Consider the following 56,596-nt stretch of genomic DNA (forward strand, 5'->3'; position numbering starts at 1 on the left):
GGGTGGGGTGGGGTGGGGGTGGGGGGAGGCGTGCGGGCTGTGGGAGGGGGGTCTAGGGGCGGTGCGAGAGGCCTCGGGGGAGCGCCTTGGCTATCTTCCGCGCGTCCAGAGCCAGTTCACGCAGCATTCCGCTGATCGGGTTCGTGAAACCGGTGAAATACAGCCCCGGGGCCGAGGCGGCGGTACGGCCGCCCCGCGCGAGGGGGCGGCCGCGCTCGTCGAGTACGCCGAGGTGTCCGACCAGGCCCTCCAGGGCGCGGCGGTAGCCGGTGGCCGCGATCACCACGTCCGGGGTGATCCGGGAGCCGTCCGCGAGGACCACCTCGGCTCCGGCGAAGGACTCGACCGCCGCGACCGGCAGCACCGCACCCGCCCGGACCGCGTCGATCAGCCCGACGTCCTGCACCGGGATCGCGCCCTCGCGGACCCGGCTGTAGAGGCCGGTGGCGGGGCGGGGGAGACCGTACGCCGACAGGTCCGGGACGGAGGCCTTGGCGACGAGGGCGCCGAGCCGGTCCACCAGGCGCACGGGCAGGCGGCGGACCAGGATGCCGGTGCGCTGGGCGGGCCAGCCCGCCGTGGAGCGGCGTACCAGGTGGGGCGCGGTGCGGACGGCCAGGCGGACGCTCGCCGCGCCGCCCTCGGTGAGGTCCACGGCGATCTCGGCGCCGGTGTTGCCGACGCCGACGACGAGGACGTCGAGGCCGGCGAAGGGAGCGGGGGAGCGGTAGTCGCCCGCGTGCAGCAGCCGCCCGGTGTACGTGTCCCGGCCCGGCCAGTCGGGGAGCGCGGGGGAGTGGTTGAAGCCGGTGGCGACGACCACGGCGGCGGCGGCGAGTTCCCGGCCGCCGCTGGCGTGCAGGGTCCAGCCGGGGAGTTGGCCGGATACGGACTCCGCGACGGCTCCTCCAGGGGCCCCGGCGTCGGCCGCGCCGGTGCCCGCGGTGGCGGCTCCCGGGCCGGCGCCGCGGTCGACGCGGGTGACCTCGACGCCGGTGATCAGTTCCAGCTCGTGGTGCTCGGCGTACCGCTCCAGGTAGCGCACGAGGTCGTCGCGGGACACCCAGCGCCCGTACCGGCGCGGGATGCGCAGCCCCGGGAGGGCGGAGAGGCGCCGGGTGGTGTGCAGGTGGAGGCGGTCGTAGTGGCCCCGCCAGGAGGAGCCGACCCCGTCGGACTTCTCGATCACCACGGCGCGGACGCCCCGGGCGCGCAGGGCGGCGGCCACGGCGAGGCCACCCGGGCCGCCGCCGATCACGTACACGGGGCGGGGCTGGGTGGTCATGTCGGGCTGTGCGGGCGCTCCAGGCATGAGGTGTGAGCGTATCGGCGTGCGGCGGCGGTGGGTCTCGGACGAGGAGGGAATCGGTTGCGGATCGATCACGGGCGGGGGCCGCGCGCCGCGGGGCGCGTCCGGGGCCTTGCGGGAAGCGGCCGGATCCGGTGAACTGACGTACCGTCAGATTGTTTGTGGAGGGTGGAGGGCTGCCGTATGCAGAGCGTCTGGCTCGGTGGGGCCGAATGGCTGGCCGTGCTCCGGATCGGCCTCGGCCTGTGGTGGCTGGAGAGCTGGCGGCACAAGGACAAGAAGGGCTGGTTCGAGCGCGGCACGGGCATCGCGTGGGCGGCGGACGTCGCGGGCAAGCACCGGTGGGCGTTCGTCAAGGGCGGCTTCGACACGGTGGTCCGGCCCCGGCCGAAGCTGATGGCGTACATCGTCGTCTACGCCGAACTCGCCCTGGGCCTGGGCCTGGTGGCCGGGTTCCTCACGCCGGTCGCGCTGATCGGCGGGCTGCTGCTGAACCTGCTGTATCTGGTGCTGATGATCCACGACTGGGCCGAGCAGGGGCAGAACGCCATGATGGCGCTCGTCTCGTTCATCGCGCTGGTCACGATGAGCTGGCAGGTCTGGTCTCTCGACGCGGCGATGGGACTGTTCCTGTGAGCGGCGCGGCGCGAGTGAACTCAGGGGCGAAGGCGGGAGCGGGGGCGACTCCGGCGGGCGCCGGTACCGGTACCGGCGCGGGTGCGCCCCGGTTCGACCTGCCCGAGGTCGACGACTTCACCCGGCCCTACTGGGACGCGGCGGCCGACGGGCGGCTGCTGCTGCGCCACTGCGCCGACTGCGGGCGGGCGCACCACTACCCGCGCGAGTTCTGCCCGCACTGCTGGGCGGGCGAGGACCGGGTCGTGTGGCAGGACGCGAGCGGGCGGGCGACGCTCTACACCTGGTCCGTGGTGTACCGCAACGACCTGCCGCCCTTCGGCGGCCGGGTCCCGTACGTCGCCGCCGTGGTCGACCTCGCCGAAGGGCCCCGGATGATGACCGAGGTCGTCGACTGCGCGGCCGGGGAGCTGCGCGTCGGGATGCCGCTGGAGCTGGCCTTCCGGGTGGAGGGCGGCGGCCCGGAGGGAGCGGGAGCCGGTGCGGTCGCGGTGGCGGTGTTCCGCCCGGCGCCCGCTGGCTGAGTACGTGCCGGGCCCGCCGGGAGTGCGTGTGGGGTGAATGAACTGTCCTGCGGGTGGCGGGTCTTGGGGTGTTGGCCGGTCGGACCCCTCAGGTAGGTTTCAGAAAACTGATTTCCACATCTTGACGGGGCTGACGTGTTAGAGCTGAGCGGGAGCGGGGCCGGGCCGCTGGAAGCGGAGGACCCGCGGTGGATCGGTGCGATTCCGCTGGTGGGCAGGCTCGGGGCGGGCGGAATGGGCCGGGTCTACCTCGGGGTGCACGAGGGCCGGTACGTCGCCGTCAAGCAGCTGCTGGCCTCCGTCGTCGGGGAGGACGAGGACTTCGTACGCCGCTTCGGGCACGAACTGGACAACCTCGCCCGGCTGCCCGAAGAGGCCACCGCCCCGCTGCTGGCCAGCGACCGCACCGCCCGGCCCCCGTGGTTCGCCACCGCCTACATCCCCGGGCTGACCCTGGCCAAGGCCGTCGAACTGTACGGCGGCCCGCTGCCCGGGGACGCGCTGTGGGCGCTGCTGCGGGAGGCGGCGAAGGGGCTGGCGTCGGTGCACGGGCTCGGGATGGTGCACCGGGACCTGAAGCCCTCCAACGTCATGCTGACCCTGGACGGGCTGACCCTCATCGACTTCGGCATCGCCCGGGCCGCCGAGCAGAGCCAGCTGACCAGGACGGGCATGGTGGTGGGCACCCCCGCCTACATGGCGCCCGAGCAGGCCTCCGGGAAGCGACAGGTCAGCGGCGCCACGGACGTGTTCGCGCTGGGTTCGGTCCTCGCGTACGCCGCGTCCGGCCAGCCGCCCTTCGGCGACGAGTCCGGGCACGGGGTGCTGTACCGGATCGTCCACGAGGAACCGGAACTGGAGCCGCTGCGGGAGCTGGACCCCGAACTCGCCGAGCTGGTCGAGGCCTGCCTCGACAAGGATCCCGAGGGCCGTCCCACCGCCGCCGAACTCCAGGAGCACGCCGAACGCCGGGGGCCGGCCGCCGACCCGCTGTGGCCGGGCGTGATCACCGAGCGGCTGCGGGAGCGGGCCGCCTTCGGCGCGGACGTGCGGCCGGTCGACGTGGCGACCCTCCCGCTCCTCGCCCGTGAACCGTCCGGAGCGGCCGGGGGCGGTGGCGCCGCGGCGCCGGACGCGGAGGCGGGGCCCGGCGCGGAGCGGGAGCCCGGGGCGAAGGCCGGTACGCTGCCCGACGCCGAAGCCGTGCCCGTGCCCGTCCCGGTGCCCGTGTCCGTGTCCGTCAAGGGGGTCGAGGCGCCCCGTCGGCGGCGGGCGCGGGCGCTGCTCGCCGTGATCCCCGTCGTCGTGGTCGCGGGCGGTACGACCCTGGCCATCCAGCACCTGCCGTACACGTCCTCACCGCAGGCCGGGGCCCAGAGCGGCCCGTCGGCCGGGGCTTCGGCGCCGGGGACCGGCGGGAGCGCGCCGTCGGCTCCGACGACCGTGACCGGCGCGGCCGGCGCCGCCACCGCCGGCCAGGGTTCGCCGGGGCCCGGCCAGCCTCCGGCCCAGGGCGGCCAGGTGGCCGCGGGCGCGCCCGTCGGCGGCCCGGGAGGCGGGTCCAACCCCGCGGGCGGTACCCCGAACGGCGCGGTCGGCGGCTCCGCGAACGGCGGGAACGCGGGCGGTGCCACCAGCCCCCAACCGCCCGGCGGCGGGGCGTCCACCGCTCCCGTCCCGGCGCCCAAGCCCGCCGATTCCGGCACGTACCGCTTCCGCAACGGCAACAACAGCCGGTGCGTCACCCAGGTCTTCGGCGCCGCCGACTTCGGCGACTGCGCCGACTCCACGGCGCGGTGGACCGTACGGAGCCGCACCGACGGCAGCTACAAGCTCGTCAACCAGGAGACCGGCCAGTGCCTGTACTCCAACGGCCTCGGCCAGGCCGTCTTCGTGGGCGACTGCTCCCAGGACGGCGGCAGGCTGTGGCGTACGGGTTCCGGCGGCAGCCTGCGCAGCGACTACGGCGGCGGCTGCCTCGACCTGGGCATGAGCAGCGGCCTGAACACCAGCTCGTGCGACGGGGACGCGTCGCAGCGCTGGACCCGGCAGTGACGCGGTAGCCGCGGGCGGCGGTCCGGGGCTCAGGGGCTGGGCTCGGGGGCTGGGATCAGGGGCTGGGCTCAAGTGCCGTGGCCAGGGGCCGGGTTCCGGGGCCTGTTCAGGAACCGGGCGGCCGGGGCGCGCCGTGGCGGTGGAGGACGATCAGCAGGCGCCACACGTCGGTCGCCACGGCGTGCGGGGGGCCGGTCAGCAGGCCGTGCACCCAGTCCGCCAGTACTCCGGTGAAGGTGGCCGCGACGGCGGAGGCGATCAGTTCCGGGGCCGCGCCGCCCGCCGCCGTACGTTCCGCCAGGCTGCGCGCCCGCAGTTCCCGGTGCAGCGTGTCGCCCAGCGGGCCGCCGCCCCCGGGGTGCAGCAGGACGCGGTAGAGGTCGCCGCGCGGCGCGCCCGCCACGCCGTCGAAGAAGGCGGTCAGCGCGGGCGGCGGGGCCCCCGGGTCGGGGACCCCGCGCCAGGAGTGCAGGGCCTCGACCGCGTCCCGTACGGTCTCGGCGCACGCGTCCACCGCCAGGTCCGGTACGTCGGTGTAGTGCAGGTAGAACGTGGCCCGCGCGACCCCGGCCCGGCGGACCAGCATCGCCACCGAGATCTCCCGCAGCGGGCGCTCCGCGCACTCCGCGAGCAGCGCCTCGTGCAGCCGCTCCCGGGTCCGGGCGGTCCGGGGGTCGCCGCCGGGGCGCGGGCTCATCAGGCCGCCTGCCCGGCGACCAGTACGGCGGCCAGCGCGAGGGCGCCGGGCAGCGCCTGGGCGAGCAGGATCCGGCGGTTGGCGGTGAGCCCGCCGTACACCCCGGCGATGACCACGCAGGCGAGGAAGAACACCTGCGCGCGGTAGCCGGTGGGGTCGGCGGCGATCAGGCCCCAGACCAGCCCGGCGGCGAGGAAGCCGTTGTAGAGGCCCTGGTTGGCGGCGAGCGGGGCGGTGGCCTTGGCCATGGCGGCGTCGAACCCGGACAGACCGCGGCCCGGGGCGCGCTCCCAGAGGAACATCTCCAGCACCAGGATGTAGGCGTGCAGCAGGGCCACGAGCCCGACGAGTACGTGCGCGAGCGTGTGCATGGAGCGGCCCCTTGTGAGTCGGCGAACTAGTGGACAGGTGTCCAGAGTAAATGGACAGCTGTCCATTCGTCTACTGGGATGCCCTACCGGATGCCATGGCTGAGTGGCCGGGCCGAATGGCCGGGCGGTATCAGGGCCAGAGCAGCTCGCGCGCCCAGCCACCCTCAGGCGTCCGGCGATACCGCAGCCGGACGTGGCGGCGCCGCTCGTCACCCTGGAAGAACTCGACCTCGTCGGGCGCGAGGACGTACCGCGTCCAGGTCGGCGCCGCGGCGCCCGGCTCCGCCGCGGCCCGCTCCCAGGCCGCCGCCGACGCGCGCGCCAGCTCGACGGCCGAGCCGAGCACCTCGCTCTGGCGCCCGGTGAGCGCCGCGGCGAGGGCGCCGCGCGAGCGAACGGAGAGGTCCGCGCGGCTCTCGGCGGCGCCCGCCGCGGTCACCCGGCCGCGGATGCGGACCTGGCGGGCGACGGTGGGCCAGTAGAAGCCGAGAGCGGCCTCGGGGCGGGCGGCGAGCTGACGGCCCTTGGCGCTGGTGGAGTGGGAGGCGAAGTGCCATCCGTCGCCGTCCGCGTCGTGCAGCATCAGCGTCCGCAGGTCGGGGCGGCCGTCCGCGTCGGCGGTGGCCAGGGTCATGGTGTGCGGCTCGATCTGGCCCGCCCGGGCGGCGTGCGTGAACCACGAACGGAAGAGCGGCACCGGGTCGGCGGGCGCGGACTCCGGATCGAAGGAGGGGAGTTCGGTGTCCCAGACCCGCAGGGAGCGCAGGGTCTCGGTGAACTCGTCCGTGGGGCCGGTGGCGGCGGGCTGCTGCTCGGCGGCGGGCTGGTTCTCGGTGGTCATTCCCCTATCGGAACACGCTCGTCGAGGTGGGTGACGAGGTACCGGGTGCCGGGCGCGGCAGCGGCGTACCAGCTCCAGTCGGCCGGGACGTGCAGGACTTCCCCGGGCCGCAGCCGGAACCGGCAGTGCGGGACGGTGCGCGCGGGCGTGAGGTGCCAGACCGTGGTGCCCGCCGTCTGGTGCAGGAGCAGGTCCCCGGCCGCGCGCCCCGTGAGCGGGGGACCGTCCGCCGCCGGGGTCGCGGCGGCCTCCGTCCGTACCCGCAGGCCGGTCAGGTGTGCCAGGCCGTCGGCCAGGGCGCTGAGGTCGGACGCGCGGGCCGCGGGACCGTAGGCCGGGTGGTCGTGTTCGGGCCACAGCACGCCGGGCGCCACGTGTGCATGCTCGGTCCTCTGTCCTTCGCTCGTTGCTTTTTGCTCGTGTGCGGTACTCCAACGATGCGGCCCACGGGCGCCGCTGGGCCATTCGCGGGAATCCGGTCCCAGGTTCTCGGGACTTGCGCGGTCGCGGTTCGTCGGGGCGTGCCTCGCGGCGTGGAAGGAGCGTGCCTCGCGGGGCGGAAGGGGCGCGGGGGCTACGGCGTGCCCCAGCAGCCCCCGGGTGGCCGCGGCCACGCCCGCCTGGAAGCGGCTCGCGGCGTCGAGCTCCTCCATGATGTCGGCGACGTGGCGGCGCGCCGTCCGCCCGCGAGGGCCGAACCGGCCCACAGAGTCCATCTTGTTGGTGTCTGCGGTGTTCTGCTGACAAGAAGAACTTTGCCGGGACGGTGGAATCCTCAAAAGAAACGGCATCCGGGTCCCAGGCCCACGTGTCCCAGGCCCACGTGTCACGCGGCCTCGTTCCCCGGCCACGGGCAGGCCCCGCAGGCCTCCCAGGCCTCGCAGGCCCCCCGCGCGGCAGGCCCCCGCAGGGCGCGCCGCGGCATGCGAAAGCCCCGGTCCGCGCGCTGTCCGCGCGGGCCGGGGCCCCTTGGCCGCCGCCGGGTTCGCCCCCGGCTCACCGCCCGAGGATCACCGTCCCCGAGGAGCAGAACCAGCCGCCCGTGCCCGAGGCGAGGGCGACCTCCGGGAGCCGTCCGCCCGCCTTGCGGACCTGGCCCTCTCCCGCCTCGCCGCGCAGCTGGCGGACGGCCTCGACGAGCAGGAACAGCCCCCGCATGCCGGGGTGGCAGGCCGAGAGGCCGCCGCCGTCGGTGTTGACCGGGAGTTCGCCGTCCCGCAGCAGGCGGCCCTTCTCCACGAACGCCCCGCCCTCTCCCTTCGCGCAGAAGCCGAGGTCCTCCAGGGTGACCAGGGTCATGTAGGTGAAGGCGTCGTACAGCTCGGCGACGTCCACGTCCCCGGGGGTCAACCCGGCCCGCTGGAAGGCCAGTCGGCCCGAGACGGCGGCGGGGGAGACGGTGAAGTCGTCCCACTCGGACATCGTGGTGTGCGAGACGGCCGTGCCGGTGCCCAGGACCCACACCGGCGCCTTCGCGGTGTCGGGTACGAGGTCCTCCGCCACCAGCAGTACCGCGCAGCCGCCGTCCGAGCGGATGCAGCAGTGCAGCTTGGTGAAGGGGTCCGCGATCATGTCGCCGGACAGCACCTCGTCGACGGTGATCGGGTCGCGGAACATCGCGTCGGGGTTGGTCGCGGCGTTGGCGCGCGCCTGGACGGCCACCGAGGCCAGCTGCTCCAGGGTGGTCCCGTACTCGTGCATGTGGCGCCGGGCCGCCATCGCGTACTTGGCGACCAGCGTGTGCCCGTACGGCACCTCGAACTGGAGGGGTCCGCGGGCGCCGAAGGAGAGGTTCGAGGTGCGCCGCCGGGCCTTGATGTCGGCGCGGGCGGTCGATCCGTAGACGAGGAGCACGGCGTTCGCGTGGCCCGCGGCGATGGCGTCGGCCGCGTGGGCCGCCATCACCTCCCAGGTGGAGCCGCCGACCGAGGTGGAGTCCACCCAGGTGGGGCGCAGGCCCAGGTATTCGGCGACCTCGACCGGTGCCAGGGTGCCCAGCCCGGCCGAGGCGAAGCCGTCGATGACCGAGCGGTCGAGCCCGGAGTCGGCGAGGGCGCGGCGCGCGGCCTGGGCGTGCAGGGCGTAGGGGGTGGGGCCGTCGACCCGTCCGCAGTCCGAGAGGGCGACGCCGGCGACCGCGACCCGGCGGCGGGGAGCGGCCAGGGCAGCGGGGCCCCGTGCGGGTCCGGGCGTGGGGCGGGGCGTGGGACGGGGCGTGGGTCCAGGCATGGAGCGACGGTACATCTGACGGGACGTCAGTTTCTAGTGGGTGATGCGGTTGCCGCCCCTCTGTGCATCTGCCTCCCCCCGGCCTAATATGACGGCCCGTCAGATCTGGGGAGGAGCCCGACGATGGACGCCGCCTTCACCGCGGAGCAGGAAGAGATACGCCGCACCCTGCGCGAAATCCTGGGCAAACGCTGCGGTCCGGACGAGGTCAAGGCCGCCGTACGGACCGACGCCGGATACGACCCGGAGCTGTGGCAGCAGCTCGCCCGGCAGCTCGGGCTGCCCGGACTCGCCGTCGCCGAGGAGTACGGGGGCGTCGGCTGCGTCCCCGCCGACCTGGCCCTCGCCTGCGAGGAGACCGGGCGGGCCCTGCTGCCCTCGCCCCTGCTGGCCACCGCCGTGCTCGCCGCGCCGTTGGTCACCGCCCTCGGCAGCCCGGCCCAGCGCTCCGCCCTGCTGCCCCCGCTCGCCGCGGGCACCCTCACCGCCGCCCTCGCCGTCCCGGGCGCCGCGCTGTCCACCGCCCTCGGGCTGACCGCCGACAACGTCGCGGGCGAGTGGGCGGGCGGCGGCCGGGCCGGGGGTGTGCAGGCCCGGCGCCCCGAGGGGGAGGAGGGCTGGCGGCTGTACGGGGAGGCCGCCCAGGTCCTCGACGGCCACAGCGCGGGCCTGCTGCTGGTCGCCGCCCACGCGGGGGGCTTCGCGCGCAGCCGCGCGCTGCTGTTCCTCGTGCGGGGGGACGCGCCCGGGCTCGTACGGTCGAGGCAGGCCGCCCTGGACGAGACCCGGCCGCAGGCCCGCGTCCAACTGCGCGACACCCCGGCTGAGTTGCTCGGGGGGCGGGAGGACGCCGACGTCGCCGGGGCGCTCGCCGCCACCGGGCGCGGCGCCGCCGCCGTACTGGCCGCCGAGGCGGTCGGCGCGGCCGAGCAGGCCCTCGTACGCACCGTGGACTACGTACGCCAGCGCGAGCAGTTCGGCCGCGCCATCGGGTCGTTCCAGGCGGTCAAGCACCGCCTGGCCGACCTGTACGTCCGGGTCCAGGCGGCCAGGTCGGCCGCCTACTACGCCGCCTGGGACCCGGAGCAGGGGGGCCTCGCGCTCGCCCAGGCCCTGGAGGCGCTGCGCGTGACCTCGGGTGAGGCGATCCAGTTGCACGGAGGGATCGGCTTCACCTGGGAACACGACGCACACCTGTACTTCAAGCGCGCCGCGGCCGACGAACTGCTCTTCGGGCCGGTCCACCGGCTGCGCGCGCACGCCGCCGACCGGGCCGGACTGTTCGCCGGGCCGGACCGGTCCCCCCGTGACGAGCGTGTGGAAAGGGTGGCCGTCTGATGGCTCTCGGCGTGAAGCTGATGCAGAAGGTCTCCTCGACCGTGCTGTTCGCCAAGATCGCACCGCACTTCATCCCCGCCATGGACAAGGCGGTGCACCGGCTCACCCGCGGCAAGGTCATTCTCAGCGCCCAGATGCTGCCCGGTGTGATCCTCACCGCGAAGGGCGCCAAGAGCGGCGAACCGCGCACCACACCGCTCGCGTGCATGCCGGAGCGGGACGGCGCGAGCTGGATTCTGATCGGGTCGAACTTCGGCCGCCCCGGCCATCCGGCCTGGACGGGGAACCTGATCAAACACCCGGACGCCGACGTCAGCTGGAAGGGCCAGGACATCGCGGTACGGGCCCGGCTGCTCCAGGGTGAGGAGCGCGCGGCGGCGTGGCAGGCGGCACTGAAGTTCTGGCCGCCGTACGCGGCGTACCAGGCGCGCATCGAGCGCGAGATCCGGCTGTTCCGGCTGGAGCGTCGCTGATCGGGCCGGAAGGGGTGCGGTACGTGCGGGAGCAGTAGGAGAGGAAGGGGAGGGGGGAGGGGGCGGGAGCGGGAGCGGGAATCGGCGGGAGGCCGCCGGGGCGGCGGACCCCTGGGGGTCCGCCGCTACTTGGTGGGCTTCTTGCCGGTGATGCCGAGGTGCACGAGCAGCGCCAGGTTCGGCTTCAGTTCGGCCTGCTTCACGCCCCAGGTCTGGAAGCCCTTCTGGTGCGAGGCCACCGCGGCGAGCATCGCGACCAGGGAACCGGCCATCGCGGCAGGGCTGACGTCCTTGTCGACCTTGCCCTTCGCCTGGAGCTCCTTCACCGATTCGGTGAGGGAGTTGGTGACCGAGTTGAGGATCTTCATGCGGATCTTGTAGAAGCGCTTGTCGCCCTCGGCCGCGCCGAGGTCGACGACCCGCAGGATCGCGTCGTTGCGCCGCCAGAAGTCCAGGAAGCCCTCGACGAGTTCCTCGGCGGCGGCCCAGCCGGCTTTGCCGACCCAGGCCCGGCCCTCGACGAGCGCGGTCAACTGCGCGCCGTCATTGGCCATTTCCTCGGCGATCTCCAGGACGGCGCCTTCGACGTCCGGGAAGTACTGGTAGAAGGTCGCGGGGGAGGTGCCGGCCTTGCGGGCGACGTCGATCACCTTGACGTCGCGGTACGGCGAGGAGCTGAGCATCTCGCTGAGGCAGTCGAGCAGCTTCTGCCGCGTCGCCTGGCCGCGCCGACCGGCCACGCGGCCGTCGACGGTGCGTACTTGTCCTGTCATGCCGTCAGCTTACCGAGGGGTGATCGGCGCGCGATTCGGCCGCCTGCAAATGGGGTTACGGGGTACCTGGCCTGCGGGTACGCCGCCCGGGGGGCGGAATCCGGCCGCACCCGCGCGCTGACGGGCCGCGAGGGGGCCGCGGGCGGGCCGGGGGCGGGCCGCGAGTCGGCCGCGGGCGGGCGGCGGGCGGGTCCAGTCGGCGCGGAGGGGTTGCGGCGTGTCCCCCGAATAGTCTTATCAACAGGCTGTGGACAAGTAATCGGGCGGATCATGGCCAGGAGGGCACACTCACGCATGCCGTACGAGACCGTATGTGATCGTACGAGACCGCATGAGACCGGATGAAAGCGGAAGGAAGAGGGCCCATGGCCGCATTCTCAGAGGGCACCCCCTGCTGGGTGGACGCCTCCCTTCCGGACGTGGAGGCGGGCAAGCGCTTCTACGGGCAACTCTTCGGGTGGACCTTCGCGGGCGGCGCGGGCCCCGAGTACGGCCACTACACGCAGGCCTACAGCCAGGGCCGCAACGTCGCCGCCCTCGCCCCCAAGCCCGACGGCCGCATGCCCACCGTCTGGAGCGTCTACCTCTACACCGTCGACGCCTACGCGGCCGCCGCCCGGATCCGCGCCACGGGCGGCCAGCTGGTGATGGATCCGATGCCCGTGGGCCCGTACGGCACGGCGGCGCTCGCCGCCGACCCCGGCGGTGCGGTCTTCGGGCTCTGGCAGCCCGGCACCCACCACGGCTTCGAGGCCCAGCAGGAGCCGAACTCGTACTGCTGGAGCGAGGTGTACACCCGGGCCCGGGACGCCGTGGACGTCTTCTACGCCGACGTCTTCGGCTACGTCGCCCAGGACCAGGAGGACGCGGGCACCGACTACCGCACCTGGTCCCCGCCCGGCAGCGCGCCCGGCCCGGCCACCGCCGTCCTCGGCCGCAGCCTGATCACCGGTGCCTTCCCGGAGGTCATGCCCGCGCACTTCCTGGTCTATTTCGCCGTCGAGGACTGCGATACGGCCGCCCTTTCCGTACGCCGCCTCGGCGGTCGGATCACGGCGGATCCCTTCGATACGCCGTACGGACGCATCGCGGTCGTCACCGACGACCAGGGCGCCGTCTTCGGTCTCCTCGCACGGGCCTGACGCGACTCCGCGGCGGCCGGCCGCCCCCCGGATGTGACCCGGTCGTGGCCCGAGTCGCGGCGGAGCCAGGGCCCGGACCCGGCGCGGGCCTGACAGAATCGGCTGAGCGCGACTCCGGGGCGGCGCCCGGGAGTGAGACGCTGCACGGGGCCGGTGGGCGCCCCGGCTGAAACGGGCCGTCGACGGTCCGTACGGGGAGGTGTGGGGCGAGTGGTGGAACAGCTGACGCAGCACGACCCGAGACGGATCGGCCCCTTCGAGGTGCTGGGACGGCTCGGCGCAGGCGGCATGGGGCTGGTCTATCTCGCACGGTCGGCGTCCGGACGCAGGGTCGCGATCAAGACGGTGCGCACCGAACTCGCCGAGGACCAGCTCTTCCGGGTGCGTTTCACCCGCGAGGTCGAGGCCGCACGGGCCGTGTCCGGTTTCTACACCGCCGCCGTGGTCGACGCCGATCCGCGCGCCGCCGTGCCGTGGCTGGCCACCGCCTACGTTCCGGCGCCCTCCCTGGAGGAGATCGTCCACGAGTGCGGGCCGATGCCCGCCCAGGCCGTGCGGTGGCTCGCCGCCGGGATCGCCGAGGCGCTCCAGTCCATCCACGGGGCGGGCCTGGTCCACCGCGACCTGAAGCCCTCGAACGTGCTGGTGGTCGAGGACGGGCCGCGCGTGATCGACTTCGGCATCGCGAGCGGGGTTTCCAACACCCGGCTGACCATGACGAACGTCGCCGTCGGCACCCCCGCCTACATGTCCCCGGAGCAGGCCAAGGACTCGCGCAGTGTCAAGGGCGCCAGCGACGTCTTCTCGCTCGGCTCCACCCTGGTCTTCGCCGCCACCGGGCACCCGCCCTACCACGGGGCCAACCCGGTGGAGACGGTGTTCATGCTGCTGCGCGAGGGCCCCAACCTGGACGGGCTGCCGGACGAGCTGCGGCCGCTGATCGACTCGTGCATGCAGATGGACGCCACGCAGCGGCCGACCCCGGCCGACCTCCAGGCGCAGCTGGCCCCGCACCTGTTCGCGGTGGGCGAGGTCGGCGACGACAGCGGTACGGCTTCGGCCTGGCTGCCCACGCGGGCGGTCGCGATGATCGAGAACCGCCGGGCGGTGGGGCACCGTACGCCGGGCTCCGGCGCGGGAGCGGCTCGCGAGCGCGGCGGGGCCGCGGGTGGCGCGGCGCGTGTCCCCGGACCGGGAGCCGGGCCGGGAGCCGCTCCCGGCGTCGGACCGGGTGCCGGTCCGGGTGCCGGGCCCGCCACGCACCGGCGCGGCAGGCCGCAGACCCCGCCGCGCGGCTCCGACCCCTGGGCCGACCCCCGTACCGGGCAGGCCCCGCCGCCGCGCCCGCAGCACCCGCCGATGGCCCCGCTGCCGGGCGAGCCGGTGCGCCTGGGCGGGTCCCCGGTGCCGATCGGCCCCGGCCCCCGGGTCTCCGTGGGCGCTCTGGCCGGGCAGTCGGGCGCCGACTCGGCGACGGGCTGGATCCGGCCGCCCGGCGGCTCCGCGCCCACCGGGCTCGCCGCCGCCCCGGGCGGCCTGCCCGCCACCGCGGGGGTCCCGCGCCCCGGCGCGGCCCCCGACAGCGGCCGGTGGCGCCCGTGGCGCTTCCGCATGTCCAACGAGGTCTGGGGCACCCCGACGGTCGCGGGCGACCTGCTGTACGTCACCTCCTTCGAGGTCCACGCCCTGGACGTGGCGAGCGGCCGCCGCCAGTTCAAGACCCGGGACGTCGCCTGGTCCATGGCCGTCTCCGACGGCCGCATCCACGCCTCCGACGGCCCCTCCCTCTACGCGCTGGACGCCACCGAGGGCGCCGAGCGCTGGCGCCTGTCCACCGACTCGTGGGTGTACGCGCTGCGCGCCGACCGGGGCACCGTCGTCACCGCCACGCGCGGCGGCGGCGTACAGGCCTGGGAGGCCGCCAACGGCCAGAAGCTGTGGGAGCTGACCGGCGCCCAGACCGACTTCGAGACCGCGGAGGCGGCTCCCGCGCTGCACGACGGCACGGTGTACGTCTGGCAGGACGCGCGGCTGCGCGCGCTGGACGCCCGTACCGGCAGGGAGGCCTGGTCCTACCCGGTGGGCGACGCGGCGTCCTGCGGGAACGTCCCCGTCCGGGTCACCCCGGCCGCCGACGGCAACGTGTACGTCACCGCGGGCTCCCGGGTGCTGTCGGTGGACCGCGCCTCGGGCCGGGTCCGCTGGCACTTCGAGGCCCCGGCGGTCTTCACGGCGCCGCCCGCCTTCGCGCCGGGTCCGGCGGTGACCGGCGGCGGCGTGTACCTGGTCGACTACCTCGGCACGGTGTACGCCCTCGACGCGACCACCGGCGCGGACCGCTGGCGGATCGCCACCGAGCCCCGCCAGTCCCCGGACCCGGTGATCGTCGCCCACGGCAACGTCCACCTGGGCGCGGGCAGCGCGCTGTACACCCTGGACGCGGTCACCGGCACCCCGAAGTGGCGCTTCGCGGCGGGCGGCGAGATCACCGGCTCCCCGGCGGTCGCGGACGGCCGGGTCCACTTCGGTTCGGCCGACCACTGCCTCTACACCCTGGACGCGGCGGGCGGCCAGCTCCGCTGGAAGCTGGCCACGGGCGGCGAGATCACCGGCTCGCCGGTGGCGGAGGCGGGCGTGGTGTACGCGTGCAGCAAGGACCGCTGCGTGTACGCCCTGGACGCGGCGAAGGGGACCGGCACGCGCACGGGCGCCTGACCTGCACGGGTGAGGCGCCGCGGCCCCGCCGGGTCGCGCGGCGCACCGGGAGTGACAGGATGGACCCCATGAGCAACGTTTACTTCGACATCAACATCGACGGCCAGGCCGCCGGCCGCATCGTCTTCAACCTCTTCGACGAGGTCGTCCCGAACACGGCCAAGAACTTCCGCGAGCTGGCCACCGGCCAGCACGGCTTCGGCTACGCGGGCTCGCCGTTCCACCGCGTCATCCCGCAGTTCATGCTGCAGGGCGGCGACTTCACGAACCAGAACGGCACCGGCGGCAAGAGCATCTACGGCGAGAAGTTCGCCGACGAGAACTTCACGCTGAAGCACGACCGCCCGTTCCTGCTGTCGATGGCGAACGCCGGCCGCAACACCAACGGCTCGCAGTTCTTCATCACGACGGTCCTGACCCCGTGGCTCGACGGCAAGCACGTCGTCTTCGGCGAGGTCGTCGAGGGCAGCGAGCTGGTCCAGAAGATCGAGTCCCTGGGCTCCCAGTCGGGCGCCACCCGCTCCAAGATCGAGATCGCCGCCTCCGGCGTCGTCGAGAAGTAGTCCCGAGTCCCCCGGGGTCTCACCCCAGGCACGCCGGCCCCGCCCCCTTCAGGGGGCGGGGCCGGCGCCGTTCCGGGCTGTTCCCGCTCAGAACGTCAGAGATCGTCCGGAGTGCCGTCGACGGCGGGCCCGCAGCCGTCGGGGAGGCTGGCCGCGATCAGCTCCATCGACTCCTGCAGGGTCTCCGTCACGCCGAGGAGCGTGTTGTCGGACTGGCGACGCACCCGGTAGCCGCCCGCGGCCTGCGGAAACATGGTTCCGACGTCGTGGGTCCAGGGGTATCGCGTGCACCGGCTCAGATACAGGATCCCGTGGCTGACCATGGGAAACAGCTCCCTCAGTCTTGGATGCGCGTACGCGGCCCGAGGCACGGCAGGGTCCACGAGGTCCTCGCCGTAGCCCAGGACGCTCTCCCACTCGGCGGCCACAATGGCAGCGGCGTCCTGGGGCGTCTCATCAGTAGTCATACGGTGATGTCACTTCCGCTTCACGGTGGCTGGCAATTGAATTTCGGGAATGTCCGGCTTGGGTACGTGGACTCTCTCGTTGTTCGAGTACCAGTGGATCTCTTCCCATGGCCGTCCGGAACGCAAGTCCTCCGGTTCTCCGTCCATGGCGTCCATTTCATACTTGCGCACGTTCAACGCGACGATGTTCATCTCCCAGGCCGTTCCGTTACCACGCCGGGGGTAGTTGTCCTCGTGCAGAGTGTTGAACGGTGCGCCGTTCCTTGCGGCTGTCTGGAAAGCGTCCACGATGCTTTCAGGCGTGTTCCAGTTGCCCACTTCACCACGGCTGTTCGGCATGCCGTCGAGAGTGATCGACAGAGTGGTGCCACGGTCCCCGACGGCAGCCATGACGTTCGTCATCCATACCGGGCCGCCCGATTCCTCGGCAGAGTAGTCAGGCCCGTTGTACGTGTGCGCGCCGGGGTCTCCATTGGCCCGCAGGTGCCTGGCGAGATTTTCCGACTGGTGGTGGGGAGAGACGTCCACGCCCAACGCCACACTGTGCTTGTGTTCCCCGCTCTTCCTGTGCGGGCACATTTCCAGACCCAGAGGGTCGATCCATGTCGTCGGGTTGTCGACGTAGGCGACAGGGTTGGGTGCCGGGGTCAGACCGAGGGGGTCGGCAGAGACGTACCGGCCTGTGGCCGGGTCGTAATGGCGGTGACGGTTGTAGTGGAGTTCCGATTCCGGGTCGAAGTACTGGCCTGGGAAACGAAGGGGCGTGTAGGCCGTCGCGTCGCGGTTCCAGGTGGTGATGCCCCATAGGGTCGCTCGGGTGTGCCAGGCGACGTCGCCGTTCTCGTCGACGAGTTCCCGAGGTGCACCGACGAGGTCGGTGACGATCGCGAAGAAGCGACTGTCGACCTCGGTCTGGCCGAGGAGACGGCGTTCGGTCTGGGCGACGGGCTTGACGCCGTCGTGGTCCCAGGTGAGAGCGATGCCGAGGGGGGAGCCGGGGGTGCGGGTCACTTGCTCGCACAGGGTGTCGCCGTCCCAGGTGAAGTCCGTCTGCTCCGCGATGCCCTGTCCGTCCGGTGACATGCGCTGCTTGGCGATACGCCGCCCCAGCGCGTCGTACACATAGCGCCAGCACGTGCCGTCCGGGGTGGTGACCGAGACCAGCCGGTCCTCGGCGTCCCAGCCGTAGCGCCAGGTGTCCGGCTTGCGCGAGAGCCGCGCCTTCTGCCGCAGGACGACCCGGCCCTGTGCGTCGTGTTCGTAGCGGACGGACCCCGCGCGGGCTATGCGGGTGCCGGTGTACGTCCGGAGCCCGGCGGCATCGCCGGCCTCCGGCCAGGACGCCTCGGTCTGGTTGCCGGCCTCGTCGTAGGCGTACCGCTCGGTCCAGGTCCCGGCAGTGACGGCGGTGACCCGGCCCTCACGGGTCAGCTGGAACTGCTGGCGACCGGCGAGCTGGTCAACGATCGCCGTGATGTGCCCGTCCGGGCGGTAGGTGTACGAGCGCTGCTGGACGGACCGCTCTCCGGAGCCGCGTACCCGCTGGTCCGTGAGGCGGCCCGACTCGTCGTACGTGTGGTGGACGGTCAGGGTCTCGCCGATGCGGCGTGTGGTCTCGCGGCCCGCCTCGTCGAATTCGAAGACCAGCTGACGCCCTGATGAGTTGAGCAGCGCGGTGCTGCGGTCGACCGGGTAGGTCCATGCGCTCACCGCCCCCGTGGGGGGTCGTGCGGCGGATTCGGCGACCCGCCTCGTCGTAGGTGTGTGTGAGTTCGCGGCCGTTGCACAGCTCGACGACGGTCCGGCTCGCCTCGTCGCGCACGTATGCCAGGGCGGAGTCCGGGCCGACCGCTCGGGCGAGGCGGCCGGAGCCGTCGTAGGCGAAGTGGGTGAGTGCGCCCTCGATGTCCTTGACGAGAAGTCGGCCGCCCGGGTCGCGCTCGTAGCGGATGCTCTGCCCGAGGCCGTTGGTACGGCTGGCCAGTCGTCCAGCGGCGTCGTGGGTGTAGCTGAGGGTGCGGCCGTCGAAGTCCGTCTCCGACGTGACACGGCCGACCGCGTCGTACGCGTAGTCCCACGTCAGGCCGGCGGGGTTGGTCACCCGCACGATCCGCAGCTCCGTGTCGTGAGTGAAGTCGTGGCGCGAGCCGTCAGGCGCGATGCGGGCGGCGAGCAGGTCGAAGTGGGTGTACTCGAAGCGCGTTTCGCCGCCGATCGCATCCGTGTGGGTCAGACAGTTGCCTTCACCGTCGTAGGTCCAGGACTGTCGCGTGCCGTCCGGATCGGTACGGCGGGAGAGTGTCCCCTCGACGGTCCACTCGAGCCCGGTGACACGGCCATGCGGATCGGTGATGCGAGTGGGGCGGCCGAAGGCATCGCGCAGGTACCGGGTGACGGTGCCCTGGGGTCCGCGGATCGCGAGAGGCAGACCGGCGGGGTCGCATCGCAGCCGGTCCAGCGCGCCGAGTGAGTCGTCCACAGCCGTGAGGTGGCCCCGTGCATCGTGGGTGAGGCGGGTGATGGAGCCGTTGGGGCGCGTGAAGAGGGTCGGGTTGCCCCGGTCGTCGTACTCCTGGTGCGTGGTGCTGCCATCGGGGCCGGTGACGGAGACCAGCTGATGCTGTTCGTTGTATTCGGCTGTGGCCGTGCTGCCGTCCGGGTGCACCACCTGGGTGAGGTCGCCGCGTCCGTCGTACGTGAAGGTGGTGGTCCGGCCGAGCGCATCGGTGCGGGCGAGCAGTCGGTCGTACGGGTCCCAGAGCTGTTGGAAGGTGGCGCCGAGCGGGTTGGTCTCGGCGACGACCTGGAGGTGGTCGTTGAACCGGAAGACCGTTGCCGCGCCGGTAGAGTCGGTGTAGCGGGTGATCCCCGCAGTGGAGTCGTAGGCGAACGTGGACGAGAGGAACCCGTCCGGGCCGATCGTCTCGACGACCCGGCCGGTGGTGTCGTAGACGTACTGGAAGACGGAGCCGTTGCGGTCGGTCCAGGACGTGACCCTGGCGTCCTCGTCGTACGTCAGACGTTGGGACGAGCCGGAAGAGTTGGTGATCGAGTGGAGGTTGCCGCGCTCGTCGTAGCCGTACTCCAGGACGGCTACCGGCCCATCGGCCGTGCGCAGGGCGAGGGCGGAGATCCGCTGGCCGTGCGTGGTGAGCTGGACGGAGTAGCCGCCGCTGTGGGAGACGGAGACAGGGGCTCCGGCAGAGTCCCGGGCGAAGCCGATGATGTTGTCGTTGCGGTCCTCGATCGAGTCCAGCCAGTAGGCGGTCGACGCACGGTACGGGCTTCCCGTGAACGACCGGGTCAGACCGGTCCGGGGGTCGTTGACCGTGTACGTGGTCTCGTCGTCGTCCTGGCCACCGTGGGTCAGGGCCAGCCGCGGCCCTTCCAGGGGCAGGACAGGATCGCCGTCCGGCAGTGGGAGACGAGGATAGACGAGCAGAGAGCCGTCCTCACGGGCCCAGACCGCGCCGGGGCCATGCGGATCGGGTTCGATCCGCTCGTCGAGGGTGGAGGCCCAGCTGCGGCCGAACCACTGGCCGTAACGGTAGGCGGATAGATGCGTCCGTTTCAGGGCGAGCGTTAGCGTTCCGGGCAGGGTGAGGTCGGTCTGCGGCAAGGTCATCTCGCCGGTGACGACATCGATCGGGTCGTTCTCGCAGCGCTTCTTGTCGAGCGAGATGCCGTTGCGGCGGGGCTCGTCCTTGGCCTTGTGAAGTGCGTCGGGTTTGGTGCGGTCGCCCGGACGGCTTCTGTTGCCGCCGTCACCGCCGGGACCTTTGCCGCCGCCCTTGTCGTCGTGGGTGTCTTTGAGTTTCTGGCGGTTGATGCGGTCGCGGATGGCGTCGTCGTTGTTCTTGTGGTCGGTGGAGATCTGGTTGACGGCTTTGGGGAGGGTCTTGCCGACGTGGTCGCCCATGGACTTGGTGGCCTTGGTGAGCGCTGCCATGGCTTTGTCGGCGATGGGGTCGATGGCGCTGGCGATGGAGTCGCGGCCGCGGGTGCGGCCGTGGTGGGACTTGGCCTTGGTGAGCTTGGTGGTGGTCTTGCCGTGGATACCGGCGCTGACGTTGTTGCGCTGGGTGCCGGCGCGGGTGTGTTCGTCGTGGTCGATCTGGAGGTCGATCAGGCCGGATCCCTTGCCGCCGCCCGCGCCGCCGCCGCTTCCGCCGTCCGCGGAGGCGAGGTGCATGGCTTCCTTGCCGCTCTGGACGCCGCCGTCGAAGCCGTCCTGTCCGGCCTTCTTCGTCTGGTTCAGGTCGACGCCGTCCTGGAGGCCGATGGCCATCGCGCCGAGCTGGACGACGAGGTCGGCGGCCATCTCCTCCAGGGCGGCGACCGCGGGCTCGGTGAGGGCGGAGACGATGTAGCCGACGGCTTCCTCGACGCACTCCTTGATCAGGCGCTTGATGACTTCCCTGGGTGGCGCGCATCGCGCCCGCCCCGATGAGGGCGGAGAGGCCGCCTGTGACGGGGATCAGGGAGATGGCGATACCCGCTTCGGCGGCGAGGTAGCCGAGCTGGACGAGGGCGGCGAGCTTCATGGCCTCGACGGCACCTGCGGCGGTGTCCATGGCTGCGCCGATGGTGCGCGCGGCCCCGGCGATGTCCTTGAAGTGCTTGCCCTTGACGGTGTTCCAGTGGGCGTTGAGGGCCTCGATGGACTCGCCCTTGCCGGGGACAGGAGGCGCTCGAAGTGGTTGTTGGCGAGCTGCCCGTCGTCCTCGAGGTCGTCCGCGAACTCCCGCAGCGCGTCCGCCATGTCGCGGTACGCGTCCTCGTCGACATTCGGCCAGGGCACACCGATCAGGTCCAGCAGTGTGTCCGCCCAGTCCGGCACCGTGACTGACATGCCCCCGCTTTCCCCCGTATGCACACCTGTTCGCAGGGTGCGTGTGCGAATCAGCTTGCCATGAGGGGCTGACAGGGGGACCCGGGGGAGGGGGAGTTGGCGGGGTGCAGGCCGGAATGGGCAGCAGTTACGTGCGGTCCTCCGGTGGGGGCCAGGGTTCGTTCGCGGGTGTTACCGGTGGGGGTTCCGGGTGGGCGGGGGCGCGGGCGTCGCGGCGGCGCATGCGGGGGCGGCCGCGCATGACGGCCGCGGCCAGGATCAGGACGGCGCCGCCGACGAAGGCGGTCGCGACTCCCTCGCCGAGGCCCGTACCGTCGCCGCCGACCGAGAGGCCGCCCGCGGCCTGGCCCTGGCGGACCATCCACAGCACGGTGAAGCCGATGACGACGACGCCGGCGAGGCCCATGAGGGTGCGCGAGCGCAGCACGATCGCGACCAGGGTGAGCAGGGCGGCGAAGAGGAACGGCAGCAGGATCGAGCCCATGAGGGCGGATTTGCTGTCGGTGTTGATCCCGGAGCCGGTGAAGAGGTCGGAGACGCGGTAGTCGCGCCCGTGACGGCCGTCGTACCAGTCGCGGAACGGGCTCCAGACTGCGGCCGTCGCTCCGAGGAGGCCCATCAGGGCACCGATTGCGTTACGGATCAAGGTCCGGCCCTCCCGGGTATCGGAAGCAGGACGTGAACAAGACACGAGCGGGACGTGAGCGGGACGTCACTCCGACGCTACGCCGGGCGAGGGCGGCCCGCACGCCGGGCGGAGTCCGGCGCGGCGGGCCGATGCCGCCGCGGCCCCTGGGGCCGTGGGGTGCGAGGGGCGCGTGGGGAGGTGGTCGCTACGCCGGGCGACGGCGGCCCGCATGCCGGGCGGAGTGCGGCGCGGCGGGCCGAAGGTGTCGCGGGCCCGGGAGGTCGTGGGGTGTGAGGGGTGTGTGGGGGAGGCGCCCGCATTCCGGCGAGCGGGGGTCTTCGCGTCGCTCGGCTGGTACCGTGACGCGCCGTTGTCCTGGGGAGGGATCGAGCCATGCTGGCGCGTCGTATGAGGTTCGGGGTCGTGCTGGTCGCCGTGGTGCTGGCGCTGACCGGGTTCTCGTCCGGGAAGCACAAGAGCCGCAGCGGGGGCGGGTGCTCCAGCTCCAAGTCCACCACGCACCGGACGACGACCACCACCACCGGTGGCACTGGCAGCGGGAGTGGGCGCAGCGGTACGGCCACGCCCACGCCCAGTCCCAGCAAGTCCGGGCCGCCCGCCCACGGCGTCGTCGTCAGCTGTGCCGGGCCCACCTCGGCCGTCGCGACCGTCCGGGTGACCTCCGACGTCGACGTGACCCGTACGGTCACCGTCCCCGTGGTCTCCGACGGCGCCACCCATGACTACGGCTCCGCCACCGTCACCCTCAAGCCCCGCGAGACCCGCACCGTCACCGTGACGATGGGCGCCCCGGCCGACGCGTCGGCCGTCCGCACCTGCCGGGTCGGCACCATCTCCTAGCGCGGGCTTCAGTGCACGCCTCAGCGCACGCCTCAGCGCACGCCTCAGCGCACGCGGAAGTCGGGGCGGCGGGTGTTGAAGAGTTCCGCCTGGCGCGACGCGGGGAGGTTGCCCAGGGCGATCAGGTGCGGGGCCTGGGCCAGGGCCTGGGCGCGGGCGGCCTCCTTCGCCGCCCACAGGGCCCGTACGGTCCCCTGCACGGCCTCCGTCGGGAACCCGGCCAGGGTCCGCGCCGCCCGCTCCGCCGCCGCCAGGAGATCATCCGGTTCGGCCAGCTCGGAGACCAGGCCGATCTCGTACGCCCGCTGCGCGGAGAGCCGTTCCGCCGTGCCCATCAGGGACATCCGGGCCACCTCCCCGAACGGCATCCGCTGCGCCATGTGGATCGCTTCGTACGCGCTGACCATGCCGTAGCTGGTGTGCGGGTCGAAGTACGTCGCGCGGGTCGAGGAGATGATGAACTCGCTCTCCCCGAGCAGGTAGAAGGCGCCCCCGCAGGCCATCCCGTTGACCGCCGCGACCACCGGTTTCCACAGGTCGTTGGCCTTCGGCCCGATCGCCGTCATCGGATCGTCGATCGAGTACGGCGACGGCGGCTGCGGCACCTCCACCGACCGGTCGATGCCCGTGCAGAAGGCGGCGCTCCCGGCCCCGGTCACCACCACCGCCCGTACCGTCTCCTCGTACCGGAACTCCCGCCACAGAGCGCCCAGTTCGGCCGCCATCGCCAGGTCCACCGCGTTGTGCCGCTCGGGCCGGTCGAGGGTGACGACCGCGACCCCGGTCGCCTTGTCCCGCTCCACGCGTACGGTCATGACGTGGCCAGCAGCCAGCGCGGCACGCTCATGCCGTCCTGCTCGGTGAACGCCACGTGCACCCGCGCCCCGATCCGCAGCCGCGCCGGGTCCAGCGAGTCGAGCGGGGCGTCGGGGGCCGTCACCAAGTTCCCCGCGAGCCGGATGTGCGGGGCGTCGGCCAGCTCGACGAGGATCACGTTGTACGGGGCCTGCGCGGCGTAGGCGGGCAGCAGCGGCGGGTGCGGCCGGACGTACGACCACACGCGGCCCTTGCCGCTCATCAGCCGCCACTCGCTCTCGAAGGACTGGCAGTGCGGGCAGCACGGGCGGGGCGGGAAACGGAGCTTGCCGCAGCCGGGCGCGGCGCACGCCTGGACGCGCAGCTCGCCCCGGGCGGCGTACTCCCAGAAGGGGGCGCCGTCCTCGTCGGGCACGGGCAGGAGCAGATCATCGGATGCGGTCGTCACGGGCGGGGTCGTCAGGGGCGGCGTGGTCACGGGCGGTGTCCTCACGGGCGGTCAGCTCCTCAGCAGGATCGCGGACGTCGGGACTCCCTCGCCCGCCGTCACCAGGCAGGTCGCGGCGTCGGGCACCTGGGCGGTGGAGATCCCGCGCAGTTGCTTGACGCCCTCGTTGATCAGGTTGAAGCCGTGGACGTAGGCCTCGCTCAGACCGCCGCCCCCGGTGTTGATGGGGAGGCGCCCGCCGATCTCCAGGGCCCCGCCCTCGGTGAAGGCTGCGCCCTCGCCGCGTCCGCAGAAGCCGTAGCCCTCCAGGGAGAGCGGGATGAGGGGGGTGAAGGCGTCGTAGATCTGGGCGACGTCCACGTCCTGCGGGCCGAAATCGGCCTGCTTCCACAGGTGTCGGGCGGCGGTCCAGGCGGGGCCGGTCAGCGGATCGTCGTTCCAGTAGTTGACCATGCCGTGGTGCTGGGCGGGCAGGCCCTGGGCCACGGAGTGGACGTAGACCGGCTTCTGTCTGCAGTCGCGGGCCCGTTCGGCGGAGACGATCACGCAGGCCAGCGCCCCGTCGGTCTCCAGGCAGTTGTCGAAGAGGCAGAGCGGCTCGCTGATCCACCGCGCGGTCATGTAGCTCTCGCGGGTCATCGGGCGCTCGTACATGATCGCGGCCGGGTTCTGGTTGGCGCGGTTGCGGCAGGCCAGGGCCACGTTGAAGAGGTGGTCGCGGGTGGCGCTGTACTCGTGCATGTAGCGGCGCGCCAGCATGCCGATCTCGTCGGCCGGGCGCAGCAGCCCGAAGGGCCGCGTCCACTGGCCGGGGGTGGGGAGCTGGACGGCCGTGTTCTTCCAGGGGCGCGGGCCGGAGCCGCGCTTGCGCGAGCGCCAGGCGACGCCGACGCTCGCCTGCCCGGTGGCGACGGCGGCGGCGAGGTGGCCGATGGTGGCGCAGGAACCGCCCCCGCCGTAGCCGACCTTGGAGAAGAAGGTGACGTCACCGGCGCCGATGGTCTTGGCGATCTCGACCTCGTCGGTCTCTTCCATCGTGTAGGACGCGAAGGCGTCGACCTCGGAGGGGGCTATCCCCGCGTCCGCCAGTGCGGCGAGAATGGCGCGGCAGGCCAATTCCTTCTCGGTCTGCGGCAGTTGTTTGGCGAAGGCCGTCTGGCCGATGCCGACAATCGCCGTAGCGTCCTTGAGTGTTGCCGCCATCGCCACCTCCGGGGGGTGCGCCAGTACTGACAGCCGCGAAGGCTACAGCTAATCTGACGAACAGTCAGCTATTGGTTCGCGGTGAGGGGCGTGCGATGGACGAGGAAGCGGAAGAGCACGTGCGCGAGGGCGGGGCCGGACCCGGGCATCCGTCCGCCGACGGACCCGAGGACCGGGCCGCAGAACGACCCGAGGACCGGGCCGCCGACGGACGCGAGGACCCGGCCGCAGACGGAGCCGAGGACGCGGCCGCAGACGGACCCGAGGACGCGCGCGGCGATCTGCGCTGGGGCAGCATCGGCGGCCTGGTCCGCGACGCCGCCTCCCGGTTCGCCGCGCACGAGGCCGTCGTCGACGGCCGGGTCCGGATCAGCTACGCGCAGCTCGGCGAACGGGTCGAACGCGCCGCGGCCGCCTGCATGGCCGCCGGGCTGGAACCGGGAGACCGGGTCGCCGTCTGGGCGCCCAACACCCTGGAGTGGATCGTCTCCGCCCTCGGCGCGGTCTCGGCGGGCGCGGTCCTCGTGCCGCTCAACACCCGTTTCAAGGGCGCCGAAGCGGCGTACGTCCTTGAGCGCAGCCGCGCGCGGATGCTCTTCGTCACCGGCACCTTCCTCGGCACCTCCTACGTCGCCTCCCTGCGCCGGGCCGCCGCCGAGGGCCCGGGCCACGGCCCGCTGCCCGGGCTGCCGCACCTGGAGCAGGTCGTCGTACTCGCCGAGGACGCCCCCGAGTCCTTCCGTACCTGGAAGGACTTCCTGGCGGGCGGCGACACGGTCCCCGCCTCCGCGGTGCGCGAGCGCGCCGACTCCGTACGACCGGACACGCCCTCCGACATCATCTTCACCTCCGGCACCACCGGCAGCCCCAAGGGCGCGGTGATCACGCACGCCCAGACCCTGCGGTGCTACCAGGTGTGGAGCGAGCTGGCCGGGCTCCGCGAGGGCGACCGCTACCTGATCGTGAACCCGTTCTTCCACACCTTCGGCTACAAGGCGGGCATCATCGCGTGCCTGATGCGCGGCGCGACGATGGTCCCGCAGCCCGTCTTCAACATCGACACCGTCCTCGCCAATGTCGCCGCCGAGCGGATCTCCGTACTCCCCGGGCCGCCCACCCTGCACCAGTCGCTCCTCGACCACCCGGCGCGCGACCACCACGACCTCTCCGCCCTGCGCCTCGTCGTCACCGGGGCGGCGGTGGTCCCGCTGCGGCTGGTGGAACGGCTGCGCGGCGAGCTGCGGATCGGGGTCGTCCTCACGGCGTACGGGCTCTCCGAGGCCAGCGGCATCGTCACCATGTGCCGCCGCGGCGACCCGGCGGAGACCATCGCGGCCACCTCCGGGCGGGCCATCCCCGGCACCGAGGTGATGATCGCGGACCCGGAGGGCGCGCCGCAGCCGACGGGGGAGGCGGGCGAGGTGTGGGTCCGCGGGCACCACGTCATGCGCGGGTACTTCGAGGACCCGGAGGAGACCGCCCGCGCCATCACCCCCGAGGGCTGGCTGCGCACCGGTGACGTCGGGGTGACGGACGCGGACGGCAACCTGCGGATCACCGACCGGATCAAGGACATGTTCATCGTCGGCGGTTTCAACGCCTACCCCGCCGAGATAGAGCAGCTCCTCGGGCTGCACCCGGACATCGCGGACGTGGCGGTGGTCGGGGTACCGGACCCGCGGCTCGGCGAGGTCGGGCGGGCGTACGCGGTGCGCCGCCGCGGCTCGACCCTGACCGCCGACGACCTGATCGCCTGGTCGCGCCGGGAGATGGCGAACTACAAGGTGCCGCGGTCGGTGGAGTTCGTGGCCGACCTGCCGCGCAACGCGAGCGGCAAGGTGCTCAAGCGGGAGCTGCGCGCGCGGTCCTGAGGCGTCACGGGTTCAGGCCGTGCGTGCTGAGGCCGTGCGTGCTCAGGCCGTGCGGGTTCAGGCCGTGCGGGTTCAGGCTGTACGCACTCAGGCTGTACGTGCTCAGGCCGTGCGGTCCTTGCGGGCCAGTACGAGCCGCCAGTGCGGCGTGCCGTCGCCGGGGCGGCGCCCGAAGTGTTCCAGGGGCGCCGTCTCCACCGTGAAGCCCGCCGCCACGAGGTCGGCCCGGACCCCGCCGAAGGGGAAGGTCCGGTAGTACATGACGAAGGGCGGCCGCCAGACGGCGTTGCGCACCCGCATCGCCGCGTCGAACCCGGCGGTGAGCCACCAGAGCGCCGAGGTGGGCGGCAGCGGCGCACCGATGGGGAAGGCGAAGAGGCCGCCGGGGCGCAGGACACGGTGGGCGCCCGCGAAGAGGGCGGGGCGCTCGGCGGGCAGGAAGTGGCCGAAGGCGCCGAAGCTGACGGCCAGGTCGAAGGCGCCGTCGAGCGCGGCGGGCAGGGCGAGCGCGTCCGCCCGTACGAACTCCGGCGCGGGCGGCCCGTCGTCACGGCCGACGGCGCGGCCGACGCCGAGGTCGCCGTCACGGCCGTCGCTCTCCCCGCTGCCGGGGTGGGCCCGGTGGGCCGCGGCCAGCATGCCCGCGCTCAGGTCGACCCCGGTGACCCGCTCGCGGCACAGCCGCCGCAGCATCCCCGTCCCGGCCCCGGTGCCGCAGCACAGGTCCAACCCGGCACCGAAGGAACCTTCGCGCTGGGCCAGGGTCTCCTCGACGGCGTCGAGCATCCGGTCGGGGGTGCGGAAGGGGGTGTGGTCGAAGGTGGGCGCCAGCAGGTCGTAGCCCCGCTCGACGGAGGACAGGGCCTGTACGGCCAGCTCGCGAACGCTCGGCCCGCCTGTGGTGAACACCCGGCCCAGCGTAGAGGGCCGGGGCCCCGACGGCTCGCACCGGCCGCGCCGACCGGACCGGGCGCCGGGACCCCCTGTTACGGGCGCGGAGCGGCTCCGGACATGAGTGTGCGGCGGTCGCGATGGCACCCCCTCCGGGCCACCGCGACCGCCGTCCCCCCCGTACCCCGTCGGTCCTTACCCGTGACCCCCTGTTACGGGCGCGGACCGGACGCGTGGTTGTCCATCGTCTGGAGTTCCTCGCCCGAAGCGTGGTTGTCCAGAGGCTTCGTCTCGGTGCCCGAGGCGTGGTTGTCGAGCGGCTTCAGCTCGCCGTCGTCGGTCAGCGGCAGCAGACCGGGCGCGGTCGGCGCCTTCGGTACGTTCGGCAGAGCGTTCTCGTTCGTCGTCATCGCGCACTCCTGATGATGGGTCGGGCCCGTTCGGCGATTCCCCCGCGACCGCCGAACGGGTTGTCCAGCCAACCCGCCAGATCCCCCGAGGCGACGAGTCGATGTACCTATCGTGACGGGTGGCGATAAACGAACGATGAACGCCTCGTTCATGCGTGGACGTCGCAGTTCAACGCCGTGGTACAAGCGCGGCACCGGCGCGGCGCGGGCGCGGCGCGGGCGCGGTCCACGCGTAGTGGAGGCGGACCGGAGCGGACCGGAGCGGTCCGGAGCCGGCCGGAGCCGCCCGGTGTCGGCTGAATCCGCTCAGGCCGCGATCGCCGACGCCAGCAACGCCCGTACTTCCGTCAGTTCCGGCGACCCCAGCTGCTCGAAGACGGCCTCCGCGTCCCGCCAGCACACCCGCGCCCGGTCGGTCTGCCCCAGGCTCCTCAGCGCCTTGCCCAGGACGGTCAGGACGGTCGCCCGCCGCCACTCCCCGCCGATCCCGCGCAGCGCGATCGCCTGCTCGGCGTGCGAGGCCGCGAGGGTGGGGCGGCGGGCGGCCAGGTGCGCCTCGGCGAGCCGGAAGTGCGTGACGCCCTCCCACAGCGGCTGGCGGTTGTCGTGGAAGAGGGACAGCGCCTCGGTGAGCTGTGCCTGGGCCTCCTGGAGGCGGTTCGCCTGGGTGAGCGCGATGCCCAGCGCGTAGCGGCCGTTGGCCAGGCGCAGGCTCAGGCCCATCCGGTCGTAGATGGCGATGCCCTGCTGCGCCAGCTCGATGGCGCTGGGCAGCCGCCCGAGTTCCACGTGGATGCGGGAGAGGTTGCACAGGGCGCTGGCCTCGCCGACGTGGTTGTCGTCGGCCCGGAAGTTCTCGATGGCCTCCAGCAGGAAGCGCTCGCCGTCGGCGTAACGGCCCTGGTGGAGGGCGATGATCCCCCGGTCGTTGGGCGCCCAGCAGCTGGGCAGCGGGTCTCCGGCGGCCTTGGCCAGGGCGGTCGCCTGGCGGGCCTCGTCGTCGGCGGCGGTGAAGCGGCCCGCGATCAGGTGGACGGTGGTGAGCGTGGTGCGGGCCCGGCCCTCGGCGCGCGGGTCGCGGGCGGCCTGCGCCGCGTCGCGCACGGCGCCCGCCGTGGACTCGTACTGCTTGGAGTTGGCCCCGGACTCGGCGAGGTCCTTGGCCGCCCACAGCAGGTCCACGGCCCGGCGCAGTACGTCGTGCACGGCGCCGCCCGCGGCGGCTCCCGTGGTCCGGGCCGCGGCCTGGCGCACGCAGGCGAGGACGGTGTCGGCCTCGGCGTACAGCCAGTCCAGGGCGGCGTGACCGTCGGCGAAGTCCCGGCCCGGGTAGCGGGTCGGTGACAGGTGGGCGACGAGCCGGTCGCCGGGGCGCTCCAGCGCGTACACGCGGGAGGCGGTGGCGAGGTAGAAGTCGAGGAGCCGGTCCAGGGCGGCGGCCCGTTCGCTCGCGGGGTGCTCGTCGCGTTCCGCGCAGGCACGCGCGTAGAGCCGTACGAGGTCGTGGAAGCGGTAGCGGCCGGGCGCGGCGGATTCGAGCAGGGAGCAGTCGACTAAAGCTTCGAGGAGGTCCTCGGTGTCGTGGGCGGGCCGGTCGATGACGGCGGCCGCGGCGCACAGCGAGATGTCGGGGCCGTCGGCGAGCCCGAGCAGCCGGAAGGCGCGCTGCTGGGCGGGCTCCAGCTGGCCGTAGCCCAGCTCGAAGGTGGCCTTGACCGCGAGGTCCCCGGCCTGGAGCTCGTCCAGGCGGCGGCGCTCGTCGGCGAGTTTGGCGGCGAGGACGGAGACGGTCCAGGTGCGGCGGGCGGCGAGCCGGGAGGCGGCGATCCGGATGGCGAGCGGCAGGAACCCGCAGGCGCCGACGACGTCGAGGGCGGCCTGGCGCTCGGCGCCGACCCGCTCGGCGCCGACGATCCGGGTGAACAGGAGCAGGGCCTCGTCGGGGCTCATCACGTCGAGGTCGACGAGGTGGGCCCCGGCCAGCCCGGCCATCCGGACCCGGCTGGTGACCAGGGCGGCGCAGCCCGCGGTGCCGGGGAGCAGGGGGCGTACCTGGGCGGCGTCGCGCGCGTTGTCGAGGAGCACCAGGACGCGGCGGCCGTCGAGGGTGGAGCGGTAGAGCGCGGCCCGTTCGGCGGGGGAGTCGGGGATCTGGGTGTCGGGGGTGCCGAGCGCCCGCAGGAAGGAGCCGAGGACGGCCTCGGGTTCGACGGGGCGCGCCTCGGTGCCCTGGAGGTCGACGTAGAGCTGCCCGTCGGCGAAGTGCGGGCGGGCGGCGTGCGCGACGTGCACGGCGAGGGTGGTCTTGCCGACGCCGCCTATGCCCGCGAGGGCGGAGACGGCCATGATCTGGCCGTCGGCCCCGGCGAGGATCCGGCCGAGTTCGGTGACGAAGGTGGCGCGTCCGGTGAAGTCGGGCACCGTGGCCGGGAGTTGCGCCGGGCGGACCTGGGCGGGGGTGGCGGCGGGGGCCGGGTCGGCGGCGCGGGCGAGTTCGGCGTCGGCGCGCAGGATCCGCTGCTGGAGCGCGGCGAGTTCGGGGCGCGGGTCGACCCCGAGTTCGTCGGCGAGGAGGCGGCGGGTGTCGGCGTACACGGCGAGCGCCTCGGCCTGCCTGCCGCTGCGGTAGAGGGCGAGCATGAGCAGCTCGCGCAGGCGCTCGCGCAGCGGGTGGGCGGCGGTGAGGGCGGTGAGTTCGGAGACGGCCTCGGCGTGGCTGCCGACTTCGAGGTCGAGGTCGAGGCGGGTCTCCAGGAGCTGGAGGCGCCATTCGCCGAGCCGGACGCGTTCGGTCTCGGCGTAGGGGCCGGGGACTCCGGCGAGGGGTTCGCCGTCCCACAGGTCCAGCGCGCGGGCCAGCAGGGTCCGGGCGAGGGAGCGGTCCCCGGCGGCACGGGCCTTGTCGGCGTCGGTGGTCAGGCTGCGGGCGACGCCGAGGTCGAGGGCGGCGGCGGAGCCGAGCCGGATGGCGTACCCGCCGGATTCGCTGACGAGCAGCCCGGCGTCGAGGACCTTGCGCAGCCGGGAGGCGTACGTGCGGATGGCGGCCAGGGCCTGCGGGGGCGGGTCCTCTCCCCAGATCGCGTCGATCAGCTCGGGGGCGGTGGCGGTGCGGCCGTCGCGCAGCAACAGGGCCGCGAGCAGCGCGCGTTGCTGCGGGCTGCCGGAGTGGAGGGCCTCGCTGCCGCGCCAGGCGCGGATGGGGCCGAGGACGGCGAAGCGGGTGCCGCCCGCGGGAGCGGGGGCCGGGTCCCGCTCCCGCGGTGTGCCGGGCGCGGGCGCGGCGAGGCGGGCTGCGGGCACGGGTGCGGCGGCCGCGGGCGGCACGGGTGCGGCGGCCGCGGTGGGCGGAGGCGTGGGCGGCGCGGCGGGTGACGTGGCCCGGGGCACGGGGGGCTTGGCGGCGCGCGGGGCGGCGTGAGGCGCCGCGGGCGGGGTCGCGGGCCTGGTGGCGGGCGGTGCGGCGGGCCGGGGCGCCGCTTCGGGCGGGTGGGAGGATCGGGACGCCGCGGCGCCGGGCCGGGTTGCCTCGGGGTGGTTCCGCTGGTGCGGGATGGCCGGTATGCCGTCCATCTGTCGTCCCCCCTGCCTTCCGTCGGTGTGGTGGCCAGTCTGCCCTGTCTTGCGGTGAGACGTCAGCCCGCAGTGGACGGATCGCCGTCCAACTAGCTGACGCATCGTCAGATCAACGCTACCGTGAGGGTCATGGAGACCTTCCCGAAGATCATCTCGGTGGACGACCACACGGTTGAGCCCCCCCACGTCTGGCGGGACCGGCTCCCGTCCAAGTACCACGACATCGCCCCGCGCGTGGTCCGTGCCCCCCTGAAGGAAATGACCTTCCTGGGCGGCAAGTTCGCGCCGGTCATGGGTGCCAAGGGCGACGACGGGCCGATCGGCGACTGGTGGGTCTACGAGGACCTGCACCGGCCGCTGACCCGACTGGACACGGCGGTCGGATACGACCGCGACGAGATCAAGCTGGAAGTCATCACCTACGAGCAGATGCGCCCGGGGTCCTTTTCGGTTCCCGAGCGCCTCGCCGACATGGACGTCAACCACGTCCAGTCCGCCCTCTGCTTCCCGACGTTCCCCCGCTTTTGCGGACAGACCTTCACCGAGGCCAAGGACCGCGAACTCGGTCTCCTCGGCGTACGGGCGTACAACGACTGGATGGTGGAGGAGTGGTGCGGGCCGCTTGCCCAGGGCCGGCTGATCCCGCTCACCCTCATCCCGCTGTGGGACCCGCGGCTCGCCGCCGCCGAGGTCCGGCGCAACGCGGCACGCGGCGTGCGGGCGGTCGCCTTCTCCGAGATACCGCCGCACCTCGGGCTGCCGTCCATCCACACGGACGAGTGGGACCCCTTCCTCCAGGCCTGCGACGAGACCGGCACGGTCATCGCCATGCACATCGGCTCCTCGTCGCGCATGCCGTCGACCTCGGCGGACGCCCCGCCCGCCGTCGGCTCCACCATCACCTTCGCCAACTGCTGCTTCTCGATGGTCGACTGGCTGATGAGCGGCAAGTTCGAGCGCTTCCCCAACCTGAAGATCATGTACGCCGAGGGCCAGATCGGCTGGATCCCCTACATCCTGGAGCGCGCCAACGTGGTCTGGGAGGAGAACCGCGGCTGGGGCGGCGTCGCCGACAAGGTGCTGCGCCCGCCGTCGGAACTCTTCGCCGAGCACGTCTTCGGCTGCTTCTTCGACGACGCCTTCGGGCTGAAGAACCTGGACTCGATCGGGGTGGCGAACGTCCTGTACGAGACGGACTACCCCCACTCGGACTCGACCTGGCCGAAGTCCCGCGAGGTCGGCGAGGCCCAGATGGGCCACCTCGCCCCGGACGTGGTGGACCGCATCGTCCGCGGCAACGCGATCGGCCTGCTGGGCCTGACCCCGGACGGCCTCTGGGCGGGGCCGGGGGCGTAGGCCGTCCCGTTCGGCGGGTGGCGTCGGCGGGTCGTGCCGGCGGGTGGTGTCGGCGGGGAATATCCGCGCCCTGGGCAACGTACGACTGCCGTCGACCACTTACGCCCACTGGTGCGGGTCGGTGCGGGTCGGTGCGGGCTGGTGCGGGCGGGCTGCTGCGGGTCGGTGCGGGCCGGTTCCGATCGGTGCCGGTCGGCGCCCTCGTGCGCCGAGTGCAGCTCGGGGCGGGCGAGGTCCTCGCCGCGTACCGAGATCCACTGGCCGACCCCCTGCTCGATCCCTGGCCGCCCCCCTGCTCGATCCGCTGCTCGATCCCCCTATGTGTGGAAGACGGGATGACGGGAAAGCGGGGGTGAGAGGCTGGGAGCCGAAGTGCGCCCCTTGCGGTCCGCCTGGCGTCAAGGCATGCTTCGCCAGAGCAAAGAGGGAGGGGCGGCTGTGGTGGACAAGCGGACCGTGGTGACCGCGGTGCTGTGCTCGGTGGCGGCGCTCGGCGCCTCGGCGGCCATGACCGCGGTGGTGCCGACGCCCGACTCCCGTCCGCCCGCGCACGCGAAGGCCGCGCCCACGGCGAGGCCCTCGTCCACCCCGTCGTCGCGGTCGCAACCGTCCGGACAGACGTCCGGGCGGGTGCCGCAGTCCCGCCAGTCCCCGCTGGCCACCCCGTCGCCGAGCGCCCCCGGAGCCACGCCCGGGCCCGGCGGATCCGGGTCCGGTACGCCCACGGCCATCGCGGGGGCCCTGTTCACGGGCGGCCTGGACGGTGACCACTTCTGCACGGCGACCGTCGTGCACAGCGCGGGCCGCAACATGATCGTCACGGCGGGCCACTGCCTGGTCGCCGGGGAACAGGGCGACGCGGGAGCGGTCTTCGCACCCGCATACGCGAACGGCACTGCCCCGTACGGCACCTGGAAGATCGAGAAGGTTTTCGAGGACCCGCGCTGGTCGGACGACAACGACGACGCCTTCGACCTCGCCTTCGCCCGGCTCGCCCCCGACGCGGCGGGCCGCCGGATCGAGGACGTCACCGGCGCGGCAGCCCTGGACACCTCGGGCCGCGCGGCCGAGGAGGTCACCGTCACCGGCTACCCCGCCGACCGCAAGGTGCCCCGCACCTGCACCGCCGTCACCATCCGCGACAGCGACACCGAACAGCGCTTCGACTGCGCCGACTTCCCCGGCGGCACGAGCGGCAGCGCCTGGGTCGGCCGCGACGGAAAGATCATCGGCGTCCTCACCGGCGGCGACACGGACGACGTGTCGACCAGCACCGTCTTCGGCGACTGGGCGAGCATCCTGTACGCGAAGTCGACCGCCCCCAGCGCCTAGGAGTGTCCTGAAGATCTTGGAAACGCGCCCGGCTTGCACCAGGTTGCCCCGATCGACATTTACCGGTGAATCGGGGTGACTCGGGCGCCCCGAGCAAGATCTTCAGCAGTCTCCTAGGGCACGTTGCGGAAGGAGCGTCGCGGGCCACGCGGGATTTCTCGAACCCGACCGAAAGAGACGGCCCAGGCCCAGGCCCTGTCGCATCAGGCACACCATCCCGCACCGGCTCAGGCACCGCCGCTGCGATCTGGCTCCGGCTCTGGCTTCGTCCGTGATCCGCCGGACAGCACCTGGCGATGAGGCGCGCGAAAACCAGTGGAACAGCGCCGCGGTGCGCCCTTACAGTGCTGCCGAACCGAGCCGTCTAGTCAAGGACATGCCGTTGTACACCCTGTGAGTCCTCCCGAGTGCTGAATCGTCGCGCGTCGCGCATCTGCGCCGTGCTCCTTTTTGCTGCGGACTTCTCACTGGAACCGGTGTACTTCTGTGCTCAAAACCTGGGCGGTCGTGCCCACCTGCCTACCTCTCGTCCTCCGCCGCTGCCACGCGTGCGCGTCCGAGCGCTTCCGGGCAAGCGGTAAATTTCGCGTCAACGCACACCACAAACTCATCGACGCCTGGCTCCTCGTGCTCTGCACCACTTGCGGGGAAACGTCGAAGCTCACGGTCCTGGAGCGGGTGAATGTGCGCTCCATACGGCCTGAGCTGCTGGACCGGCTGCACGGCAACCACCCTGGCCTGACAGCTGAGCTGCTCCAGGATCCGGGCGTACAGCGCCGTAACCGCATCGCCCTCGACTGGGACAACGCCTGGCGCCTCGACACCGGCGGATCGGATCACCTGGATTGCGAGGTGATCGACGTCGCGGTCCGCTGTGCGGCGCGGATCCCTGTCCGGCCGGTGCGACTGATCGCCGAAGGGTGCGGTCTTCCGAGGGCCGAGGTCGAGCGACTACTCAGGGAGGGGAGACTCGTTTCGGGAGTCCGGCTGAGCGGCAAGCTCACCGGCGACTTCACCTTCACGCTCAAACGCTGAGCCCCCTGGGGGCCGGGGCCCGCACCCAGCTGCCGAGCTGCCCAGCTGCCCTGCTGCCCAGCTACGCAGGGCTCCCCGGGCCATCCATCCGCGGTCCCTCCCCCGCGTGGGGGAGTCGGCTCCCCCGTCGGGGGGATCCTTGGTGCTGGCGACGCTGCGATGTTGGTGGGTATGACGACGCACGGGTATGTGAGCGCGACGACCTCGGTCACCGGCCGGGCCGGTTGGCCGGGGTATGCCGCGGCGGCGTGGGGCTTCGCGTTCGCTCTGCCGAGCTTCTACTGGCTGGCGGGGGGCACGGCCGGGGTTGCCACCACGGTCGCGCCCTCGTTGGGCGAGTTGCTGCGGGACCGGGTCACCTGGTTCATCGTGGTCCTGGGGGTCACGGGTTTCCTGAAACTCGTCGGGGGGTTCCTGGGCCTCGCCCTGATACGCCGCTGGGGGCGGCGGGTGGATCGCCTTCTGCAACTGGCCGGTTGGGGCGCGGGGGTGCTGCTCGTCTGGCACGGGGGGCTGTTCCTCGTGCAGGGGCTGCTCGTGCAGAGCGGTGTGGTCGGGATCGCACCGGATCTGCTGCCGGTCAGCCGTTGGTACACCTATCTGTGGGGGCCGTGGTTCGTGGTCGGCGGACTTTCGTTCATCCTGGCCGCGCGAATACATCTGCGGCGGATGACCGACCGGCGAGGCGGCGTGGCGGCCGGTGCGATCGGTGGGTTCGGTGCGCTGGGTCTTTCCGTGGCGATGCTGGTGGCGGGCATCGGCTGACGGCTGGCGGCAGCTGGCGAGCACCGGCTAGCGGATGGCGGCGAGTGGCGAGCGAGTAAGCAGGCCGGGGAGCCGGAGGCAGGTGGTCATTCGACGCAGCCGCCGCAGCCACTTCCGCAGTTGTCGCCGCCTCCGCAGCCGCCCGTGTCCCCGGCCCCGCGGCCGGGCCTCGCAACCCCGATCGGGGCCGCCGCTGTCGCCCCGGGCCGCCCCGGGCCGCCCGCCCCGCCCCGGCCCGGGGCGGTGTGGGCGCGTTCCGGGTGGGCTTGGCGGCCTGCGCGCGGTCCGTTCCGGGGTCGTAGCCGGCCAAGGCCGTGGCGGCGACGGCCCTGTTCCGACGGGGAAGGCCGCCGCTGCCAAGGCGATTGGTACGGTCGTGACGACCCTGCTCTTGGGAGCGGTGTGCTCTGCCGCCTCCGCTGGAACAGGGCCTTCCGCCCTGCGCTACCGGCCCCGGCGGGTCATCCGATGACCCGGTCCACCAGCCCCAGGTGCACCGGCTCCGTCGCGGAACCCGCCGCCAGCAGCCCCGGCAGCAGGGGCGGCCACAGCGGTTCCCCGAGCGCCCCGAGGGCCTCGGGCGACAGCCACTGCCAGTGTGCCTCGGGGTACTCCGGCACCGGATCGCGCTGCGGTCCGGTGGTGACGTAGATGTGCTCGTGCTGGCGGACCGGGATGCCCTGGTGGGTGAAGTCGTGCTCCCAGGTGCACAGCAGCCGCTGGGGGGCGAGGTCGGTCCAGCCCGTCTCCTCGCGCAGCTCGCGCCGCACGCATTCCTCCGGGCTCTCGCCGGGATCGATGCCGCCGCCGGGCGGCAGCCAGTGGATCCCGACTTCCACGTTGTTCTCGCGGAAGAGGAACACCGATCCGCTGGGGGAGAGTACGACAATTCGCGCTGCCTGCCGTGGAGTTCTCATCAGATCAATGTACGACGCGACCCCTCCCCGATCGTATGGGCGCGCACCTCCCGCTTCCCGCCGCGCACCTCCCGCTCCCCGCCGCGCGACGGTCCGCGCCTCCCCGCCGGGCGAGCGCCTACGCCGCTTGCAGGGCCAGCGTCGGCGACAGCCGGGCCGCGCGGACCGCCGGGTAGAGCCCCGCCACCGTGCCGATGGCCAGGGTCGCGCCGAAGCCGCCGGTGACCGCCCACAGGGGGACCACCCATGGCAGTTCGCCCGCTCGGGCGTAGACCAGGGTGGCGATCCCGCCGAGCGCGATGCCCGCCAGGCCACCGAGCCCGGACAGGAGTAGGGACTCCGTCACGAACTGCACCCGGATCTGGCCCTTGGTCGCGCCCAGGGAGCGCCGTAGCCCGATCTCGTGGCGCCGTTCCAGCACCGAGATGATCATGGTGTTGGCCACTCCGACACCGCCCACCAGCAGGGCGATCCCGCCCAGCCCCAGCAGCAGGGTGCTGAACGCGCCCTCGGTGGCCGCCTTCGCCTGGAGCGCCGCCGACGGGTCGGTCACCGACACCGCGTTCGGGGTCTGCGGGTTCGCCGTCTGCGCGATGAGCGCGCGGACGTCGGCGACCCGGTCGTCCGCCGAACGCTCGTAGATCGCCGTCGGGTGCCCGTCGAAGCCCAGGAGCCGCTCCGCCGCGTCCCATCCGATCAGCGCGGAGCGCTCGATCTCGGGGGCCAGCGGGATCGGGTCCAGGATGCCGATGACCGTGAAGTACCGCCCGCCGATGAACACTTGCTGGCCCGCCGCGGTGATGCCGAGGCGCTGCGCGGAGACGTGGCCGAGCACCACCGAGGGGTAGCGGCCGGTGGCCGCGTTCAGCCAGGTGCCGTTGCGCATGTCGGCCCGCAGTGTGCCGAGGAGGTCGTCCTTGACCGCCTTCAGGGCGATACCGCCGGTCTCCGCCTCGGCGATGTTCTCGCTGCGGCGCACGGCCTCCGGGACGTCCCCGGTGGTGCCGACCGACCGGACTCCGCCGATGCGGGAGATCATGCCGGGGGCCTCCTTGGGCAGTTGGGTCTGCTGGCCGGTGAACATGCCCTGGCCGGGGGTGGCCACCAGCATGTTCGTGCCGAGCTTGTCCAGCTCCTGGAGCAGCTTGGCCTGGCTGGAGGAGGAGATCCCGACGACCGCGATCATCGTCGCGATACCGATGGCGATGCCGAGCGCGGAGAGGAACACCCGCATGGGGCGCGAGCGCAGGCCCGCCGAGCCGACGTGCAGGACGTCGCGCGGGCTCAGCCGGGGCGGGGTCAGCCGCCGCGCCCGCCCGTCCGCACGCTTCCCGCGCCGCCTTCCCCGCCGACCCCGCCCGGTCGCCTCCGGCTGCTCAGCGGAACCGGTACGTCCACCCCCGCCCGCAAACTCACCACTGCCCGCACCTCCCGCACGTCCCGCAGGCCCACCACTGCGCGCACGCCCAGCACCTCCAGCACCTCCAGCACCTCCAGTACGCTCCGCGCGCCCCATCACACCGCTCCTTCCGTACCCGCAGGCGCCACCGGCAGCGGCACGGTCTGCCGGTTCCACACGTCCGCCACGATCTCGCCGTCCCGCAGCCGGACCTGCCGGGGCAGGCTCGCCGCGATCTCGTTGTCGTGGGTGATCACGGCGATGGTGGCCCCGTCCCGGTTCAGCTCGTGCAGCAGTTCCATCACCGACGCGCCGGACTTCGTGTCCAGCGCCCCGGTCGGCTCGTCCGCGAGCAGCAGGTCCGGTTCGCCCGCCACCGCGCGGGCGATCGCCACGCGCTGCTTCTGGCCGCCGGACAGTTCGTGCGGCCGGTGGTCCATCCGGTCGCCGAGGCCCACCCGTTCCAGGGCCTCGGCCGCCCTGCGCCCCCGCTCGGTCCGCGAGAGGCCGGAGTAGAGCAGGCCCTCGGCGACGTTCGCCCGGGCGCTGATGCCCGGTACCAGGTGGAAGGACTGGAAGACGAAGCCGACGTGGCGCGAGCGCAGCGCGGACAGCGCGCGGTCGGAGAGGGCCGCGATGTCGTACCCGGCGATCGCGACGGTGCCCGCGGTCGGCCGGTCCAGGGTGCCGACGATGTGCAGCAGCGTGGACTTGCCGGAGCCCGACGGTCCGACGATGGCGAGGAGTTCGCCCGCCATGACCGTCAGGTCCACCCCGCGCAGGGCCGCGACCCCGCCCGGGTACTCCTTGGTGACCGCGGCCAGTTCGACGACGGCGCGCGCGTGTGTGTTCACAGCTTCGGGACCCCTACGTTCATGCCCTCCTTGAGGGAGCCCCCCTTGACCTCGACCCGGCCCTGACCGAACATCCCCAGCTCGACCCCGACCTCCCGGACCGTGCCGTTCTCGACGACCTGGACGCCGAACCCGCCGCCGTTCAGCGCGAGCAGCGCGTTGACCGGTACGGAGAGCACGCCCTTGCGGACCTCGCCGGTCAGGCTGACGTACACCGGGGACTGGTCGGGCCCCTGCACCTTCGAGGGGTCGTCGAAGGCGATGCTCACCTCGACCTTGGGCTTCTTGTCCCCGCCGCCCCCGCCCCCGCCGCCCCCGGACCCACCCGCACCGCCGCCGTCCGGGTCGGCGGCGGTGTCCACCGACTCGATCTTCCCGGTCGCCGTACCACCGACGGGCAGCGCGACGCTCACCTTGTCGCCGACCTTCAGCGTGCCCGCCTTCGCCACCTCCAGCTGGAAGCGGACGCTGCGCTCGGTGCCGGTCAGGGTGATCACCGGCTTGCCCGGTCCCGGCTCGTCGCCGACCGCCGCGTCGTTCTTGCGCACCCGCTGCGGCCCGGAGGCGAAGGCGACGTCGGCCTTGGCGACCTCGCCCGTCTCCTTCACCTTGTGGGCCTTCTGCCACCGCTTGACCGCCGTCGTGGTGCCCGCCGTGAAGGTCGCGTCGTCCGGGTCGAGCCCGGTTCCGTGACCGAGGGCCTGGAGGTTGCGCTTGAGCTGCTTGACGTCGTCGCCCTTGTCGCCCTCCTTCAGCTCGCGGTACATGGGGGTGGCCCCGTACATCAGGCGGACCGGCTTGCCGTCGATCTCGTACAGCTTCCCGTCCCGTTCGACCGCCGAGCCCGCGGCCGCGACCCAGGTGAGGACGCCGGGGCCGCCCGCGTTCAGCTTGCGCTCCTTCGCGTAGCCGAGGGTGCCCTCGACGCGCGTGCCGGAGCTGAGATCGGTACGGGTGACCGGCGCGGTGCCGGGCGGCAGCCCGTCGGAGCGCTGCTCCTTCTTCCCGTCCGCGGCGGGCTGGGCCAGTACGGCGTAACCGCCGCCGGAGACGGCCAGCGCGGCGGTCAGGGCGGCGAGCAGCCAGGTGTTTCGCTTCTTCATCGGCATCGGCATCGGCGGATTCCCTTCGGCTTTCCTTCCGGTCCGGGTGTCAGGAGGCCGCGTTGCACTTCGGCAGGGCGTCCTGGAAGGCCTTCTCCTGGCCCTTGGGGATCTCGGTCGCCTTCTTCATGCCGTTGACGGCGGGCTCCGGGTCCTTGAGGTCCACGCCGTTCTTGCGCATGCACTGGATCCAGGCCAGTTCCTTGTCCGCGTCCTCCTGCGACGGCGCGCCGCCGCCGGAGCCGGGGCCCTTCATCCCGCACTTCTCCATGGCCTTCTGCAACTTCTCCTGGTCGGCGCCACCCCCCACGGTCATGCCGCGCGGATCCTCGCCGGGCTTGGGGTCCGGGGCGTCTATGCCCTCCCCGCGCAGGCACTGGCGCATCTTGAGGGCGTCGTCGGCGATCTTCTGCTTGTCCCCGCCGCCGCCACCGCCAGCCCCGCTGCCGTTCGCCGAGCTGTTCGCGGAGCCTTCCTTCTTGTCCGAGCCCGCGCCCGTGGTGGAACAGGCGGTGGCGAAGAGGGCCAGTCCGGTGAACACCGCGGCCGTGGTCATGGTGAGGGATCGGTTCATGGGCCCGAGCCTGCGGCAAGCGGGGATTTCGCTTCTCTCACGCAGGACGCTTACAACGAGGAAATGCCGGTCTCCGGTAAAGAGGACGGCATGCGAGTTCTGGTGGTGGAGGACGAGGAATTCCTCCGGGAGATGATCGCCGAGGGGCTGCGCCGTGACGCGCTGGCCGTGGACGAGGCGAGCGACGGCCTGGAGGCCCTGCGGCGGCTGCGCCTCGGCGACTACGACGTCCTGGTCCTCGACCGCGACCTGCCCGGGCTGCACGGCGACGAGGTGTGCCGCCAGGTGGTGCGCGACCGGCTGCTCACCCGGGTCCTGATGCTCACCGCCTCCGGCACGGTCCGCGACCGGGTGGCGGGACTGGGCCTGGGGGCCGACGACTACCTGACCAAGCCCTTCGCCTACGACGAGCTGCTCGCCCGGGTCCTGGCGCTGGGCCGCCGCGCCCGGCCCGCGCTGCCGCCCGTACTGGAGGCCGCCGGGATCGCCCTGGACACGGCGGCCCGCGCCGCCGTCCGCGACGGGCACCGCCTCGCCCTGTCCCGCAAGGAGTTCGCGGTGCTGGAGACGCTGCTGCGGGCGGCGGGGGCGGTGGTCAGCAGCGACGACCTGATCGAGCAGGTGTGGGAGCAGGACACCAGCTACAGCACGAACGCGGTGCGGGTCACGCTCAGCAAGCTGCGGGCCAAGCTGGGGGAGCCGCCGCTGATCGAGACGGTGCCCGGCGCGGGATACCGGATCGCCCGGTGAGCGCCCCTCGCGCGCTGGGCCGACTGGTGCCGCGCAGCGAGCGGGCCCGGCTGACCGCCCTGTACGGGGCGCTGCTGGTGCTCGCGGGCGGGGGCCTGGTCGCGCTGCTGAACGTACTGGTCCGCCGGGGCCTCTTCCGCAGCATCAACCAGGCCGTCTCCACCTACGCGCCGGCCGTCAACCGGACCGTGTCCGTCGCCGAGGGAGAGAAGTTCCCCGTTCCCGCCCAGCGGCTGCCCGACGACCTGCTGTCCCCGGAACAGCTGGCGACGTTCAAGGCCACCCGCACGCTCAGTACCGCCGCCGAACAGGCGGCCCTGCACGAACTGTTGACCGTATCCCTGATCGCGCTCGCGGTCTTCGCCGTACTGTCGATCTGGCTGGCCTGGTGGATGGCGGGCCGGGTGCTGCGCCCCGTCGGGGTGATCAGCGAGACGGCCCGGCGGCTGTCCGGCGAGAACCTGCACGAGCGGATCGCCCTGGACGCGCCGCCCGGCGAGCTGAAGCGCCTCGCGGACACCTTCGACGGGATGCTCGACCGGATGGAGGACCTGGTCGGCGCCCAGCGGCGGTTCGCGGCGAACGCCGCGCACGAGCTGCGCACCCCGCTGGCCGTCCAGCGGGCGGCGGCCGAGATCGGGCTGGCCGGGGACCCGGGGCCGGAGAAGCTGGCCCGGATCCGTACCAAACTGATCGGGGTCGCGGACTCCAGCGAGCACCTCATCGAGTCGCTGCTGCTGCTCGCCGTGTCTCAGGAGGGCCTGGGGAGCACGCGGCCGGTGGACCTCGCCGAACTGGTGGCGTCGGAGCTGGCGGCTACGGAGCTGTCGGGTACGGAGTCGGCGGGTACGGAGCTGGGGGCCATGGAGCCGGCGGGCGGCGCGGCGCGGGGGCTGACGGTCGAGCGGTCGCTGGAGCCGCTGCCGGTGACCGGCGACGGAATACTGCTCGGGCACCTGGTCCGCAATCTGCTGGCCAACGCGGTACGCCACAACCGCCCGGGCGGCCGGATCGTGCTGCGGACCTCCGTCGAGGCGGGGGAGGCGGGGGCGGACGGCGTTCTGACCGTCTCCAACACCGGGCCGGTGATCGAGCCGGGCGAGGTGGCGCGGCTGATGGAGCCGTTCCGGCGGCGCGCTGAGCGACGGCACACCCCGGGCGAGGGCGCGGGGCTGGGGCTGTCGATCGTCGCTTCGATCGCGCGGGCGCACGGGGCGGAGCTGACGGCCGAGGCCAACCCGGTCCCGGGCGGCGGCCTGACGGTCCGGGTCCGCTTCCCGGCTCCCCAGTGACCCCGCTTCCGCGCTCCCCCGCGACCCCGCGACCCCGTGACCGGGGGCCCGGGGCCGCCGTAGGGTCGCCGTCATGAGTGCGGAGATCACCGTCTACTGGCGGCCCGGGTGTGTGTACTGCATGAAGCTGTGGGTCAAGCTCCGTCTGACCGGCACCCGTTACCGCCCGGTCAACATCTGGCGCGACCCCGGCGCGGCCGCCTACGTCCGCGGTGTCGCGCAGGGCAACGAGACCGTCCCCACGGTCCGCGTCCGCCGCGCCGACGGCGCCGAGCACGCCCTGGTGAACCCGACCCTGGCCGAGGTGCGCCGGGCGGTCAGCGGGTGAGGCCCGGGGCCCCTGGCGGGGCGGTCCGCGTCCGCGTCCGGTGGTGGAGCAGCAGGGCGATGTAGGCGAGGTCGAAGACCCCGCACAGGATGCCCAGGCCCAGAATGAACGGGGCGTCCTCGATCACCCCGAACAGGACGGTCGGGGCCAGGGTGCCGAGCCATTTCGCGACGGCGATGACCAGGCTCTGGCCGCGCGTCCCCGCCCGGTCCGCGAACAGGGCGATGAACAGCCCGGACATCAGCAGGTTCTGCAGGAACGCCGAGTAGCGGCTCGCGTCGTGCGCCCCGAAGTGCGCGAGGAAGAGCCACTGCACGGCGAAGGCGCCGCCGAAGACCAGTACCCCCCAGACGGCGAACAGCGGCCGGGTGACGAACTCCGGCAGCTCGGCGCGCCCGAAGCGGAAGAACGTGGAGACGATCACCAGGTCGGCCAGGGCCCACACGATGTTGACGACGCCCTGCGCGGACACCCCGCCGAGGACGTCGTTCACGGCGTACGTCGACTCCCACGCGAAGTTCAGCGCGAGCGCGGCCACCGGCATCGCGTACGTCCGCTGCCGCAGCCCGAGCCGGATGGCCTCGGCGTAGACGAGGGTCCAGGCGATCCCGCTGACCAGGGTCAGGAACAGCTCCACGCTCTTCTCCCGCGCTCGTACCGTGCTGGCAGCCGTTGCTCGTACCAGCTCAGGCGCCGCACCCTAGCGCCGTGACCGGCAAGGTGCACCGGGTCGAAGGAGGCAGGGGGTGCTGACCACGTAGGTGAAGGTGGTGTGGTCGAGGTCCTCCGCGCTGACGAACCGCCGGTCCTTCGGGCGCTGGGCGTCCACCGGGTACGCGCGATCCACCGCCTGCCTGGCTCCGGCCCAGCCGTCGGGCCCCGAACGCCTGGGCCCACCCCTTGCCTGACGATGCGTCAGCTACCACCATGGGCCCTGGTCGTCATGTGACGGGACGTCAGCCCGTGGCGATGGTGATGGCGACGGCCACGACGAAGGCGAGGCGGGCACGGCATGGCGCGTGTGTTTCCGGAAGGTCGGCTGGTCTACGGGATGCAGCTCCCGGTCCAGTCGCAGAGCACCATCTACGCCGAGCCCTGGGAGGCGTCGGCGGGCGCGGCCGATCTCGCCGAGGTCGCCCGCGCCGCCGACCGGGCGGGCTTCGGATACCTGGCCTCGTGCGACCACGTGGCCATCCCGCGCAGGCTCGCCGGGCCGATGAGCACCGTCTGGTACGACCCGGTCGCCACCCTGTCCTTCCTGGCCGCGATCACCGAGCGCGTCCGGCTGCTCAGCCATGTCGCGGTCGTCGGCCTGCGCCACCCGCTGATCAGCGCCAAGCAGTACGCGACCCTCGACCACCTCTCCGGCGGGCGGCTGATCCTCGGCGTGGGGGCGGGGCACGTGCAGGAGGAGTTCGAGGTCCTCGGCGTCGACTTCGCCCGGCGCGGCCCGCTGCTCGACGAGACCATCGACGCGCTGCGCGCGGCCCTCGGGCCCGAGGAGTACCCGGAGTTCGAGGGGGAGACCTTCGCGTTCAAGGACCTCGGGCAGCTGCCGCGCCCGGCCCAGGAGCGGATCCCGGTGTGGGTCGGCGGCTCCTCGCCCGCCGCCGTGCGCAGGGCGGCCGTACGCGGCGACGGCTGGCTCCCGCAGGGCGACCCGCGCGACAGGCTCCCGGCCCAGGTGGCCCGTATCCGGGAACTGCGCGCCGCCGCCGGGGTGGGCGCCCCCATCGAGATGGGCGCGATCACGGAGGCGCTGTACATCGGCGAGCCCGGCTGGGACACCGGGCGGCGCACGCTCACGGGCAAGGCGGAGGTCCTCGCCGAGTCCCTGCGGGAGTACAAGGCGCTCGGCATGGACCAGATCCAGGTGCGCTTCCGCAGTCGCGACCGGGCCGAACTCGTGGACCAGATCAGCGCGTTCGGGGCCGAGGTGGCCCCGCTCCTCAACGACTGAACGGCTAACGGCAAGGGGTATCGGCATGGGCAAGCTGGACGGGCGCGTCGTCATCATCACGGGTGCGGCGCGCGGGCAGGGCGAGCAGGAGGCCCGGATCTTCGCCGAAGAGGGCGCGAAGGTGCTGCTGGGCGACGTACTGGACGAGCAGGGCGCCGCGGTCGCCAAGGAGATCGGCGAGGACCGGGCCCGGTACGTACGGATGGACGTGAGCCGGGAGGAGGACTGGGCGGCCGCCGTCGCCGCCGCGAAGGAGACCTTCGGCGAGATCAATGGACTGGTCAACAACGCGGGCATCCTGCGGTTCAACGAGCTGGTGAGCACCCCCCTGGAGGAGTTCCAGCAGATCATCCAGGTCAACCAGATCGGCACCTTCCTCGGGATCAAGGCGGTCGCCCCCGAGATCGAGGCGGCGGGCGGCGGCACCGTCGTCAACACCTCCTCCTACACCGGTCTGACGGGGATGGCGTACGTCGGCGCCTACGCCGCCACCAAGGCGGCGATCCTCGGCCTGACCCGGGTGGCCGCGCTGGAACTGGCGGCCAAGAACATCCGCGTCAACGCGATGTGCCCGGGAGCCGTGGACACCCCCATGGCCAACCCCGGGCTGCTCGATCCGGCGGGGATGACGGACGAGGCGCGGGACGCGATGGCGGAGCTGTACAAGCGGGTCGTGCCGATGGGGCGGGTGGGCCGCCCGGACGAGATCGCGCGCCTCGCCCTCTTCCTGACCAGCGAGGACTCCTCGTACATCACCGGCCAGCCGTTCGTCGTGGACGGTGGCTGGATGGCGGGCGTCAGCATTCTCTGACGCGTCATCTGATGGAGCGTCAGGTATTGACGCGTCCGGCGCGCGATGGAACAGTCAACCCATCAAATCTGACGCAACGTCAGAAACTTAAGGACGGTGAACCCCTTGGAATTCGGGCTCTTTGTGCAGGGATACGTGCCTGAGGCGCGCTCCAAGGTCGACCCCGAGGCGGAGCACAAGGCGCTGATCGAGGAAACCGAGTACGTCATCCAGGCGGACAAGTCCGGCTTCAAGTACGCCTGGGCCTCCGAGCACCACTTCCTGGAGGAGTACTCGCACCTCTCGGCGAACGAGGTCTTCCTCGGGTACCTCGCCCACGCCACCGAACGCATCCACCTCGGCTCCGGCATCTTCAACCCGCTCGCCCCGGTCAACCACCCGGTCAAGGTGGCCGAGAAGGTCGCCATGCTCGACCACCTGTCCAAGGGCCGCTTCGAGTTCGGCACCGGCCGCGGCGCGGGCAGCCACGAGATCCTCGGCTTCCTCCCCGGCATCGAGGACATGAACGGCACGAAGGAGATCTGGGAGGAGACCATCGCGGAATTCCCCAAGATGTTCCTCCAGGAGGAGTACGAGGGGTTCCAGGGCAAGCACTGGTCGCTGCCGCCGCGGAAGATCTTCCCCAAGCCGTACGGGAAGGCCCACCCGGCCATGTGGTACGCGGCGGGCTCGCCCTCCTCGTACGCGATGGCCGCGAAGAAGGGGCTCGGGGTCCTGGGCTTCAGCGTCCAGAAGGTCTCGGACATGCAGTGGGTCCTGGACCAGTACAAGACGGCCATCCAGGAGGCGAAGGCGATCGGCGCGTTCGTCAACGACAACGTCATGGTGACCTCGACCGCGATCTGCGCCGAGACCCACGACAAGGCCGTGGAGATCGCGGTCAACGCCAACATGAACCGCTTCCAGTCGCTGGTCTTCCGCTACCACGACACCTTCCCGCGGCCCGAGGCGATCCCGGAGTGGCCGGAGATCCTCCCCGAGTACAACGCGGAGATCATCGAGCTGCTGATCGCCGAGGAGCTGCTGATCTGCGGGGACCCGACGGAGGTCCTCCAGCAGTGCAAGCGGTGGGAGTCGGCGGGGGCGGACCAGCTGTCCTTCGGTCTGCCGACGGGGGTGTCGTACGAGGACACGATGAACACGGTGAAGCTGATCGGGGAGCACGTGATCCCGAAGATCGACACCGACCCCATCCACCGCACCACCCGCTTCCGCGAATCCGCCTGACCCACCACCAGGCCTCCGGCCGGGCCCGTCGGCGTTGGGGCCTCCGGCACGGTGAAATCAGCCTCGCCGGCGGTTGAGGCGCGGGGCCGGGCGGAGCCCGGTGCGGCCCGCGAGGGCCGGTCTCCGCCGCCGGAGCCGCCGGGGCGCCGCCGCCGGCCGCCCGCTGAACTGGAACGTGCTCACAACACGCCGGCGGGGCTGGGGTCGCTCGGCGAGGCTGGGGTGGGCCCGGCGGGGCCGGGGCTGAGGGTGGCCGGAGCCGCCGGGGCGCCGGGTCGCAGACCAGGAAAGGGACGTCATGCTCGACCATCTGATCAAGGGCGCGACCGTCGCGGACGGCACCGGCGCCCCCGCCTACACCGCCGACGTCGGCCTCAGGGACGGCCGCATCGCCGTCATCGCCGAGCCCGGCCACGTCACCGAGGAGGCCAGGACCAGCGAGGACGCGCACGGCCTCGTCCTCACCCCCGGGTTCATCGACCCGCACACCCACTACGACGCCCAGCTCTTCTGGGACCCCTACGCCACCCCCTCCATGAACCACGGCGTCACCACCGTCGCGGGCGGCAACTGCGGCTTCACCCTGGCCCCCCTCCACCCCGACCGCCCCGAGGACGCCGACTACACGCGCCGCATGATGAGCAAGGTCGAGGGCATGGCCCTCAAGGCCCTGGAGGAGGGCGTCGACTGGTCCTGGTCCACCTTCGGCGAGTACCTCGACGCCCTCGACGGCCGCATCGCCGTCAACGCGGGCTTCATGGTCGGCCACTGCGCCCTGCGCCGCCACGTCATGGGCGAGGACGCGGTCGGCGGCCAGCCCACCGAAGCGCAGCTCCAGCAGATGCTCGACCTCTTCCACGACGCGATGAACGCCGGCGCCTGGGGCCTGTCCACCACCCAGTCCTCCACCCACTCCGACGGCGCGGGCGCCCCCGTCGCCTCCCGGCACGCGAAGCCCGCCGAACTCCTCGCGCTCTCCCGGGCGGTCGGCGAGCACGAGGGCACCCAGCTGGAGGCGATCGTCGCGGGCTGCCTCGACCAGTTCGCGGACGAGGAGATCGACCTCTTCGTCGAGATGAGCGCCGCCGCCGGCCGCCCGCTGAACTGGAACGTGCTCACCATCGACGCGGCCGTCCCCGAACGCGTGCCGCGCCAGCTCATCCCGAGCGAGCGCGCCCGCAAGGCGGGCGGCCGGATCGTCGCGCTCACCATGCCGATCCTGACCCCCATGAACATGTCCCTCGGCACCTTCTGCGCCCTGAACCTGATCCCCGGCTGGGGCGAGGTCCTCGGCCTCCCCGTGCCCGAGCGGATCGAGAGGCTCCGCGACGCCGACGTACGGACCGCGATGCTGCGCCGCGCCGACAGCAAGGAGGCCGGGGTCTTCCGGCGGCTGGCGGACTTCGGGCGCTACGTCATCGGGGACACGTACAGCGAGGTGAACGAGGGCCTCTCCGGCCGGGTCGTGAACGACATCGCCGCCGAGCGCGGCCTGGATCCCTTCCACTGTCTGGTGGAGATCTGCGCCAACGACGAGCTGCGCACCATCCTGTGGCCGATGCCCACCGACAACGACCCGGCGAGCTGGGCGCTGCGCCAGGAGACCTGGCAGCACGAGGACGTGATGCTGGGCGGCTCGGACGCGGGCGCGCACCTGGACCGGATGTGCGGGGCCCCTTACACGACCCGGTTCCTCGGGGACTGTCTGCGCGGGCGCAAGCTCGTGCCGCTGGAGCAGGCGGTACGGATGCTCACGGACGAGCCGGCCCAGTTGTTCGGGCTGCGCGACCGGGGCCGCATCGCCGAGGGCTGGCACGCGGACCTGGTGCTCTTCGACCCGGAGCGGATCGAGGCCGGGCCCGCCACGCTGGTCCACGACCTGCCGGGCGACAGCCCGCGGCTGGACTCGCGGGCGATCGGGATCGTGTCCGTCCGGGTCAACGGGGTGGAGACGATCCGTGACGACGAGGTGACGGGAGCCATCCCGGGCATCGTGCTCCGGTCGGGCCGGGACACGAGGACGGTGAGCACCCGATGAGTGCTGCGGACGAACCGGCGGGCGGCCCGCAGCGGTTGCTGATCGACGGCGCGTGGGTGGAGCCCGCGGGCGGCCACTACGAGGTGATCAACCCGGCGGACGAGTCGGTGGTCGGCCTGGCGCCCGAGGCCTCGCGCCAGCAGGTGCACGAGGCCGCCGCCGCGGCCCGGGACGCGTTCGCGACCTGGTCGCGGACCCGCCCCGAGGAGCGCGCGGCGATCTTGGACCGGGCCGCGGACATCATGGAGCGGGAGTACGAGCCGTGGGCCCGGCTGGCCCAGGCCGAGACGGGGGCGCCGACCGGGATCGCGCGCGGCATGCAGGTCGGCGTCGGGGTGGCCCGCTTCCGGCGGTACGCCCGGGGCGCGCTGGAACCGGTCGAGCGCGGGCTGCCCCCGCAGGTCACCGAAGCGGGGCCGATGGGCGCGGCCAGCGTCCTGGGCGCACTGGAGATCCGCCAGCCGGTGGGCGTGGTCACCTGCATCACCTCGTACAACAACCCGTGGGCCAACCCGGCGGGCAAGGTGGCCCCGGCGCTGGCCATGGGCAACACGGTGGTCGTCAAGCCCGCTCCGCAGGACCCGCTGTCGGTGTTCCGGATGGCGCGGGCCCTGCAGGAGGCGGGAGCGCCGCCCGGGGTGGTGAACGTGGTCAACGGCGCCTCGGTGGAGGTCGGCGAGGCCGCCGTGGACTCCCCGGACGTGGACATGGTCTCGTTCACCGGTTCGACGGGCGTCGGGCAGCGGATCGCGGAGGTCTGCGGCCGGAGCATGAAGCGGCAGCTGATGGAGCTGGGCGGCAAGGGTGCGGCGGTCGTCTTCGACGACGCGGACCTCGACGCGGCCGTGCGGGGGATCGGTACGACCTTCTCCTTCTACAGCGGCCAGATCTGTACGGCCCCGACCCGGGTGATCGCGCAGCGCGGGATCTACGAGCGGCTGATCGAGAAGCTGACCGGCTATCTGGCGTTCATGAAGGTCGGCGATCCGGGGGAGCGCGGCACGGTGGTCGGCCCGGTGATCTCGGCGGCGCACCGGGACCGGGTGGAGTCCTACATCGAGCTGGGCCGGAAGGAGGGCGCGCGGATCGCCTTCGGCGGCGAGCGCCCGGTGGTGGGCCCGGGGCCGTCCGGTAAGGGCCCGTCCGGGAGGGGTCCGTCCGGAAAGGGCTTCTACGTGGCCCCCACCCTGCTCGTCGACTGTACGAACGACATGCGCGTGGTCCGGGAGGAGATCTTCGGACCGGTCGTCGTGGTGGTCCCCTTCGACGGGGACGAGGACGAGGCGGTGGCGCTGGCCAACGACAGCGACTTCGGCCTGCTGCACTACGTGTGGTCCGGGGACGTCGCGCGGGCCTTCCGGGTGGCGCGCCGGATGCGGGCGGGCGGTGTCGGGGTGAACACGATCGGCCGGAACATGGAGGCGCCGTTCGGCGGCTTCAAGCGCAGTGGGGTCGGGCGGGACGTGGGCTCGTACGCATTGCACGCCTACAGCGAGATCCAGTCCGTCGTGTGGGCGTGACCGAAAATTGAATGGGAAAGTTTAAAACCCGACAATTCGGCCATGCCTGCGGTTTCCGCATGGTGAAAGTGAACGTCCAGGCCCGCCGAAACAACGACCGGCGGGCCTGTGGGCCTTTCAATGGGGCGCACGTAGCCCGCCCAACCTCGTGATTCCAAGGTCCTTCCGGGATTTTCGATCCGGACTTATGTCCTCCGGATGTGGAAACCACACCGTCTAACGTCCCTTTACATGACAGAGCTGGACGTTCGGCCTCGGGTCGGAGACACGGTAAGCGGCGTCGCGGACCCGGCCGCGGGCAGTGGCGCCGACGGCGTACGCGGCAAGGGCCTCGGCAAGGGCTCCGTGGGCCTTTCGTCATCGGCGTGGGCCTGCTGCTCCTCGGCCTGGTCATCATGCGGGTCACCGAACGCCGCAACCCCGCCTTCTTCCGCGGCCGGGTCCTGACGAAGTCCACCCCGTCCCTGGTGGCCAACGACTGACCCTCCCCCACCGCTCCCCACACCGACCGCCCCCGCTCCGTCATCCCGTCGGCCCCGGCCCGCTCCCCGGCGTCCGGGGCCGACGGCGTCGTACGGGACGGCCCCCGCGGTGCGAAAGGGCCGGGACCGCTCGATTCGCGGAACGCCCGCGGGTTGGTGGTGACCCGGGGGCTCCGGGGTCGTTGGGCCACGCATGAACGCCATGAAGCGCACCCTCGCCGCCCTGGTTCTCTCCGGCGGCGCCGCCATCGCCCTCACCCCGGGCCTCGCCCAAGCCGCCGACCAGACGCCGTCGGGGCCGCCGATCACCGCGCGGCTCGGCGACATCGTCGACCACCCGAGCGGGGCGGTCAAGGACGCCAAGACCGCCGTGGGCGTCGCCGCCGGAGCCGCCAACACCTCCGCCCACGCCACGGACAGCTCCCTCGTCGGCACCGGCACCGCGCTGGAGACCGGACTGCCGAAGGCACCGAAGGTGGGAACCAAAGGCTGAGCCGGTCCCCCGGCTCCGCGGGTGACCGGCGCCACGGAGATCGCCCGCGCCGTCGCGACCCGCGAGGTGCCGTGCCGGGCGCCGCGACCCGGTGCACCTTTCCGGTCACGGCACTGGGCCGCGTACGAGGGCGTCGCGGTCACCACCCCGGGCCGCGGCGGAGCCGCCTCCGCGGCCGTGCGCGCGGTCGCCGTCGTGGACCGGGTCCGGGCCCGGGACGGGGCCTGCCCGAGGGTCGCGGTCATGCCGAGGTCACGCCCGCGTGGGCACGGCGCAGCGACGGCGCCCCGGCCTCCTCGACCACCGCCCGGGCGAAGTCCCCCGGGGTGATCCGGGCCTCGGCGTCCGCCGGGGCCAGGACGTACCCGCCCGCCCCCGGGCCCGTGTGGTCGAAGTCCCCCGACGGACTCAGCACCAGCCAGTCCAGCGCCTCCGGCGCGGCCGCCCGCAGCGCCTCGGTCCCGGCGCCGTGGGCGACGTAGAACTCCCGCCACTCCTGCGGATACCCCGGGGAGTCCATCAGCAGCGCCCCGGTCGCGGTGGGCAGTACGGACGCCAGCCCGACCGCGACCAGCCGCCGCACCCCCGCGGCCGGCAGCCCCTCCGCGAGGGCGCGGGCGACCGCCGGGAAGAACTCACCGGGCACGGAAGCCCGGTCGAAGACCGGGACGACCGCCGCGTCGTGCCCCGCCGCGAGCCGCGCCACGGCCGCCGGATCCGTCACCGAGCCGTCACCCCGGCCCGCCTCGGTGACGGTGTGACACCGCGCCCTCAGGGCGAACGGACCACGGACGACAGGCGCGCAGCCAGATCGCCACACGGTCGTGGACAGATCGCTACACGTTCGCGGCCGGTTCGCTACTCGGTCGCGGCCGGTTCGGCGGGGAGCGGCTTGATGAAGTAGATGTCCTCGTGCGGGGACGGGATGCCGGGGATGCGGGCCGTCTCGCGATAGCCGTGGGCGACGTAGAAGGCGGGGGCCTGGAAGCTGTACGTCGACACCGTGATCGTGCGGCAGCCACGGCGGCCGGCCTCGGCCTCGGCGGCGGCGAGGAGTCTGCCGCCCCAGCCCTCCTGGCGGTGCGCCCCGTCGACCCACAGGAGTTCGATGCCCGCGCAGTCGCCCCAGGTCCATGCGGTCAGCCCGCCGACGATGGTGGCGTCCGGGGCGTTGACCCGGACCGTGAACCCGCCGCGCTCGTGCCCCCCGGCCGCCCGGGAGTTGAAGGCCGTCAGCTCTTCGTCGAGGCGGTCCTCCAGTTCGGCGTCGGGGCCGTTGATGTGGAGACTCGTCATGCACCCAGTGTGCGGGCCGCTTGACCCTCGACCTGGTGCAGGTCCCAGAGTCGTGGACGTGGAGAGCGAGATGCGCAGCATTGGCGAGATGGGCCGGGACAGCGGACTGGGCGTGAGCGCGCTCCGGTTCTACGACCGGACGGGCGTGCTGGTGCCCGCCCGGGTGGATCCGGTGACCGGATACCGGTGGTACGGGCCCGAGCAGCTCGGCGAGGCCCGGCTGCTGGCCCGGCTGCGCCGGGCCGGGATGCCGCTCGCGGACATCCGGCTCGTGCTGGCGGGCTGGTCCGGTGGCGACACCGGCCTGGTACCCCGCCTGCTCGACGGCCACTTGAGGCGGCTGGAGAGCGGTCTGGCCGATGCGCGCGCCGAGTTCTCCACGGTACGAGCCCTACTCGCACACGAGGAGACCCCCATGACCACCACCGCCCGACTGACCCTGCCCGCCGAAGAGATCGCGGCCGCGCTGGACGCCGTACGGTACGCCGCCGGGAGCGACCCCGAACTGCCGATGCTCGGCGGCGTCCACTTCGACATCGAAGGGGAAGACCTGCACGTCGTCGCCACCGACCGCTACCGGATGGCCATCGCCCGTACGACGACCAGCGGCCACGGCGGCGAGCGCCTGCAGGTGACCGTGCCCTCACCCCTCGTGGACGCGATGCGCGCCCTGCTCACGGACGGCTCCGCCCACCTCACCGTCGACGGCGACCGGGTGGAACTGGAGACCCAGGGCCACCAGCTCGCCGGCCGGGGCCTCGGCGAGCCGTTCCCCGACTACCGCCGCCTGATCCGGCTGCCCGAAGGCCGCCGCATCCCCCTCGACGTCCCCGCCCTGCGCGAGGCCCTGACCGGAGCGGAAGGGGTGTGCGTGCTGGTCCTGACGGACACCGTGACCGTCGGCGACGACCAGTCCGCCGGCGAACGCGTGGGCGTGAACCCCGAGTTCCTCCTGGACGCCCTCACCGCCGACCACCTGCTCCTGGAGTACGTCGGCCCGAAGGCCCCCCTCGTGGTCCTGAACCCCGACGACGGGGACGCCTTCTCCCTCCTGATGCCGGTCAGCCTGACCCCTTGAGGCCCCGGGGCCGGGGGCCGGGGTCCGGGTCCGGGGGCCCGCCCCGCGGAAGCTCGTGCGAACCCCACGAACGAGGCCCAGGCTGCCGGAGCGAGGGTGACACCGCGGCCCCCGGCGGCCACCGAAGACGAGGGCCGCCGGGGGCGGTCACTTCTTCAGGTTGTCCGCTACCAGTCGCTTGAACGACTCCGGGGCGATCGAGTCGATGCCCTTGCCGGACAGCACGTTGACCCGCTTGCCGTTGATCTCGATGTCCGGCGTGCCGGTCTTGCCGCTCTCGTGGAAGGCCTTCGAGACCTTGTCGACCCACGGCATGTAGGTCAGCTCCTTGACCGACTGGTTGAACGCCGGGGTGCGCAGCCCCGGCACCTGGTCCGCGAGGTCCAGGAGGGTGGCCGTGGAGCCGAAGGTGTCGTCGGTCTCCTTCGCCGGGTGGTTCTTGTAGAGCACCTGGAGGTAGTCCATGAACCTCTCGGGGCTCTCGTTGACCGCCGCTCCCAGGGCGTTCAGGGCGCGCTTGGAGCCCTTGCCGCCGAACGAGCCGTCCAGGAAGGTCGCGAAGTGGTAGTCGACCCGGTAGGTGCCCGCGTCCGCCTGCTCCTTGAGGGTCGGGCCGAGGCCGGTCTCCACCCCCGCGCAGAACGGGCAGCGCGGGTCGATCCAGATGCTGACGACGTCCTTCGCGTCGGCCTTGCCGTACGGGACGACGACGCCGTCCGTGCCGGAGGTGTGGGCGGGCCGGACGAACGGCTTGCCCACAGAATCCGAGGAGGCACCCGCATCACCCGCACCACCCGGAATACCCGGCTTCGAGGCGTAGATGCCGATTCCCGCCGCGAGGGCGAGCACGGCGGCCAGCGCACCGCCGACCAGCAGGCGGCCGCGCAGTGTCGCCTTGCGGGCGGCGGCTTCGCGCTCGGTGCGCAGCCGCGCCCGGGCCTCGCGGCTCTGCTGGTCCCTCTTGGTGCTCGTGGCCATGGAGACAGCCTAGGGAGCAGAGCCCGTACAAACATGGGCCTTTAGGACTTTTCCGTACAGGTCTTAGGACCTTCGTTCGGAGTTGAACGAGGTTCCGGTGAAGACGAGGCGAATGGTGTGTCACATAAGCGTGGGGGGACGGCGAGTCGCCCGCGAATACCTGATAGACAGTGAATATTCATGGCTCGTCCGGCCGCGCACTCACATGTCCACGGCTGCCTTGGGGGGATTGCCGCACTGTGAAGCCTCTTCACCGTCACCTTGTCAGTACCTCGCGCAAAGTCCTGTGCACCGCCGCTCTCGCGGCGAGTCTGACCACGGCGGCGGTCGTCACGACCGCGCCGACGGCCGACGCCGGTGAGGCGGAGCCGGGACCGGACAGCCCGCAGGCCAACGACCGGGGCAACGCGCGCCTGGACCTGCCCGACCTGGTGGCCGACCCGCCGCCGGCCGGTGCGGGGTCGCCGGAGGGTGCCAGCGGGATACCCGCGACCGCCCTCGACGCCTACCGCCGGGCCGAGCTGTCGGTCGCGGCCGCGCTGCCCAACTGCAAGCTGCCCTGGCAGCTCTTGGCGGGCATCGGCCGGATCGAGTCCGTCCACGCCTCCGGCTACGGGCTCAAGGGCGACGGGTCCACGGAGAAGCCGATCCGGGGACCGCGCCTGGACGGCAACGGCTTCGCCCTGATCAAGGACACCGACAAGGGCGAGTGGGACGGGGACCAGGAGTACGACCGGGCCGTCGGCCCGCTCCAGTTCATCCCCGAGACCTGGAAGACCTGGGGCGCCGACGGCAGCGGCGACGGCAAGCGGGACCCGAACAACATCTACGACGCCGCGCTCGGCGCCGGGCTCTACCTCTGCGCGGGTGACCGGGACCTCTCCAAGCCCGCGGACCTGGACAAGGCGATCCTGAGCTACAACAGCTCCCGCGAGTACGTGAATTCCGTGCTCGGCTGGATGCGCCAGTACCAGGCCGGGGTCGCCGACGTGCCGAACCCGGCCGCCGGGAACTACCCGACCCCGCCCCCCGGCTCGCCGCCCACCCCGCCGCCGCCCGCCCCGCCGCTGACCCCGCGGCCTCCGGCGACCCCGGCGAAGCCGCCGACCACGCCGCCCACGAAGCCGCCGACCAAGCCCACCGAGCCGACCAAGCCGTCGGTCCCGCCCGCTTCGGTGGACGGGCTGACGGCGCTCGGCGAGCCGAAGATCACGGCCGAGGCCGGTTCCGTCTTCGCCACCGCCCCGAAGGTCAAGGCGGTCCTCAGCGACGGCAAGCCCGCCGAGGGCGAGACGGTGGTCTTCGAGATCGCCGACGAC

At 72.8% G+C, this 56,596-nt stretch carries 49 protein-coding genes and 2 pseudogenes (1 of these 51 cut by a window edge); 25 read left to right on the forward strand and 26 right to left on the reverse strand.

Going from position 1 to position 56,596, the window contains the following annotated elements:
* Window positions 1-52: 52 nt before the first annotated feature.
* On the reverse strand, window positions 53-1,312 hold the full coding sequence (locus QMF80_RS11255; RefSeq protein WP_283452164.1) for a flavin-containing monooxygenase: 1,260 nt from the start codon (window positions 1,310-1,312) through the stop codon (window positions 53-55).
* 180 nt (window positions 1,313-1,492) lie between these two features.
* On the opposite strand from QMF80_RS11255, the gene QMF80_RS11260 reads away from it, so the two are divergent.
* The 3 genes from QMF80_RS11260 to QMF80_RS11270 all read left to right on the forward strand — a co-directional run bounded on the left by QMF80_RS11260 (window position 1,493) and on the right by QMF80_RS11270 (window position 4,524).
* Window positions 1,493-1,945 carry a DoxX family protein gene (locus QMF80_RS11260; protein WP_283452166.1) on the forward strand — a complete coding sequence of 151 codons (453 nt, stop codon included), beginning with the start codon at window positions 1,493-1,495 and terminating at the stop codon, window positions 1,943-1,945.
* A 98-nt stretch (window positions 1,946-2,043) separates the two neighbouring features.
* Window positions 2,044-2,469 (forward strand): Zn-ribbon domain-containing OB-fold protein, encoded by a 426-nt coding sequence (locus tag QMF80_RS11265; protein ID WP_283452439.1) that lies wholly within the window; start codon window positions 2,044-2,046, stop codon window positions 2,467-2,469.
* Between the two features lie 135 nt (window positions 2,470-2,604).
* Complete coding sequence (locus tag QMF80_RS11270; protein WP_283452168.1) at window positions 2,605-4,524, forward strand: serine/threonine-protein kinase; 1,920 nt, start codon at window positions 2,605-2,607, stop codon at window positions 4,522-4,524.
* Between the two features lie 106 nt (window positions 4,525-4,630).
* Here the strand turns inward: QMF80_RS11270 and QMF80_RS11275 are convergent, their stop codons facing one another.
* From QMF80_RS11275 to QMF80_RS11300, 5 genes are all read right to left on the reverse strand, one after another.
* Window positions 4,631-5,221, reverse strand: coding sequence for a TetR/AcrR family transcriptional regulator (locus QMF80_RS11275; RefSeq protein ID WP_283452170.1), 591 nt, complete (start codon window positions 5,219-5,221; stop codon window positions 4,631-4,633).
* On the reverse strand, window positions 5,221-5,592 hold the full coding sequence (locus QMF80_RS11280) for a DUF1304 domain-containing protein (RefSeq protein WP_283452172.1): 372 nt from the start codon (window positions 5,590-5,592) through the stop codon (window positions 5,221-5,223). The genes QMF80_RS11275 and QMF80_RS11280 overlap by 1 nt, the downstream gene beginning before the upstream one ends.
* A gap of 130 nt (window positions 5,593-5,722) precedes the next feature.
* A complete protein-coding gene (locus QMF80_RS11285) occupies window positions 5,723-6,433 on the reverse strand; it encodes a pyridoxine/pyridoxamine 5'-phosphate oxidase (RefSeq protein WP_283452174.1) in 711 nt (236 codons plus the stop codon).
* On the reverse strand, window positions 6,430-6,807 hold the full coding sequence (locus tag QMF80_RS11290) for a hypothetical protein (protein ID WP_283452452.1): 378 nt from the start codon (window positions 6,805-6,807) through the stop codon (window positions 6,430-6,432). The genes QMF80_RS11285 and QMF80_RS11290 overlap by 4 nt, the downstream gene beginning before the upstream one ends.
* Before the next feature lie 622 nt (window positions 6,808-7,429).
* A complete protein-coding gene (locus QMF80_RS11300) occupies window positions 7,430-8,662 on the reverse strand; it encodes a thiolase C-terminal domain-containing protein (RefSeq protein ID WP_283452176.1) in 1,233 nt (410 codons plus the stop codon).
* 123 nt (window positions 8,663-8,785) lie between these two features.
* On the opposite strand from QMF80_RS11300, the gene QMF80_RS11305 reads away from it, so the two are divergent.
* Window positions 8,786-10,000 (forward strand): acyl-CoA dehydrogenase family protein, encoded by a 1,215-nt coding sequence (locus tag QMF80_RS11305; protein WP_283452177.1) that lies wholly within the window; start codon window positions 8,786-8,788, stop codon window positions 9,998-10,000.
* Window positions 10,000-10,473, forward strand: coding sequence for a nitroreductase family deazaflavin-dependent oxidoreductase (locus tag QMF80_RS11310; RefSeq protein ID WP_283452179.1), 474 nt, complete (start codon window positions 10,000-10,002; stop codon window positions 10,471-10,473). The genes QMF80_RS11305 and QMF80_RS11310 overlap by 1 nt, the downstream gene beginning before the upstream one ends.
* 125 nt (window positions 10,474-10,598) lie before the next feature.
* On the opposite strand, the gene QMF80_RS11315 is transcribed toward QMF80_RS11310, so the two are convergent.
* Window positions 10,599-11,246, reverse strand: a complete 648-nt coding sequence (locus tag QMF80_RS11315; RefSeq protein ID WP_283452181.1) for a TetR family transcriptional regulator — start codon at window positions 11,244-11,246, stop codon at window positions 10,599-10,601.
* Between the two features lie 365 nt (window positions 11,247-11,611).
* Here QMF80_RS11315 and kbpA point away from each other — a divergent pair, with 365 nt between their 5' ends.
* From kbpA to QMF80_RS11330, 3 genes are all read left to right on the forward strand, one after another.
* On the forward strand, window positions 11,612-12,388 hold the full coding sequence (kbpA, locus tag QMF80_RS11320) for an AfsK-binding protein KbpA (RefSeq protein ID WP_283452183.1): 777 nt from the start codon (window positions 11,612-11,614) through the stop codon (window positions 12,386-12,388).
* A gap of 210 nt (window positions 12,389-12,598) precedes the next feature.
* The gene (gene afsK, locus QMF80_RS11325) at window positions 12,599-15,103 is read left to right on the forward strand and encodes a protein serine/threonine kinase AfsK (protein ID WP_283452185.1); all 2,505 of its coding nucleotides are present in this window, start codon (window positions 12,599-12,601) and stop codon (window positions 15,101-15,103) included.
* A 68-nt stretch (window positions 15,104-15,171) separates the two neighbouring features.
* Window positions 15,172-15,666 carry a peptidylprolyl isomerase gene (locus QMF80_RS11330; protein WP_283452186.1) on the forward strand — a complete coding sequence of 165 codons (495 nt, stop codon included), beginning with the start codon at window positions 15,172-15,174 and terminating at the stop codon, window positions 15,664-15,666.
* A 95-nt stretch (window positions 15,667-15,761) separates the two neighbouring features.
* Here the strand turns inward: QMF80_RS11330 and QMF80_RS11335 are convergent, their stop codons facing one another.
* From QMF80_RS11335 to QMF80_RS11350, 4 genes and pseudogenes are all read right to left on the reverse strand, one after another.
* Window positions 15,762-16,133, reverse strand: a complete 372-nt coding sequence (locus QMF80_RS11335; protein ID WP_283452188.1) for a DUF6193 family natural product biosynthesis protein — start codon at window positions 16,131-16,133, stop codon at window positions 15,762-15,764.
* A gap of 573 nt (window positions 16,134-16,706) precedes the next feature.
* Window positions 16,707-17,988: pseudogene (locus QMF80_RS38280) on the reverse strand (RHS repeat-associated core domain-containing protein); the annotation flags it as partial.
* Window positions 17,989-18,885: 897 nt separating this feature from the next.
* A pseudogene (locus tag QMF80_RS38285) lies at window positions 18,886-20,454 on the reverse strand (DUF6531 domain-containing protein); the annotation flags it as partial.
* A gap of 658 nt (window positions 20,455-21,112) precedes the next feature.
* Window positions 21,113-21,631: a hypothetical protein gene (locus QMF80_RS11350; protein WP_283452192.1), complete on the reverse strand. Its 519-nt coding sequence runs from the start codon at window positions 21,629-21,631 to the stop codon at window positions 21,113-21,115.
* Window positions 21,632-22,006: 375 nt separating this feature from the next.
* On the opposite strand from QMF80_RS11350, the gene QMF80_RS11355 reads away from it, so the two are divergent.
* Window positions 22,007-22,474 (forward strand): hypothetical protein, encoded by a 468-nt coding sequence (locus QMF80_RS11355; RefSeq protein WP_283452194.1) that lies wholly within the window; start codon window positions 22,007-22,009, stop codon window positions 22,472-22,474.
* Window positions 22,475-22,518: 44 nt separating this feature from the next.
* Here QMF80_RS11355 and QMF80_RS11360 read toward each other — a convergent pair whose 3' ends face one another.
* From QMF80_RS11360 to QMF80_RS11370, 3 genes are all read right to left on the reverse strand, one after another.
* Window positions 22,519-23,289 (reverse strand): enoyl-CoA hydratase/isomerase family protein, encoded by a 771-nt coding sequence (locus QMF80_RS11360; protein ID WP_283452195.1) that lies wholly within the window; start codon window positions 23,287-23,289, stop codon window positions 22,519-22,521.
* Entirely contained in the window at window positions 23,286-23,717 is a 432-nt protein-coding gene (locus tag QMF80_RS11365; protein ID WP_283452441.1) for a Zn-ribbon domain-containing OB-fold protein, read from the reverse strand. Before QMF80_RS11365 ends, QMF80_RS11360 begins: the two co-directional genes overlap by 4 nt.
* A 72-nt stretch (window positions 23,718-23,789) precedes the next feature.
* The gene (locus tag QMF80_RS11370) at window positions 23,790-24,941 is read right to left on the reverse strand and encodes a lipid-transfer protein (RefSeq protein WP_283452196.1); all 1,152 of its coding nucleotides are present in this window, start codon (window positions 24,939-24,941) and stop codon (window positions 23,790-23,792) included.
* Window positions 24,942-25,036: 95 nt separating this feature from the next.
* Between QMF80_RS11370 and QMF80_RS11375 the strand changes: the two genes are divergently transcribed.
* Window positions 25,037-26,812, forward strand: coding sequence for a FadD3 family acyl-CoA ligase (locus tag QMF80_RS11375; RefSeq protein WP_283452197.1), 1,776 nt, complete (start codon window positions 25,037-25,039; stop codon window positions 26,810-26,812).
* Window positions 26,813-26,914: 102 nt separating this feature from the next.
* Here QMF80_RS11375 and QMF80_RS11380 read toward each other — a convergent pair whose 3' ends face one another.
* The 3 genes from QMF80_RS11380 to afsR all read right to left on the reverse strand — a co-directional run bounded on the left by QMF80_RS11380 (window position 26,915) and on the right by afsR (window position 31,686).
* On the reverse strand, window positions 26,915-27,721 hold the full coding sequence (locus tag QMF80_RS11380) for a class I SAM-dependent DNA methyltransferase (RefSeq protein ID WP_283452198.1): 807 nt from the start codon (window positions 27,719-27,721) through the stop codon (window positions 26,915-26,917).
* A gap of 194 nt (window positions 27,722-27,915) precedes the next feature.
* Complete coding sequence (locus QMF80_RS11385) at window positions 27,916-28,113, reverse strand: hypothetical protein (protein WP_283452199.1); 198 nt, start codon at window positions 28,111-28,113, stop codon at window positions 27,916-27,918.
* Between the two features lie 306 nt (window positions 28,114-28,419).
* Window positions 28,420-31,686, reverse strand: coding sequence for an SARP-family global regulator AfsR (afsR, locus tag QMF80_RS11390; protein ID WP_283452200.1), 3,267 nt, complete (start codon window positions 31,684-31,686; stop codon window positions 28,420-28,422).
* A 132-nt stretch (window positions 31,687-31,818) separates the two neighbouring features.
* Here afsR and QMF80_RS11395 point away from each other — a divergent pair, with 132 nt between their 5' ends.
* From QMF80_RS11395 to QMF80_RS11410, 4 genes are all read left to right on the forward strand, one after another.
* The gene (locus QMF80_RS11395; RefSeq protein ID WP_283452201.1) at window positions 31,819-33,045 is read left to right on the forward strand and encodes an amidohydrolase family protein; all 1,227 of its coding nucleotides are present in this window, start codon (window positions 31,819-31,821) and stop codon (window positions 33,043-33,045) included.
* A 441-nt stretch (window positions 33,046-33,486) separates the two neighbouring features.
* Window positions 33,487-34,377: a trypsin-like serine peptidase gene (locus QMF80_RS11400; protein WP_283452202.1), complete on the forward strand. Its 891-nt coding sequence runs from the start codon at window positions 33,487-33,489 to the stop codon at window positions 34,375-34,377.
* A gap of 486 nt (window positions 34,378-34,863) precedes the next feature.
* Window positions 34,864-35,412, forward strand: coding sequence for a DUF1062 domain-containing protein (locus QMF80_RS11405; RefSeq protein WP_283452203.1), 549 nt, complete (start codon window positions 34,864-34,866; stop codon window positions 35,410-35,412).
* A 171-nt stretch (window positions 35,413-35,583) separates the two neighbouring features.
* Window positions 35,584-36,177, forward strand: a complete 594-nt coding sequence (locus QMF80_RS11410) for a DUF3995 domain-containing protein (RefSeq protein ID WP_283452204.1) — start codon at window positions 35,584-35,586, stop codon at window positions 36,175-36,177.
* Window positions 36,178-36,638: 461 nt separating this feature from the next.
* Here the strand turns inward: QMF80_RS11410 and QMF80_RS11415 are convergent, their stop codons facing one another.
* The 5 genes from QMF80_RS11415 to QMF80_RS11435 all read right to left on the reverse strand — a co-directional run bounded on the left by QMF80_RS11415 (window position 36,639) and on the right by QMF80_RS11435 (window position 41,024).
* Window positions 36,639-37,094: an NUDIX domain-containing protein gene (locus tag QMF80_RS11415; protein WP_283452205.1), complete on the reverse strand. Its 456-nt coding sequence runs from the start codon at window positions 37,092-37,094 to the stop codon at window positions 36,639-36,641.
* Between the two features lie 118 nt (window positions 37,095-37,212).
* Entirely contained in the window at window positions 37,213-38,328 is a 1,116-nt protein-coding gene (locus QMF80_RS11420) for an ABC transporter permease (RefSeq protein WP_349372200.1), read from the reverse strand.
* Between the two features lie 281 nt (window positions 38,329-38,609).
* Window positions 38,610-39,347 (reverse strand): ABC transporter ATP-binding protein, encoded by a 738-nt coding sequence (locus tag QMF80_RS11425; protein ID WP_283452206.1) that lies wholly within the window; start codon window positions 39,345-39,347, stop codon window positions 38,610-38,612.
* Window positions 39,344-40,450, reverse strand: a complete 1,107-nt coding sequence (locus QMF80_RS11430) for a peptidoglycan-binding protein (RefSeq protein ID WP_283452207.1) — start codon at window positions 40,448-40,450, stop codon at window positions 39,344-39,346. Before QMF80_RS11430 ends, QMF80_RS11425 begins: the two co-directional genes overlap by 4 nt.
* Window positions 40,451-40,499: 49 nt before the next feature.
* The gene (locus QMF80_RS11435; RefSeq protein ID WP_283452208.1) at window positions 40,500-41,024 is read right to left on the reverse strand and encodes a hypothetical protein; all 525 of its coding nucleotides are present in this window, start codon (window positions 41,022-41,024) and stop codon (window positions 40,500-40,502) included.
* A 90-nt stretch (window positions 41,025-41,114) separates the two neighbouring features.
* Between QMF80_RS11435 and QMF80_RS11440 the strand changes: the two genes are divergently transcribed.
* From QMF80_RS11440 to QMF80_RS11450, 3 genes are all read left to right on the forward strand, one after another.
* Window positions 41,115-41,774 carry a response regulator transcription factor gene (locus QMF80_RS11440; protein ID WP_283452209.1) on the forward strand — a complete coding sequence of 220 codons (660 nt, stop codon included), beginning with the start codon at window positions 41,115-41,117 and terminating at the stop codon, window positions 41,772-41,774.
* Window positions 41,771-43,066, forward strand: coding sequence for a sensor histidine kinase (locus QMF80_RS11445; RefSeq protein ID WP_283452211.1), 1,296 nt, complete (start codon window positions 41,771-41,773; stop codon window positions 43,064-43,066). Before QMF80_RS11440 ends, QMF80_RS11445 begins: the two co-directional genes overlap by 4 nt.
* 73 nt (window positions 43,067-43,139) lie before the next feature.
* Window positions 43,140-43,394 carry a glutaredoxin domain-containing protein gene (locus QMF80_RS11450; protein WP_283452213.1) on the forward strand — a complete coding sequence of 85 codons (255 nt, stop codon included), beginning with the start codon at window positions 43,140-43,142 and terminating at the stop codon, window positions 43,392-43,394.
* Here QMF80_RS11450 and QMF80_RS11455 read toward each other — a convergent pair.
* On the reverse strand, window positions 43,384-44,031 hold the full coding sequence (locus QMF80_RS11455) for a transmembrane-type terpene cyclase (protein ID WP_283452215.1): 648 nt from the start codon (window positions 44,029-44,031) through the stop codon (window positions 43,384-43,386). The genes QMF80_RS11450 and QMF80_RS11455 overlap by 11 nt on opposite strands.
* A 375-nt stretch (window positions 44,032-44,406) precedes the next feature.
* On the opposite strand from QMF80_RS11455, the gene QMF80_RS11460 reads away from it, so the two are divergent.
* The 6 genes from QMF80_RS11460 to QMF80_RS11490 all read left to right on the forward strand — a co-directional run bounded on the left by QMF80_RS11460 (window position 44,407) and on the right by QMF80_RS11490 (window position 51,925).
* Entirely contained in the window at window positions 44,407-45,354 is a 948-nt protein-coding gene (locus QMF80_RS11460; protein ID WP_283452217.1) for an LLM class F420-dependent oxidoreductase, read from the forward strand.
* A gap of 25 nt (window positions 45,355-45,379) precedes the next feature.
* Complete coding sequence (locus QMF80_RS11465; RefSeq protein WP_283452219.1) at window positions 45,380-46,165, forward strand: SDR family NAD(P)-dependent oxidoreductase; 786 nt, start codon at window positions 45,380-45,382, stop codon at window positions 46,163-46,165.
* A 105-nt stretch (window positions 46,166-46,270) separates the two neighbouring features.
* On the forward strand, window positions 46,271-47,392 hold the full coding sequence (locus QMF80_RS11470; protein WP_283452443.1) for an LLM class flavin-dependent oxidoreductase: 1,122 nt from the start codon (window positions 46,271-46,273) through the stop codon (window positions 47,390-47,392).
* Between the two features lie 298 nt (window positions 47,393-47,690).
* Entirely contained in the window at window positions 47,691-49,430 is a 1,740-nt protein-coding gene (locus tag QMF80_RS11475; RefSeq protein ID WP_283452221.1) for an N-acyl-D-amino-acid deacylase family protein, read from the forward strand.
* Entirely contained in the window at window positions 49,427-50,950 is a 1,524-nt protein-coding gene (locus tag QMF80_RS11480) for an aldehyde dehydrogenase family protein (RefSeq protein WP_283452222.1), read from the forward strand. Before QMF80_RS11475 ends, QMF80_RS11480 begins: the two co-directional genes overlap by 4 nt.
* Window positions 50,951-51,625: 675 nt before the next feature.
* Complete coding sequence (locus QMF80_RS11490; RefSeq protein ID WP_283452224.1) at window positions 51,626-51,925, forward strand: hypothetical protein; 300 nt, start codon at window positions 51,626-51,628, stop codon at window positions 51,923-51,925.
* Window positions 51,926-52,166: 241 nt separating this feature from the next.
* On the opposite strand, the gene QMF80_RS11495 is transcribed toward QMF80_RS11490, so the two are convergent.
* Window positions 52,167-52,649 carry an NAD(P)-dependent oxidoreductase gene (locus tag QMF80_RS11495; RefSeq protein ID WP_283452226.1) on the reverse strand — a complete coding sequence of 161 codons (483 nt, stop codon included), beginning with the start codon at window positions 52,647-52,649 and terminating at the stop codon, window positions 52,167-52,169.
* Window positions 52,650-52,783: 134 nt separating this feature from the next.
* Window positions 52,784-53,221: a GNAT family N-acetyltransferase gene (locus tag QMF80_RS11500; protein ID WP_283452228.1), complete on the reverse strand. Its 438-nt coding sequence runs from the start codon at window positions 53,219-53,221 to the stop codon at window positions 52,784-52,786.
* A 70-nt stretch (window positions 53,222-53,291) separates the two neighbouring features.
* Between QMF80_RS11500 and QMF80_RS11505 the strand changes: the two genes are divergently transcribed.
* Window positions 53,292-54,299, forward strand: coding sequence for a DNA polymerase III subunit beta family protein (locus tag QMF80_RS11505; RefSeq protein ID WP_283452230.1), 1,008 nt, complete (start codon window positions 53,292-53,294; stop codon window positions 54,297-54,299).
* 147 nt (window positions 54,300-54,446) lie between these two features.
* Here the strand turns inward: QMF80_RS11505 and QMF80_RS11510 are convergent, their stop codons facing one another.
* Window positions 54,447-55,277: a thioredoxin domain-containing protein gene (locus tag QMF80_RS11510; protein ID WP_283452232.1), complete on the reverse strand. Its 831-nt coding sequence runs from the start codon at window positions 55,275-55,277 to the stop codon at window positions 54,447-54,449.
* A gap of 239 nt (window positions 55,278-55,516) precedes the next feature.
* On the opposite strand from QMF80_RS11510, the gene QMF80_RS11515 reads away from it, so the two are divergent.
* A protein-coding gene (locus QMF80_RS11515) for a lytic transglycosylase domain-containing protein (protein WP_283452234.1) crosses the window boundary here: on the forward strand, window positions 55,517-56,596 show its 5' portion. 645 nt of this gene lie beyond the right edge of the window; 1,080 of the gene's 1,725 nt are visible here — the first part of the coding sequence; it begins with the start codon at window positions 55,517-55,519; its stop codon lies beyond the right edge, outside the window.

Origin of the sequence: Streptomyces sp. G-G2 (genome assembly GCF_030063135.1) — a bacterium.
Classification (GTDB): Bacteria; Actinomycetota; Actinomycetes; order Streptomycetales; family Streptomycetaceae; genus Streptomyces.

Coding starts and splice junctions, on each gene's coding strand:
- QMF80_RS11255 (WP_283452164.1), bottom strand. CDS start 1,312: ATGCCTGGAGCGCCCGCACAGCCCGACATGACCACCCAGCCCCGCCCC.
- QMF80_RS11260 (WP_283452166.1), top strand. CDS start 1,493: ATGCAGAGCGTCTGGCTCGGTGGGGCCGAATGGCTGGCCGTGCTCCGG.
- QMF80_RS11275 (WP_283452170.1), bottom strand. CDS start 5,221: ATGAGCCCGCGCCCCGGCGGCGACCCCCGGACCGCCCGGACCCGGGAG.
- QMF80_RS11280 (WP_283452172.1), bottom strand. CDS start 5,592: ATGCACACGCTCGCGCACGTACTCGTCGGGCTCGTGGCCCTGCTGCAC.
- QMF80_RS11285 (WP_283452174.1), bottom strand. CDS start 6,433: ATGACCACCGAGAACCAGCCCGCCGCCGAGCAGCAGCCCGCCGCCACC.
- QMF80_RS11300 (WP_283452176.1), bottom strand. CDS start 8,662: ATGCCTGGACCCACGCCCCGTCCCACGCCCCGCCCCACGCCCGGACCC.
- QMF80_RS11305 (WP_283452177.1), top strand. CDS start 8,786: ATGGACGCCGCCTTCACCGCGGAGCAGGAAGAGATACGCCGCACCCTG.
- QMF80_RS11310 (WP_283452179.1), top strand. CDS start 10,000: ATGGCTCTCGGCGTGAAGCTGATGCAGAAGGTCTCCTCGACCGTGCTG.
- QMF80_RS11315 (WP_283452181.1), bottom strand. CDS start 11,246: ATGACAGGACAAGTACGCACCGTCGACGGCCGCGTGGCCGGTCGGCGC.
- kbpA (WP_283452183.1), top strand. CDS start 11,612: ATGGCCGCATTCTCAGAGGGCACCCCCTGCTGGGTGGACGCCTCCCTT.
- QMF80_RS11330 (WP_283452186.1), top strand. CDS start 15,172: ATGAGCAACGTTTACTTCGACATCAACATCGACGGCCAGGCCGCCGGC.
- QMF80_RS11335 (WP_283452188.1), bottom strand. CDS start 16,133: ATGACTACTGATGAGACGCCCCAGGACGCCGCTGCCATTGTGGCCGCC.
- QMF80_RS11355 (WP_283452194.1), top strand. CDS start 22,007: ATGCTGGCGCGTCGTATGAGGTTCGGGGTCGTGCTGGTCGCCGTGGTG.
- QMF80_RS11360 (WP_283452195.1), bottom strand. CDS start 23,289: ATGACCGTACGCGTGGAGCGGGACAAGGCGACCGGGGTCGCGGTCGTC.
- QMF80_RS11370 (WP_283452196.1), bottom strand. CDS start 24,941: ATGGCGGCAACACTCAAGGACGCTACGGCGATTGTCGGCATCGGCCAG.
- QMF80_RS11375 (WP_283452197.1), top strand. CDS start 25,037: ATGGACGAGGAAGCGGAAGAGCACGTGCGCGAGGGCGGGGCCGGACCC.
- QMF80_RS11385 (WP_283452199.1), bottom strand. CDS start 28,113: ATGACGACGAACGAGAACGCTCTGCCGAACGTACCGAAGGCGCCGACC.
- afsR (WP_283452200.1), bottom strand. CDS start 31,686: ATGGACGGCATACCGGCCATCCCGCACCAGCGGAACCACCCCGAGGCA.
- QMF80_RS11395 (WP_283452201.1), top strand. CDS start 31,819: ATGGAGACCTTCCCGAAGATCATCTCGGTGGACGACCACACGGTTGAG.
- QMF80_RS11410 (WP_283452204.1), top strand. CDS start 35,584: ATGACGACGCACGGGTATGTGAGCGCGACGACCTCGGTCACCGGCCGG.
- QMF80_RS11415 (WP_283452205.1), bottom strand. CDS start 37,094: ATGAGAACTCCACGGCAGGCAGCGCGAATTGTCGTACTCTCCCCCAGC.
- QMF80_RS11420 (WP_349372200.1), bottom strand. CDS start 38,328: ATGCGGGTGTTCCTCTCCGCGCTCGGCATCGCCATCGGTATCGCGACG.
- QMF80_RS11430 (WP_283452207.1), bottom strand. CDS start 40,450: ATGAAGAAGCGAAACACCTGGCTGCTCGCCGCCCTGACCGCCGCGCTG.
- QMF80_RS11435 (WP_283452208.1), bottom strand. CDS start 41,024: ATGAACCGATCCCTCACCATGACCACGGCCGCGGTGTTCACCGGACTG.
- QMF80_RS11440 (WP_283452209.1), top strand. CDS start 41,115: ATGCGAGTTCTGGTGGTGGAGGACGAGGAATTCCTCCGGGAGATGATC.
- QMF80_RS11450 (WP_283452213.1), top strand. CDS start 43,140: ATGAGTGCGGAGATCACCGTCTACTGGCGGCCCGGGTGTGTGTACTGC.
- QMF80_RS11460 (WP_283452217.1), top strand. CDS start 44,407: ATGGCGCGTGTGTTTCCGGAAGGTCGGCTGGTCTACGGGATGCAGCTC.
- QMF80_RS11465 (WP_283452219.1), top strand. CDS start 45,380: ATGGGCAAGCTGGACGGGCGCGTCGTCATCATCACGGGTGCGGCGCGC.
- QMF80_RS11475 (WP_283452221.1), top strand. CDS start 47,691: ATGCTCGACCATCTGATCAAGGGCGCGACCGTCGCGGACGGCACCGGC.
- QMF80_RS11480 (WP_283452222.1), top strand. CDS start 49,427: ATGAGTGCTGCGGACGAACCGGCGGGCGGCCCGCAGCGGTTGCTGATC.
- QMF80_RS11490 (WP_283452224.1), top strand. CDS start 51,626: ATGAACGCCATGAAGCGCACCCTCGCCGCCCTGGTTCTCTCCGGCGGC.
- QMF80_RS11500 (WP_283452228.1), bottom strand. CDS start 53,221: ATGACGAGTCTCCACATCAACGGCCCCGACGCCGAACTGGAGGACCGC.
- QMF80_RS11505 (WP_283452230.1), top strand. CDS start 53,292: ATGCGCAGCATTGGCGAGATGGGCCGGGACAGCGGACTGGGCGTGAGC.
- QMF80_RS11510 (WP_283452232.1), bottom strand. CDS start 55,277: ATGGCCACGAGCACCAAGAGGGACCAGCAGAGCCGCGAGGCCCGGGCG.